The sequence below is a fragment of the Allopseudospirillum japonicum genome (assembly GCF_900108915.1).
Classification (GTDB): Bacteria; Pseudomonadota; Gammaproteobacteria; order Pseudomonadales; family Halomonadaceae; genus Pseudospirillum; species Pseudospirillum japonicum.
Window position 1 is genome coordinate 173,015 of record NZ_FNYH01000002.1, and the last position, 57,671, is coordinate 230,685.

General features: G+C 44.9%; 48 protein-coding genes (1 of these 48 cut by a window edge). 31 read left to right on the forward strand and 17 right to left on the reverse strand.

The features are described 5' to 3' along the window. Positions 1-4 precede the first annotated feature (4 nt). Complete coding sequence (locus tag BMX05_RS03130; RefSeq protein WP_177166765.1) at positions 5-3,214, forward strand: EAL domain-containing protein; 3,210 nt, start codon at positions 5-7, stop codon at positions 3,212-3,214. On the opposite strand, the gene BMX05_RS03135 is transcribed toward BMX05_RS03130, so the two are convergent. From BMX05_RS03135 to BMX05_RS03150, 4 genes are all read right to left on the reverse strand, one after another. Then, the gene (locus tag BMX05_RS03135) at positions 3,189-4,916 is read right to left on the reverse strand and encodes a bifunctional ornithine lipid synthase OlsF (RefSeq protein WP_093308508.1); all 1,728 of its coding nucleotides are present in this window, start codon (positions 4,914-4,916) and stop codon (positions 3,189-3,191) included. The two genes, BMX05_RS03130 and BMX05_RS03135, sit on opposite strands and share 26 nt — an antisense overlap. A 97-nt stretch (positions 4,917-5,013) precedes the next feature. Beyond that, positions 5,014-6,060, reverse strand: coding sequence for a glycosyltransferase family 4 protein (locus BMX05_RS03140; protein ID WP_093308509.1), 1,047 nt, complete (start codon positions 6,058-6,060; stop codon positions 5,014-5,016). A gap of 10 nt (positions 6,061-6,070) precedes the next feature. Next, positions 6,071-7,108, reverse strand: a complete 1,038-nt coding sequence (locus BMX05_RS03145; RefSeq protein WP_093308510.1) for a glycosyltransferase family 4 protein — start codon at positions 7,106-7,108, stop codon at positions 6,071-6,073. Further along, entirely contained in the window at positions 7,105-8,619 is a 1,515-nt protein-coding gene (locus tag BMX05_RS03150) for a methyltransferase domain-containing protein (protein WP_093308511.1), read from the reverse strand. Before BMX05_RS03150 ends, BMX05_RS03145 begins: the two co-directional genes overlap by 4 nt. A 232-nt stretch (positions 8,620-8,851) precedes the next feature. Between BMX05_RS03150 and BMX05_RS03155 the strand changes: the two genes are divergently transcribed. The 16 genes from BMX05_RS03155 to BMX05_RS03230 all read left to right on the forward strand — a co-directional run bounded on the left by BMX05_RS03155 (position 8,852) and on the right by BMX05_RS03230 (position 27,824). Next, complete coding sequence (locus tag BMX05_RS03155) at positions 8,852-10,780, forward strand: DUF4214 domain-containing protein (RefSeq protein ID WP_093308512.1); 1,929 nt, start codon at positions 8,852-8,854, stop codon at positions 10,778-10,780. A gap of 83 nt (positions 10,781-10,863) precedes the next feature. After that, a complete protein-coding gene (locus BMX05_RS03160) occupies positions 10,864-12,195 on the forward strand; it encodes a DUF4214 domain-containing protein (RefSeq protein WP_093308513.1) in 1,332 nt (443 codons plus the stop codon). A gap of 126 nt (positions 12,196-12,321) precedes the next feature. Beyond that, positions 12,322-15,654: a mechanosensitive ion channel domain-containing protein gene (locus BMX05_RS03165; protein ID WP_093308514.1), complete on the forward strand. Its 3,333-nt coding sequence runs from the start codon at positions 12,322-12,324 to the stop codon at positions 15,652-15,654. Positions 15,655-15,674: 20 nt separating this feature from the next. Further along, on the forward strand, positions 15,675-16,349 hold the full coding sequence (gene elbB / locus BMX05_RS03170; protein ID WP_093308515.1) for an isoprenoid biosynthesis glyoxalase ElbB: 675 nt from the start codon (positions 15,675-15,677) through the stop codon (positions 16,347-16,349). An 86-nt stretch (positions 16,350-16,435) separates the two neighbouring features. Continuing rightward, the gene (gene gspG / locus BMX05_RS03175; protein ID WP_093308657.1) at positions 16,436-16,840 is read left to right on the forward strand and encodes a type II secretion system major pseudopilin GspG; all 405 of its coding nucleotides are present in this window, start codon (positions 16,436-16,438) and stop codon (positions 16,838-16,840) included. Then, a complete protein-coding gene (locus BMX05_RS03180; protein WP_093308516.1) occupies positions 16,815-17,264 on the forward strand; it encodes a type II secretion system protein in 450 nt (149 codons plus the stop codon). The genes gspG and BMX05_RS03180 overlap by 26 nt, the downstream gene beginning before the upstream one ends. After that, entirely contained in the window at positions 17,255-17,611 is a 357-nt protein-coding gene (locus BMX05_RS03185) for a prepilin-type N-terminal cleavage/methylation domain-containing protein (RefSeq protein ID WP_093308517.1), read from the forward strand. Before BMX05_RS03180 ends, BMX05_RS03185 begins: the two co-directional genes overlap by 10 nt. Next, positions 17,612-18,280, forward strand: a complete 669-nt coding sequence (locus BMX05_RS03190) for a PilW family protein (protein ID WP_093308518.1) — start codon at positions 17,612-17,614, stop codon at positions 18,278-18,280. After that, entirely contained in the window at positions 18,280-19,257 is a 978-nt protein-coding gene (locus tag BMX05_RS03195; RefSeq protein ID WP_093308519.1) for a type II secretion system minor pseudopilin, read from the forward strand. Before BMX05_RS03190 ends, BMX05_RS03195 begins: the two co-directional genes overlap by 1 nt. 75 nt (positions 19,258-19,332) lie before the next feature. Beyond that, positions 19,333-20,718 (forward strand): PilN domain-containing protein, encoded by a 1,386-nt coding sequence (locus BMX05_RS03200; RefSeq protein ID WP_093308520.1) that lies wholly within the window; start codon positions 19,333-19,335, stop codon positions 20,716-20,718. Then, complete coding sequence (locus BMX05_RS03205; RefSeq protein ID WP_177166766.1) at positions 20,708-21,265, forward strand: GspMb/PilO family protein; 558 nt, start codon at positions 20,708-20,710, stop codon at positions 21,263-21,265. Before BMX05_RS03200 ends, BMX05_RS03205 begins: the two co-directional genes overlap by 11 nt. Before the next feature lie 8 nt (positions 21,266-21,273). Then, entirely contained in the window at positions 21,274-23,436 is a 2,163-nt protein-coding gene (gspD, locus tag BMX05_RS03210) for a type II secretion system secretin GspD (protein WP_093308522.1), read from the forward strand. A 14-nt stretch (positions 23,437-23,450) separates the two neighbouring features. After that, entirely contained in the window at positions 23,451-24,050 is a 600-nt protein-coding gene (locus tag BMX05_RS03215; protein WP_093308523.1) for a hypothetical protein, read from the forward strand. Between the two features lie 518 nt (positions 24,051-24,568). Next, positions 24,569-25,963, forward strand: a complete 1,395-nt coding sequence (locus BMX05_RS03220) for a hypothetical protein (protein ID WP_093308524.1) — start codon at positions 24,569-24,571, stop codon at positions 25,961-25,963. Between the two features lie 134 nt (positions 25,964-26,097). Next, on the forward strand, positions 26,098-27,294 hold the full coding sequence (locus BMX05_RS12455; protein ID WP_093308525.1) for a hypothetical protein: 1,197 nt from the start codon (positions 26,098-26,100) through the stop codon (positions 27,292-27,294). Positions 27,295-27,305: 11 nt separating this feature from the next. Beyond that, positions 27,306-27,824, forward strand: a complete 519-nt coding sequence (locus tag BMX05_RS03230) for a hypothetical protein (RefSeq protein ID WP_093308526.1) — start codon at positions 27,306-27,308, stop codon at positions 27,822-27,824. Between the two features lie 49 nt (positions 27,825-27,873). Here the strand turns inward: BMX05_RS03230 and BMX05_RS03235 are convergent, their stop codons facing one another. The 4 genes from BMX05_RS03235 to BMX05_RS03250 all read right to left on the reverse strand — a co-directional run bounded on the left by BMX05_RS03235 (position 27,874) and on the right by BMX05_RS03250 (position 30,026). Further along, positions 27,874-28,317, reverse strand: a complete 444-nt coding sequence (locus tag BMX05_RS03235; protein WP_093308527.1) for a copper chaperone PCu(A)C — start codon at positions 28,315-28,317, stop codon at positions 27,874-27,876. A 15-nt stretch (positions 28,318-28,332) separates the two neighbouring features. Further along, positions 28,333-28,947: an SCO family protein gene (locus BMX05_RS03240; protein ID WP_093308528.1), complete on the reverse strand. Its 615-nt coding sequence runs from the start codon at positions 28,945-28,947 to the stop codon at positions 28,333-28,335. 21 nt (positions 28,948-28,968) lie between these two features. Next, on the reverse strand, positions 28,969-29,460 hold the full coding sequence (locus tag BMX05_RS03245) for a hypothetical protein (protein ID WP_093308529.1): 492 nt from the start codon (positions 29,458-29,460) through the stop codon (positions 28,969-28,971). 149 nt (positions 29,461-29,609) lie between these two features. Beyond that, positions 29,610-30,026, reverse strand: coding sequence for a PAS domain-containing protein (locus BMX05_RS03250; RefSeq protein ID WP_093308530.1), 417 nt, complete (start codon positions 30,024-30,026; stop codon positions 29,610-29,612). Positions 30,027-30,300: 274 nt separating this feature from the next. Here BMX05_RS03250 and BMX05_RS03255 point away from each other — a divergent pair, with 274 nt between their 5' ends. The 7 genes from BMX05_RS03255 to BMX05_RS03285 are packed head-to-tail and all read left to right on the forward strand — an operon-like array spanning position 30,301 to position 37,105. Next, on the forward strand, positions 30,301-30,798 hold the full coding sequence (locus BMX05_RS03255; protein WP_177166767.1) for a GspH/FimT family pseudopilin: 498 nt from the start codon (positions 30,301-30,303) through the stop codon (positions 30,796-30,798). Between the two features lie 14 nt (positions 30,799-30,812). After that, positions 30,813-31,376: a type IV pilus modification protein PilV gene (pilV, locus tag BMX05_RS03260; protein ID WP_177166768.1), complete on the forward strand. Its 564-nt coding sequence runs from the start codon at positions 30,813-30,815 to the stop codon at positions 31,374-31,376. Between the two features lie 12 nt (positions 31,377-31,388). Then, positions 31,389-32,396: a PilW family protein gene (locus tag BMX05_RS03265; RefSeq protein ID WP_093308658.1), complete on the forward strand. Its 1,008-nt coding sequence runs from the start codon at positions 31,389-31,391 to the stop codon at positions 32,394-32,396. 20 nt (positions 32,397-32,416) lie between these two features. Next, the gene (locus tag BMX05_RS03270) at positions 32,417-32,908 is read left to right on the forward strand and encodes a pilus assembly PilX family protein (protein WP_093308533.1); all 492 of its coding nucleotides are present in this window, start codon (positions 32,417-32,419) and stop codon (positions 32,906-32,908) included. 26 nt (positions 32,909-32,934) lie between these two features. Then, positions 32,935-36,333, forward strand: coding sequence for a PilC/PilY family type IV pilus protein (locus BMX05_RS03275; RefSeq protein ID WP_093308534.1), 3,399 nt, complete (start codon positions 32,935-32,937; stop codon positions 36,331-36,333). Positions 36,334-36,391: 58 nt separating this feature from the next. Continuing rightward, positions 36,392-36,781 carry a type IV pilin protein gene (locus BMX05_RS03280; RefSeq protein ID WP_093308659.1) on the forward strand — a complete coding sequence of 130 codons (390 nt, stop codon included), beginning with the start codon at positions 36,392-36,394 and terminating at the stop codon, positions 36,779-36,781. A 15-nt stretch (positions 36,782-36,796) separates the two neighbouring features. Next, a complete protein-coding gene (locus tag BMX05_RS03285; RefSeq protein ID WP_093308535.1) occupies positions 36,797-37,105 on the forward strand; it encodes a TapY2 family type IVa secretion system protein in 309 nt (102 codons plus the stop codon). A gap of 56 nt (positions 37,106-37,161) precedes the next feature. Here BMX05_RS03285 and BMX05_RS03290 read toward each other — a convergent pair whose 3' ends face one another. Next, positions 37,162-38,145 carry an oxidoreductase gene (locus BMX05_RS03290; protein WP_093308536.1) on the reverse strand — a complete coding sequence of 328 codons (984 nt, stop codon included), beginning with the start codon at positions 38,143-38,145 and terminating at the stop codon, positions 37,162-37,164. 135 nt (positions 38,146-38,280) lie between these two features. On the opposite strand from BMX05_RS03290, the gene BMX05_RS03295 reads away from it, so the two are divergent. Next, positions 38,281-39,030 carry a FadR/GntR family transcriptional regulator gene (locus tag BMX05_RS03295; protein WP_093308537.1) on the forward strand — a complete coding sequence of 250 codons (750 nt, stop codon included), beginning with the start codon at positions 38,281-38,283 and terminating at the stop codon, positions 39,028-39,030. 45 nt (positions 39,031-39,075) lie between these two features. On the opposite strand, the gene BMX05_RS03300 is transcribed toward BMX05_RS03295, so the two are convergent. Then, on the reverse strand, positions 39,076-40,065 hold the full coding sequence (locus BMX05_RS03300; RefSeq protein WP_093308538.1) for a hypothetical protein: 990 nt from the start codon (positions 40,063-40,065) through the stop codon (positions 39,076-39,078). Positions 40,066-40,388: 323 nt separating this feature from the next. Here BMX05_RS03300 and BMX05_RS03305 point away from each other — a divergent pair, with 323 nt between their 5' ends. Continuing rightward, positions 40,389-40,838, forward strand: coding sequence for a YqaA family protein (locus BMX05_RS03305; RefSeq protein WP_245710404.1), 450 nt, complete (start codon positions 40,389-40,391; stop codon positions 40,836-40,838). A gap of 21 nt (positions 40,839-40,859) precedes the next feature. Here the strand turns inward: BMX05_RS03305 and BMX05_RS03310 are convergent, their stop codons facing one another. Further along, complete coding sequence (locus BMX05_RS03310) at positions 40,860-42,257, reverse strand: TRAP transporter large permease (protein WP_281246212.1); 1,398 nt, start codon at positions 42,255-42,257, stop codon at positions 40,860-40,862. Then, entirely contained in the window at positions 42,257-42,817 is a 561-nt protein-coding gene (locus BMX05_RS03315; RefSeq protein WP_093308539.1) for a TRAP transporter small permease subunit, read from the reverse strand. Before BMX05_RS03315 ends, BMX05_RS03310 begins: the two co-directional genes overlap by 1 nt. A gap of 128 nt (positions 42,818-42,945) precedes the next feature. Between BMX05_RS03315 and hrpA the strand changes: the two genes are divergently transcribed. From hrpA to fdxA, 3 genes are all read left to right on the forward strand, one after another. Continuing rightward, positions 42,946-46,923: an ATP-dependent RNA helicase HrpA gene (hrpA, locus tag BMX05_RS03320; protein ID WP_245710416.1), complete on the forward strand. Its 3,978-nt coding sequence runs from the start codon at positions 42,946-42,948 to the stop codon at positions 46,921-46,923. 101 nt (positions 46,924-47,024) lie between these two features. Beyond that, the gene (locus BMX05_RS03325; protein ID WP_093308540.1) at positions 47,025-48,305 is read left to right on the forward strand and encodes a calcium-binding protein; all 1,281 of its coding nucleotides are present in this window, start codon (positions 47,025-47,027) and stop codon (positions 48,303-48,305) included. 168 nt (positions 48,306-48,473) lie between these two features. Continuing rightward, the gene (gene fdxA / locus BMX05_RS03330) at positions 48,474-48,797 is read left to right on the forward strand and encodes a ferredoxin FdxA (RefSeq protein WP_093308541.1); all 324 of its coding nucleotides are present in this window, start codon (positions 48,474-48,476) and stop codon (positions 48,795-48,797) included. Between the two features lie 66 nt (positions 48,798-48,863). Here fdxA and BMX05_RS03335 read toward each other — a convergent pair whose 3' ends face one another. Then, the gene (locus BMX05_RS03335) at positions 48,864-49,253 is read right to left on the reverse strand and encodes a hypothetical protein (protein WP_093308542.1); all 390 of its coding nucleotides are present in this window, start codon (positions 49,251-49,253) and stop codon (positions 48,864-48,866) included. A gap of 130 nt (positions 49,254-49,383) precedes the next feature. Here BMX05_RS03335 and BMX05_RS03340 point away from each other — a divergent pair, with 130 nt between their 5' ends. Together BMX05_RS03340 and mnmC are read left to right on the forward strand one after the other, a co-directional pair. Beyond that, on the forward strand, positions 49,384-51,045 hold the full coding sequence (locus BMX05_RS03340; RefSeq protein WP_093308543.1) for an ABC-ATPase domain-containing protein: 1,662 nt from the start codon (positions 49,384-49,386) through the stop codon (positions 51,043-51,045). Positions 51,046-51,054: 9 nt separating this feature from the next. Continuing rightward, the gene (gene mnmC, locus BMX05_RS03345) at positions 51,055-53,037 is read left to right on the forward strand and encodes a bifunctional tRNA (5-methylaminomethyl-2-thiouridine)(34)-methyltransferase MnmC2/FAD-dependent 5-carboxymethylaminomethyl-2-thiouridine(34) oxidoreductase MnmC1 (RefSeq protein ID WP_177166769.1); all 1,983 of its coding nucleotides are present in this window, start codon (positions 51,055-51,057) and stop codon (positions 53,035-53,037) included. Here mnmC and BMX05_RS03350 read toward each other — a convergent pair. The 4 genes from BMX05_RS03350 to BMX05_RS03365 all read right to left on the reverse strand — a co-directional run. After that, positions 53,027-53,296, reverse strand: coding sequence for a hypothetical protein (locus BMX05_RS03350; protein ID WP_093308545.1), 270 nt, complete (start codon positions 53,294-53,296; stop codon positions 53,027-53,029). The two genes, mnmC and BMX05_RS03350, sit on opposite strands and share 11 nt — an antisense overlap. Beyond that, complete coding sequence (locus BMX05_RS03355; protein WP_093308546.1) at positions 53,289-54,170, reverse strand: class I SAM-dependent methyltransferase; 882 nt, start codon at positions 54,168-54,170, stop codon at positions 53,289-53,291. The genes BMX05_RS03350 and BMX05_RS03355 overlap by 8 nt, the downstream gene beginning before the upstream one ends. A 3-nt stretch (positions 54,171-54,173) precedes the next feature. Then, positions 54,174-55,328, reverse strand: a complete 1,155-nt coding sequence (gene dapE, locus BMX05_RS03360; RefSeq protein ID WP_093308547.1) for a succinyl-diaminopimelate desuccinylase — start codon at positions 55,326-55,328, stop codon at positions 54,174-54,176. 142 nt (positions 55,329-55,470) lie between these two features. Continuing rightward, positions 55,471-57,671 carry the 3' portion of an NADP-dependent isocitrate dehydrogenase gene (locus BMX05_RS03365; RefSeq protein WP_093308548.1) on the reverse strand. 25 nt of this gene lie beyond the right edge of the window, so 2,201 of the gene's 2,226 nt are visible here — the last part of the coding sequence; its start codon lies beyond the right edge, outside the window — the gene reads right to left on this strand; it ends in the stop codon at positions 55,471-55,473.

Genomic DNA, 57,671 nt, shown 5'->3' on the forward strand with positions numbered 1-57,671 from the left:
TTTAATGGTGAAATTCAGCCGCTGGCGTCAACATGCCCCAGGTATCCTTTCTTTACGCCTTGCAAAACAAGCATTCTTACTCTCTTTGTTACTCGGGTTTGCGATTAGTGTTTTTAAAACAGCACACGAATATTATTTAAAGCACGGCTATTTACAAAATATCATGGCGCAGCGCGTGCTTGCAGCAACGCCAGCAGCGACTCAAGCAGCCTATAGTTTGGATGCGACTGTAGCACAACAAATCTTAGAAGGCGAAATGCTGCGTCCCCTACTTAAATTAAAATATGCTGCGATTTTAACTGATCGTGGAGAGATCCTTGCAGAACGTCATCATCCAATCAATAACGAATTTGATTATGCCGGATTACAAGAAATTACAGCGATTCCTTTTGGTGGTGTTTATCAAATTAAAAGTGAGTTAAAACTCACTTCTTTCACACAAGAACCTGTAGGTTTGCTCTTATTAGAATTTGACTTACATAAAGAAGGTTATCAGCTGCTCTTAGGGTTTTTACAAAACCTAATCGGCATGTCAGTAGCAGCGATTTTGCTTGGGTTAACCTTAGTTATTCTATTTAGATATACGCTAACGGCTCCTTTAGAAGCCCTTGCTTCTCAAGTTGAAGATATCGATTTGGACTCAGCACAAGCACCGCATTTACCCATGCCAGCCGGTCACAGGCGTGATGAATTAGGGCAAATTATTATTGCGCTTAATCAGATGTTAACACGATTGCATGCAGGCGAGCGTGTCCGTTTAAAATTATCACGTGCTGTAGAACAAAGCCCAGTCTCTATTCTTATTACAGATACTTACGGAAAAATAGAGTATGTCAATCGCCGTTTATTAGAAACTTGCGGCTATCGCCAAGAAGAGTTAATTGGTGCCACACCTAGTTTATTAAAGTCAGGGTTGACACCAACAAGCGTTTTTCAAGAGATGTGGACATGCGTTGCGCAAGGTCAATCTTGGCAGGGAGAGTTTTGCAATCGTAAGAAAAATGGTGATTTATACTGGGACGATGCACATATTGTACCGGTTGTTGATGCACAAGGAGAAATTATTAACTTTGTTGGCGTACAGCAAGATATTAGTGAGCGTAAACAAGCAGATGAAAGACGACGTTTATTTACCAGTGTTTTTACACATACCCATGATGGAATTTTAATTACAGATACTCAAGGATGTATTGTTGAAGTCAATGAAGCTTTTACTCGCTTAACAGGTTACACCCGTGAAGAAGCTTTAGGGCAACGTCCAAGTATTTTGCATTCTGGCAAGCAAGATAGTTATTTTTATGAGCAAATGTGGAGCACGCTAAAAGCAAAAGGCTTTTGGCGGGGTGAGCTTTGGAATCGGCGTAAAGATGGTTATTTATTTGCAGAAATGCTGACAATTAGTGCAGTACGTAATACACATGGGGACACAACACATTATGTTGCTTTGTTTTCAGATATTACTGAACTAAAACACAGCCAACAGCGTTTAGAGCATCTCGCTTATCATGATGGTTTAACGCATTTGCCTAATCGAACCTTGCTAGCAGAACGTATGCAGCAAGCGATGGCGCAAGCACAACGTCATCAAAATCTCTTAGCTATTGCCTATCTAGATTTAGATGGATTTAAACCTATTAATGATAAATATGGGCATAAAGTAGGTGATCGTTTATTAGTAGAAGTATCGCAAAGATTGCTAGCGCTATTAAATGTTGGTGATACAGTTGCACGCATGGGCGGAGATGAATTCGCACTTTTATTAACAGACATAAAAAGTTATGAGCAAATGCAACAACGTATTCAAGAAGTCCTCGCTTGTATAGCAGCTTCTTATATGTTAGAGCAGGTGCCAGCACCTTTAATTCTGTCTGCAAGTATTGGAGTGACTTTATTTCCACAAGATGGTTCAGATCCAGATACTTTATTACGCCATGCAGATCAAGCTATGTATACTGCCAAGCAAGCAGGGCGTAATGGCTACCATGTGTTTGATACGGAATCCGACCGTCAAGCCAAAGTGAAACGCGATAACTTAACACGGATGCAAGCGGCATTAGATCAGCAAGAATTTTGTTTATTTTATCAACCTAAAGTTGATATGCGCACAGGAGAAGTTTTAGGTGCTGAAGCCTTGATTCGTTGGCAGCATCCGCAAGAAGGTATTTTAGCACCCGGACGTTTTTTACCTGCAATTGAAGATACAGATTTAATTTGTGATCTAGGTCGTTGGGTATTAAAGGATGCTTTGCAACAACTGGATCTATGGCGGCAGCAGGGATTAAACTTACATGTAAGTATTAATATTGCAGCGCGCCAATTACAACAAAAAGATTTTGTCGATTATATCCGTAATTTATTAATGCAGTATCCGTATTTGGCGCCAAATCAACTGGAATTAGAAATTCTAGAAACGGCTGCGTTAGATGATATGTCCCATGCACACCGTGTGATCGAAGCTTGTCAGGAATTAGGGATTCGTTTTGCTTTAGATGATTTTGGTACTGGATACTCTTCTTTAACATATTTCCGGCGTTTACCTGCAGAAGTTTTAAAAATTGATCAGTCTTTTGTACGTGATATGTTAGAAGACCCAGATGATTTAGCGATAGTTGAAGGGATTTTAGGATTAAGTAATGCTTTTAGACGTAAAGTGGTTGCAGAAGGCATAGAGACCGAAGCACACGGGCTAATGCTCTTGCGCCTTGGCTGCAATTGGGGGCAAGGTTATGGCATTGCACGTCCTATGCCTGCTGTGGAGCTGCCTGCATGGATTGCAAGTTATCAGCAACCCTTGAGTTGGCGTGATAATGCGCATCTAGTGTGGAAGCGTGAAGATTACCCCTTGCTTTCGGTTGAGGTGGAACATAGACGTTGGGTTAATGATTTGATTGCGGCTTTGGAAAATCCAGAACGTCGTGCACCACCTTCCCCTGGGGATGCCCTTGCGTGTCGTTTTGGGCGTTGGTATACGGGAGAAGGACGTTGGCGGTATCAAAGTTTGCCTGCTTACAAAGAGGTTGGTCCTTTGCATGAGAACCTTCATGTGACGGCGGGAGAGCTTCTCGAATTACGCCGTGCCGGCCGCTTAGATGCACAACAGATACAAGCGAGTGTGCAAGAGCTAAGAAATATACAAAAACGTTTGTTGATTGCCTTAGCCCGTTTGCAATTAGAAGCAGCACAACAAATTAATCTGCCTGCGGAGCTGAGTTGATATAACGTTCACGCTTTTTCACTTTAATGGTTTGAATATCGACTAACACTAACCCATCAATACAATAGCCAAAAGCAGCATCGACACTAAAATCTAAAAAGTGTACACCACCATCCTCGCATAATTCTGTATATTGCTTATATAAAGTTGGGATGGTGACACCCATTTGGTCTAGCTGATGGCGTAAGGTGTAAAAGTCTTCTCTTGGATGCTTTAAATTAAAATAGGTTGTAATTTCTTGTTGATGCTCTAGCTGGATAAGGTAAGGCGCCCTTGCTTTAGCATAAAGTGTGTTTTTCTTATAATAATGACGATAGTAACTTACGAGTAGATCCTTGGCCATCTGTGGGTAGGTATTGCTTAAGGTAACTGGGCCAAACATATAGCGAATATGAGGGTTTTTTCTTAAGTAGGCGCCAATACCAAACCATAAATAATCTAGACTGCGGCGGCCCCAATATTTAGGCTGAACAAAACTACGCCCTAGTTCAATGCTTTGATTTAATATAGGTAAAAAATTATCGTTCAGCTCAAATAAGCTATGAGTGTATAAAGCGTTTACTCCTTTTTTTTGAATTAAATTTTTCACTTCTGCAATACGATAGGCACCAACAATTTCTAATTCTTCCTCATCCCATAAAATCAAATGTCGATAATCAACATCATATTCATCAAGGTCACGCTTACTTCCTGTCCCCTCACCAACACGACGAAATGCAATTTCTCGTAAACGTCCTAATTCGCGCATCACACTAGAGCTTGGTTGGTAATCGAACAAGTAAATCTGTTTACCATCTTGGGTCATACCTAAAGATTCTGCTTGCTTGAGCTCTTTACGCAACATTTGTCGATCTTCTGGATGCGCAATTGATTTTTCGGTAATAAATAGAGGTTTGCGACTTCGATTGAGGCGATAAACATGCTTACGTAATAATTTAATTTTAGTTTTAAGTGGAATACCTTCTAAATCGAAACGATGTAAGGGAATCAACTCACCAATACGAATAGGAATGCTCGCTTTATGCTGCTTAAACATTTCTCGTGCAAGGAGGAGGAGTCCCAGCGGTCGATGAAAAAAAGAGAAAAAGTAAAAACACCATGAATTTTTGCCACCAATAAAAACAGGTAAAATAGGCGTATTGGTTTTACGTGCAAAATGGACGAAGCCAGAAAGCCAAGGGCCATCTTTTATACCCGTGGCGCTTGCACGTGAGACCTCGCCAGCAGGAAATAATATGACAGCTTCATCGGCTGTTAGTGCATCTAAGACGCGTGCCATGCTTTGCCGGTAATCTGTTCTCGTGAGGTTATCAATAGGCAATAAATGCGCTTGTAATGGAGAAAAATGCATCAAAATATCATTAGCAATAATTTTGACATCTTGGCGAACTTCACCGACTAATTTAAGTAAAGCAAGACCATCAAGAGAACCTAAAGGGTGATTGGCAACAATGAGAACTCGGCCTTGAGTAGGAATATTTTCTTTTTCTCTCTGGCTAACTAAATAATTAAATTGAAAGTATTCCAAGACCTTATCAATAAATTCAAAGCCTTGGCTAGGGGCTTCTTGTTGTAAAAAGCGATTAATTTCTACTTCTCGAATTAAATGGCGCAATATGGCTAGGAGAGGTCGACGCAAAATCGCTGGATAGGTTACAAATTTTGGGTATTTCTGGGTGATAAGATCTTGGATATCAATCACTGTTTTACCATCCTAGCTCAAAGACATGTAAGCTAAGACGCTAAAACAGCCAAATGACACGCCCGCGACAAGTGGAAGGCGTTTTGATGACTAGCGCTTATGTGGCCAATAAAGTATCGACGATATAAGACCAATTCAGATTAAACGTCTCTATGTGTGCACGTCCTGCGAGCCCTTCTTGAGTGAGCTGTTGTAAATCTAAATCTGCAAGGGCCTGTGCTAAGGTTTCAACATCTGCCTGTGCGCAAATACGCCCAGTGATGCCGGCTTGTACGAACTCTAGAGGACCGCCAGCATCTGCAAAGATGAAGACACTTTTGCTAGCAAGCATGGCTTCGATAGTGACATAACCATAATCTTCATCATAAACCCCGTTATAAACTAGCCCAGCTTGTGCATAGAGTTTGAGTTTTTCTTGCTCACTGACGCGACCTAAAAAGTGGATTTTATCGGTAAGCCCTTGGGCTTGTACCCAGGCTTTACAAGCTTGCCCATACGCGCTCGTATCTGGGCCGATAAAAATCAGTTGCCAATCTTTAGGTGCCCCTTGTTGCCAAGCTTGGAGTAAAAGTTCTTGGCGTTTCAGTGGGTCCATGCGTCCAGGAGCTAGTACATATTTTTGCGCCGGCTCACAATAAAAATCAGTCTGATTTTGCGGCGGGGGATAAAGCACTTGCGCACTGAGTTGATTATAACGCCACAAACGCTGTGCTACGGTTTCTGCAATTGCAAATAAACCCTGATGGGCTTGTAAGGCTTGACGATCACGACGCCAGATTTCATGTGCAATGGCTTGGCCTTGGGCATTGGTGTGCAAATCGCTATAAGGGCCAGCGTATAAATCGTAGGCCTGCCGATGTTGATGTAAAACCCAAGCGGTTTTATGGGGATGCTGCACCAACCACAAAGGGAATTTGAGGGTAATCACACGATCAATCTCACGTCCATTGGCACTGGTGAGATCTAGCAAAGAAGCGGCCTGCATTTGATCTAATAATTGTTCGCTGGGATACCATTTAAACGGCAAAGTCACAATTTCTGCTTCATGCCCGCGCGTTTTAAAGGCTTGGCAAAGTTCTTGGGCCAAAATTTCTGCACCCCCTTGCTCAAAGGGTACCTGAGTATTTGCAATAGCAATACGCATGGGATTTTCCTTACTGAATCAGTTCAAATAGCACTTTATCCCAACTGAGATGTAACGCTTGATACATTTCATAGCCCTGTTGGCCTAAACGGGTGCACCAACTTGGATTGGCTTGGACTTGTGCCAATGCAAGAGCTAAGGCGTGCGCCTCTGGCGGACAAATCCAACCATTGACTTGGTGTTGGATAAATTCCAGTGGTCCGCCAGAATCGCTGCAAGTAATCACAGGCTTGGCCGCCCCGAGAGCTTCTAAAGTGATATACCCATAATCTTCATCATAGGGGGCAAAATAGACTGCACTGGCATGGGCATAATGGGACAGCATTTCAGCTTGTGAGAGTTCACCGACCAGTTTGACCTTATCTTGCAAATCATGCTTTTCAATTAATTCAGCAAGTGCCTTGGCTTGGGTACCTGTACCCGCAATACGAATTTGCGGTGGATGAGGGACTTGCGCAGCTGCTTCGATCAGGAGGGCTTGACGCTTGAGGGGTTCTAAACGGCTCGGCGCAAAAATAAAGCCTTCACTGGGCGCTGTGTATAAAGCGTCTGCTAAAGGGGAAGGATGATAAATGGGGCTGGCATCTAAACCGCAACTGGTTTGTAAACGCTGGCTCACATTTTTGGAAATCGTAAATAGGTGTAAGCATTGCTTGAGGGCTTGCTGGTCCCAAGTTTCAATTTGCTGTTTTAATTCAATCTCTTGGGTGCTCGGTTGGGGATAGAGCTGCTCCCACAGATCATACACAGGGCGATGCTGATGTAGGATCCAACCGACTTTGACAGGATGCTGCAAATACCAAGCGGGAAATTTTAGGCAAATCACCATATCCGGATCGACCCCATTGAGTTGGGTAAAATCCATCTGTGCCCAAGCGTGCATTTGCTGTTGCATTTTTGGTGCATCTGTATAACTAAAAGGCAGGGTAATAAGGTCTGCCTGATAACCTGAATGACGGCAAGCTTGTAATAGCCCTTGTGCTAAATATTCCGCGCCACCTTGTACAAAAGGAACTTGTACACTGGCAATGGCTAGGCGTCGGATCATGCTTGGGTATCCTCTAATATCTGGGCTTGTGATTGAGATTTACATGCATAGATTGCGTAATCTGTTGCCGTAGTAAACCAATGTTCTGCTAACGGGCTGGTGTCCACTTCTTGGCGTGGGTTTAAACGGATAATTTGGGTTTGGGTAAAGCCGCGTGCCTGCAATAAAAATTCAAGGGTCAGCGGTGGAATTGGATTTTTATGGGTGGGATCTAAGTAAAAAGAGTAGGCACCCACGACGAGATTTTCAGGATTGGGTGTTTCTAAAATCAAGTAGCCTTGATCGGTCAAGGCATGCCAAGCAGCATCTATGAAGGTAATTAGGGTAGTGAACTCAAGGTGCTCGGCAATATGAAAGCCAGTAACCACATCCAAGCTTGCTGCTGGCTGTGTTTGTAGCCATTGAATCCCATCAGCAAGTACCCCTGTCAAGCCTTGATCTTGCAAGCTCTGCACCATACTCGCATTCATATCGACACCAATAACTTGATGTCCAGCAGCTTGGCATTGAGCAACCCATTCCCCACGGCCACATCCTATATCCGCAATTCTTAAACTGGTTTGCTGGCTTTTTAGGTTGTCAATATGTTGCAAATGTATCTTCAGGTGCTGATGTACTGCTTGCTGAGAACCACGAAATTTATCTTCTAACGCAAGATATAAAGCATCTAGGGCCTGAGGTGTGGGATCTGTCTGTTGACTTGTGTGATGTGTTGTATTTTCTGTTTCTGTGCAAGCAGGGGCGCTTAAACCTTGGCGTAAGCTGGTGACCTGATAAGTAAGTCCATCGAGTTGACGCTTTAAGGCTTGTTGATCTTGAGCGCTCATTCGATCAATTTTTTGTTCTAAGTGGTCTCTCAGTTCAGCAATTTTCTGATTCAGCTGGTCTTGTACACTTTGTAAGTGTTCTTGCAAAGCACGCATGCTAATCTGGCGCATTAAATCCGTTTTTAAGCGCCCATGTTGCTGACGTTGTAAAGCCAAAGCTTGCATTAAAGCGTCTTGGTTCGCTTCTAGACTGGTTAAATATTGCAGCCAAGCCTCTTTATTTTGTGCACCAAGCGCGCGTTGGCGTTGTTGGGCGAGTTGACTTTTTTCAGTGATGCATACATGTAAATCAGGGGCTTGGGCTTCAGGGCTCCATAAACGTTTACGCTCCTGTAAGACCTGTAAACGTTCGATTTCAGCACGTGTTGCTGCCAGTTGTTGTGGCAAGCGCCAAAGTTGTAAAACACGTGCACAGGTGGCAACACCGGGTAATTTAAGGAGCTTGTGTTTACGAATGTAGCCTTTTAATACTTTAGGTGGCTGTGGGTGCTGGGCTTTAAACTCAGCAGAGCTTGCCAAGGCAGCGAGAATGCGCCATTTGGGATAATGCCCTGAGCGTAAGGCGTGTAGATAATCTGCTAGACCTTGAGGATCGGGCTCGCGCCCAAGCAAGTGTAAATAAGCTTGAAGGATAAAATCTTCATCCTGATAGGAAAACAGACAAGTGAGGTCAAGATCCTGCAAGTTGAACTCCTTGGAGCCAGGGCAAGTGGAATAAATAAACGGATAAAAGAGCGGGCAATGTAGCAGATTTTGTTATTGAAATCTGCCTTCAAGCCTTGTGCTTGCTTGCTAGTAGTGGATTTAGGTGTGAGAACCCGATTAGAATCTTGATTATTTTATTGAATTAATTTGCAAACTTGCGGATTGACAACACATCATCATAGCAAGGCGCGTTAGTAAAGGAGACACCTCAATGTCTGTAGTCGCACAAAATTTTACGACCTATGTGTATAACCAGCTGTTAAAACGTAATCCAGATGCAGAAGGTTTAACCTATTGGGAACAGCAATTAGATTCTACCCAGGTCAGTGCGGAGGATATGTTTGTTTATTTTCTAGAAAGCCCAGAGTTCTCTGACCGCTACTCGCCCATTATTCGTCTTTATATGTCAGCCTTTAACCGCTTCCCTGATTCTGAAGGGATGGAATATTGGGCCCAAGAAATGGCTAATGGACAAACTCCTTATCAAATTGCACGTTTGCTGCTGAGCTCGACAGAATATACAGACATGTATGGGAGTGATGTCAGTCATAGTGACTTTGTGAACTCCTTGTATGTCAATGTGTTAGGTCGTGCAGGTGACCCTTCAGGGACGGCCTATTGGGAAGAAGTGCTGACCCAAGGTTTGGCAACACAAAAAGATGTGTTAGTCAGCTTTTCAGAATCGCAAGAAGCGATTGAAGGCATGGCAAAAGAAGTCAATACAGTGTTGGCTTATAACGCTATGCTGGGACGTGAACCCACAGCAGAAGAATTGCGTCGAGCACCTTCTGATCCGGCAATTTTGGTATCTCAGTTATTCCAAGGCACTGAATATAACGGACCTTTAGTACCCGGTTACGAGCTTGAATATTGGGTTGATACCCAAGTGCTAGGGGATACCTTGTACCTAACGGATAAAAGCCATGGCGTTGTGCTTGCTGATCTGCGTGAAGACCAAGTGACGGATGCAGGGACTGTATTAAACGTGCAAGATTTGGTCAGTGCCGTCAATATTGATGCCAGCGATATGCGTTTTAATGCAGCGCGTCTTTATGGCGATGATGATGCGAATAAGCTAACTGCAACAGGCGCCGCAGATATCTTATACGGTCGTGCGGGCAATGATCTATTAGAGGGCTTATCAGGTAACGACACCTTATATGGCGATGAAGGTAACGACACCTTACATGGTGGTTATGGTGAAGATCGCATGTTTGGCGGCGATGGCAATGATGAATTTATCATTGCAGATTTAGATGAAATTCACCTAGAGCAAGAGGAGCTTCAAGGTGGTGCAGGCACCGACCGCCTGACGTTGCAAGAAAGTGGTGCGGTGGATTTAAGCAAGGTGCTGATGTTCGATATGGAAGAGCTTGAACTCAGCAACGGCGGCAATACAGTGACTATGGTACGCGAGCAATTGTTACAACTGACTAACATTGTACCGGCAGCACAGGGCGATTCCATCTTGAAGCTGGCACAAGCAGCCACTCTCGATTTAGAGCAAATGCCGCAACTGCAAGCCTTTAATAAAATCTATGGTGCAACGACAGGTTCTAATGATTTACTTGGTTATGCTGGTGATGATTACCTTGTTGGTGGTAAGAATGAGGACCAATTGCGTGGTGGTGAAGGCGTAGACTACTTAGAAGGTGGAGAAGGCGCAGATATTTATGTGTTTAACCGTGCAGACTATTCACAACAAAGTGTGGGTGCCACCGATTTTGTCGGCGATACGATTCACGGACTCGATTTTACCCAAGGTGACAAAATTAGACTGGAAGCGCCTTTAAGTGGAAGTACGCAAGCCTTAAGCTTAGAAAGTGGTTTTTACAGCTCGTTAACAGAAACGATTCAAGCCAATGCAACAATTCAAAGCGCTTTTGCCGGTGATGATGTTGATGCTGTTTTGTTACAAGTGAAAGCAGGAACAGCAGCAGGTTATTATTTACTTGTTGAAGAATATAACGCAGATTATCAGCCAGCAGATGCAACGGATACGACAGACGATGCTGCCAGTCTTGTCAATACAGAAACCGATACTTTGAATTATGACCCAGCCTCTGATCTTATTATTCGTTTGACTGGGATAGAAAGTTTAAACCAATTAAATGGATTTTCAACGAGCGTTTTTATTTAGTCTGTTGATACCGAGTAAGTAAAAGTGACAATCTTTGGGATTACAATCCCTACCTATATAATCGAAGATGGAGAGACGAAATCATGGCATTATTGGATGACTTTTTGGGCGGTAGCGGCACCCCAGGTACAGATACACAGACAGATACCAACACCCAACCGACGACAGATGTGACTACTGACACGACGACAGACACCACAACAGATACGAATGATGATGTGTTATCACCAGGCGGTTCTTCGGGTTCGTCTGGTTCTAACGATGATCTGCTTGATGATTTTCTCGGTGGCAGTGGTAGTGCTGGTAGCGATGGTAATACAGGTGGCGATACCGGTGGTGACACTGACGGACAAAATAACCCGTATGCCACAGCCGTAAATGCCATCTACCAAGAAGTTTTACTAAGAGATGCGGATACTTCTGGTTTAAATTACTGGAGTGGCATGCTAGAACAAGGTGCACTTACTCAAAATGAAGTGCGCTTTTGGCTGCTAACTTCTAGCGAATATACCAATAAGGTCGCACCTATCCAAAATTTGTATTCGACATTATTAGAACGTGATGCTGATGTGGGCGGTTTAACCTTCTGGGTGAATAGCCTACGTGGTGGTGTCACTCTAGAAGAAATCACAGCACGTTTTGCACAAGGGGTTGAGTTCTCAGGATTAAACCTTACAGATGCACAAGCAATTGCGCGTTTAGAAGCTGCATTGGGCTATGATTTGCAAGAGGCCACACTAGAAGGTGCAATTACCAGCTTGATTCCTAATACAGGAACGCCTAGCACGCCAGGTGGTGATGATAATGGTTCAAGTTCAGGTGGGGGCTTGGTTGTTGATGATACCCCAGATGTGAGTGAGCCGAGCACACCAACTACGCCAACCACGCCAACGACACCAGATACAGGGACCACAGATACCACAGATTCTGGCGACTTGTTAGATGATTTCCTAGGCGATTCCGGTGGTAGCTCCACAGGGGGTAGCGTGACAGATACTACCTCAGATACCACGACAGATTCAGGTGCTATCACAGATACTACAACAGACACCACAACAGATACGAATACGGACACAACCACAGATACCACGACAGATACAGGTACAGATGAACCAACGCTGGTTGATGGGGATGCAGCAACAGCAACTTTGAATGCAGCAACCGACAACTTTGTGTATGAATTTGAACAAAAATCGGTACAAGTAACGATCAATGGTTTTGGTGCAGACGATACGATTCGTTTCCTTGATGGGGTGATTGCGGGGGATGTAAACGTACAAAATACAGCATTCAATGATGGTGAACTTGTCTTGTTGGTTGGTGAGTTAGAGATCTATTTGACCGGCTTAAGCTCAGACTTAGCGAACAATGCAGATAGCTTTATGCAAAATGTGGGTGGGTTAGATTTCGCCTAATCTCTAGGTTATTGACATGATATGAGAAGCAGAAGCCTTAGGCTTCTGCTTTTTTGTTGCCGGCAGAGCACACAAGCTGAAGCTGCTATACTGACACCTCCAACAAAGTAAAAGGGAGTAGAGACCTTGGGACTTTCATTATACCGTCGCCTCAGCTTAGGCTTGGTATTGATCGCCAGCTTATGCATCTCTGTTGATACAAGTGCGGAAGATAATCTTACTGTGGTCAATGAACGTTTGGCAGGTTTGCAAGGTGCAGATACACCAGAAGGAAAAAAACTACGTGAGACTTATCAAGCCGCGCAACTAGCCCTCAAGCAAGTGCAGGAGCTCAATCAAAGAGCACAAGAATTGCAGGCACAAATCGCTAATTTGCCTAAAGAAATGAATCGGCTGAACAAAGAGCTCGCCAAACCCGTACCTGCAGAAAGCAAGCTAGCAGGGCTAGAACGCATGAGTTTGGCTCAGCTAGAACAGAATTTTACTTTACAAAAAGCCCAGTTATTAGATTTACAAACTCAGTACACGAATCTCAGCAATGATATTGAACTTAAGCAACAAAAACAGCTGACTTTTAATGAACAACTCAGCCAGTTAAAACAAGAAACAGATACACAAGCAGCAACGACAAGTACGAATGCGCGTGTAGCGGAAGCTGAGCTTTTGGGTATCAACGCGCAACGTGCCCGCCGTGCAGCGCAAATTCGCGTGACTGAATTAGAACTTTTAGTGCTACCTACGCAAATTGAGGTAGCTAACCTTTCTTTACAATTATTAGCTCGTAAGACAGAACAACAAAATCAAGTGCTTGCTTCTATACAAGGGCAAATCCAAGAATTAAGACGTGCAGATGCACAGCAAACACAAAGCAATTTTGAGCAACAAGAAGTACAAAGCTTACATCCTTGGGTTCGGGAAGCGCTCAACCGCAACCAAGCGCTGAGTGAGCAGCTGAATCAAAGTGTGCAAAACGCGGAAGCTATTAGTGGCCAACAAACAAAAATTCGCCAGCAGCAGCAAAATCTTACAGAAAATCTGCGCACCTTGCAGCAGCAGGTGGAATTAGAGGTAGGTTATGCAGGTCAAGAAGTTCGGCGTTTATTGCAGCAATTACCAAGACTGCATCCGATTCAACAAACCCGCGAAGCTTTAAACTCAGTACGTTTGAAGTCTTTGGAACTTGAACGCCGACGGATTGAAATCGAAGCTCAAGGACCTGTGTTAGCTCGGCCAGCAAGTACCCCGAGTCATACGTCGCAGAATGATGAAACAGTATCCGTAGAAACTGAGTTGGCACCTGAGCAAAAGCATCAAATCCGTACCTATCACACAGAACGCCTCACCTTGCTGCGAAAATTGCAGGAGGCGCAACAACGCCTAGTACATGAATATTTGCAACTGCTTGCATTGCAAGAACAAGCCAATACGCAAATCCGTGAAGCAAGTGAATTTTTACGCCGTCATCAGCTATGGATTCCGAGTGCACCCCTGATTGATTTAGCTTGGGTCAGTGGGGTCATCGATGGCTTGCAACGCAGTCTCAATCCACAAACTGGCTGGCAATTAATACAGAAAATTCCTGTGTTTGCATGGATTGTTTGGGGTATGGCGATCTTGATTGCAACCTTTATTGGTTGGCGGATGCGTCAGTATTTGAAGGCACAAAGACCTGAATGGAGCAAGCGTATTGGTAAAGTGACCCAGGATTCTTATCGTTACACTTTACGCTTACTTTGGTCCGTTCCTATCATTTATTTGCCTGTGCTGCTAGGTACAGGTGCGGGGGCTTGGTTATTTATTGAATATGCACAAGTCGGTACAAGTAGCGGGCAACTGATGCTTGCAATGAGTGAAGGCTTGTATAGCTTAGCGATTTTAGGAGGGCTTTATCTAAGTTGTGTGTATTGGTTTAAGTATCCGGATAGTTTAGCTGTAGCACATTTTCAGTGGCCAGCGCCTTTGGCTCTACAGCTAACAAAAGGCTGGCGTTGGTTGGCTTGGCTGGCTATTCCTATGTTAGCGAGTTTATTAGTGATTGATGCTTATGGGCATCTGGAACTACGCGAAGGCATAGGGCGCTTGTTGCAAATCAGTTTATTGTTAACTCTGGCCCTTTATTGGTGGCATTTAGCCCATCAATTAGCGAAAGCCGTTCCTGTAACGACTTGGTGGCAACGTCCTGCACTTTGGAGTCGTTTGTTAGCTATTTTGCACTTTGGACTCGGTATTTTTACCGCCTATGGTTATTCCTATAGTGCTTGGGTGGTACTCACACTCGTATGGAAAATTATTGCCATTTTGGCGGGTGTCGGCTTGATCTATCTATTGGCACAACGTTGGTTATTAATGGAAGAACGTTGGTTAGCCTTCCAGCGTGCAAAAACTAAACGCGAGGAAATTTTAGCGCAACGCGCACAGGAGGCCGCAACGCAAGAAGGCAGCAGTACAGGAATGAAAGGGGATGCACCACCACCTGTCGAAGAAAATCTACTCGATTTACAAACTGTAAGTGAGCAATCTCGGGTATTGTTAAAAGCCGGCCTACTAGGCACCTTGCTTGTCTTAATTGGCAGTGTGTTTGCGGATTTTTTACCTTCCTTAGCGGCATTAGACTCTATTGTCCTTTGGGATCAAAGGAATGCAGATGGCGAGATTATCCAAAGTATTACCCTAAAAGGGGCGTTATTTGGGATGGCCGTGTTGGGTTTAAGTATCTTTGCAGCCCGTAATTTACCTGGCGTGCTTGAGCTGTTAGTGCTCAAACGGATGCAATTAGCACCTGGAAGTGCGTATGCGGTCACGACCTTGTCTAAGTATATTTTAGTGACTTTTGGTATTTTAAGTTGCTTTAACCAACTGGGCATGGACTGGGGACGTTTACAATGGTTAGTCGCGGCTTTGGGTGTGGGGCTAGGTTTTGGTTTGCAGGAAATTTTTGCAAATTTTGTCTCTGGTTTGATCATTTTGTTTGAAAAGCCGGTGCGGATTGGCGATACCATTACCATTGGCAATTTAAGTGGTACAGTCACACGTATTCAAATTCGTGCAACCACGATTACCGATTGGGATCGTAAGGAAATTATTATTCCAAACAAGGCCTTTATCACCGAACAGTTAGTGAATTGGTCTTTATCGGATGCCATTACTCGTGTCGTGATTCCTGTTGGGGTGGCTTATGGCTCTAATACTGAGCTGGCACGTGAGCTGCTATTAAAAGTCGCATATGAGCACCCTCTTGTGTTGGCTGACCCAGAACCTAATGCCTTTTTCCTGACCTTTGGTGCCAGCTCGCTGGATATGGAATTAAGAGTTTATGTGAACGATATGGGCGCGCGCTTGCCTGTAGTACATGAATTGCATACACAAATCGCTAAGGTATTTGCGCAACACCAAATTGAAATTGCCTTTCCGCAACTAGATCTGCATGTGCGTCATTTACCTGATGCACCTGCCACTTGATTTTCCAAAAGAGGTGACTTATGAAATTGAAAATCGCTGTCTTGCTTTCTGGATGTGGTGTGTACGATGGTGCAGAGATTTACGAAAGCGTGTTGACCTTATTGCGTTTAGATCAGCTTGATGTACAAGTACAATGTTTTGCCCCAGATCAACCCCAGCATCATGTGATTAACCATATCACAGGGGAAGAAATGGCTGAGCAACGCAACGTCTTAACAGAAGCCGCGCGGATTTGCCGTGGTGCCATCTTGCCTTTGACTGAACTTAACGCAGAGGATTTTGATGCCCTGATCTTACCAGGTGGTTTTGGGGTGGCTAAAAATTTCTCTGATTTTGCCTTTCGAGGGGCGCAAGTCGAAGTTGATACACAAGTATGTACACAAGTACAAGCCTTCCATCAAGCAGGTAAGCCCTTGGGTCTGATGTGCATTGCCCCTGCTTTGACTGCCAAACTCCTTGGCCAAGGTGTGACCTGTACAATAGGGCAAGATGCCGGCGTTGCTGGTGCGATTAGTGCCATGGGCGGTTTGCACAAATCTTGTGCGGTTGATGAGGTTGTGGTTGATGCAAAGCATAAACTCGTCACAACCCCTGCTTACATGCTCGCTGAACGTATTGATCAAGCAGCACAAGGGATTTTTAAGCTGGTGGATAAAGTCGTAGAATTAGCGAAAATTGAACGCCAAACTGTGTAAGTGAAGGCTTTAATCAGAGAAAATAAAGGGGCTAGATGGCCCCTTGTTTAGGTTTTGATCCTCTTAAAGAAAGGAACCCAAAAGTGATGCAAGCATCTAGGCAACGAGGCTTTACTTTAATCGAACTTTTGATTGTGATGGTGATTTTAGGTGTGCTCGCAGCGATGGTCGGGCCACAATTATTTAGTAAAGTCGATGATTCCAAACAAAAAGCAGCGAAAGTACAAATCGAAAGTTTGGGGACAGCTTTAGCGGCCTACCGCTTAGATGTTGGACGTTATCCCAGTCGTTTAGAAGCCTTGCGTACCAATGCAGACAATGAACGTTTGTGGGCTGGGCCTTATTTACCTAAAGACGTACCGGCTGACCCTTGGGGTAATGCCTACCAGTATCGTCGTGATGGCCAAAGCGAATATGAAATCATTTCTTATGGTGCCGATGGTCAAAATGGTGGTGAGGGCATAGATGCGGATATTTCTAGCCGTCAGTAAAATACCTATGTTTTTATCATCTTCTAGACGACAACAGGGCTTTACCTTGATAGAGCTGTTGTTAGTGCTAGCGATTATGGCAATTACTACGGCCACTTTGATGCCACAAATGTTCTCTCAAGGCGGCCGTGGGGACTATGTGCGTTTAACGCCTAGTTTGCAGCAAGCTTTGGATGCTTATCGGCAGCAAGCATTGCACGAAGGTCGCAGCATGGAGTTCGTTGTAGATGAAGTTTTTGCGCCCTTGATGCAAGATTGGCATGTGCATATGCCAAGTGAATCAACAGCCATCACTTGGATCATTTATGCAGATGCCAGTGTGTATGGTGCGCCTATTACGTATACGCATAAGCAAAATAGACGCCTGCAATTAGCCATTCATGTACAAGCTTTGACAGGTCAACTGGGTGTGCAATGGCAATAACGAAACGAGGTAGATCTCGCGGATTTACTTTATTAGAGGCGCTGATTGCACTACTTATTTTAAGCGTGAGCCTCACGGCCTTGTATGCAGCTTTGGGTAGCAATTATCAGTTGGCCGCTAAAATTTTTACTGCACAAGAGAGATATAGAGAACGCCATACTCAGTATGCCGCCTTAGATTTACCCAGCTTAGCGACACAAATGGGGCAAACTTCAGCCCCTTTAATTCTGATGCCTTTGAGTGAAAAATCACAGCGCATCTGGCGCTTGTATCAGATACCTGATGTATATCAGCCAGAAATACGTTATTGGATTTGGCGTGATACTCGGATTCAGGGATCAAGATAAATGCGAGCGACTAAAGGATTTACCTTGCTAGAAATGCTGGTTGCTTTGGTGCTCAGTGTGCTCATTATGGCGGCTTTAGGTGGTGTGCTTAAACAGGTAGAACAAAGCTGGCGGCGTTTAGGGTTTGTGCTTTTTGGTCCAGAAATTTGGCAAACGCAAGCAGAACATCTAAGTCAACGCTTTTATACCGCTTGGTTATATCCCTTATATAACGATAGGTCGGTCTTTTTTGATGGCCAAGCACAACAAGTGTTTTGGGTTAGTCGAATCACAGGCGTCCAGCCTGGACAAGCGGCGGATTCTCCTGTGCAAGAAGCGCCTTGGTTATACGGTTTACGTATTCAAGAAAACGGACAGCAAATGCATTTACAGATGGCGCGTGCGCCTGTGTACACGCAAGCTTCACCAGAGATCCTGGCTGAAGAAACTTTATGGACAGATATTTTAGCCGCACAGCGTATTGAGCTTGCTTATTGGATAGAGGAAAACAAACAGCTGAATTTGCCGGCTGCTTTATTCAATACTTGGAATGCGGGCCAATATCCACGCTTACCAGATGCGGTACGCTTGCGCTATCGGCTAGAAGCGAATGCACCTTGGCAAACTTGGTGGTTTCCGCTGGGTGAACGTCATACAGGAATTACGCAAAGTGCGGAGCCAAGCCGCTAATGCCTGGTGTCAGCTCTCGTCACACCTCCCAAGGTATGGTGCTTATTTTGCTGTTATGGATGCTCGCACTGGCCAGTATTTGGTTGATTTTTATTAGTGACCATTTAGGGACCTATGCCAAATATCAAAGTCAGCGTGAGCAAAGGCTGATTTGGCAAACGCAAGCGCGCTCTTTATTACATTGGGCGGAAGAGCAAATTGCTCATACACGACATTGGCAGCCACTAACCCCTGTGTTGGAAACTCAGCTTGATGTACAGCAAAAACAAGCCTATTTGCCTTATGATGGGCGCTGGCGCACGCACTTTGATACCTATCCGGAATTGGCGCAACAAGGGGCGCGTGTTAGTATCCTCGACCTTTCCGGACGTATCAATCCCAACCTGATGGTGGCAGGTCAGTGGCGCAGTTTGATACAGGCTTGGCATCAAAACGAGAGTTTAGCGACAGAAGTGACGGCGGTATGGCAAGACTGGCGTGATCCAGACCATCTGAAGGCTTTAAATGGCGCTGAGTTTGATGATTATCAAAAATTAGGTTATGCCCCGCGCAATGCAAACTTGGTATATGTTGATGAAATGCGGTTGTGGAAGATATCGCGTCCTTGGTTACCTCAAGGGGATTTGCGTCAATATTTTTCTGTGTATGCACCTGAAAATAAAGTCAATCCCAACTATGCCAGCGTTGATTTGTTAGCGGCTTTGCCTGGCATGGATGCAAGTTTAGCGCGCACCCTGTTACAAGCCCGTGAGGGGATACGTCCTTTAACCTTGAACCAAGTGCGGGATTTAGTGCCTATCACACGTTGGCCAAGTCTGTTTACTTGGTTGAATTTTGAGCCGAGCCGGCGCTTTTTGATTGAAGCTGTTGCCCATAAAGATGCGGGCTTTAGCTTATATGAAGTCGTCGAGTTAGAGTGGCAAGGCGAGCAGAGGCGTTTAGCCACAGGTATACGCTGGTTACATGCTCAACCGTAAATGGGATTCGATGTGAAAAAGACGTTACTTAGCTCCTTAACTGCCTTGCGAAAGCCTAAGGCATTCATACAGGAGATGCCTTTATCAGGGCAACATCTGATTATAGGAACAGATCAGGCGTATTATTGTCGGTTTCCGGTAGCGTCATGGTTAAAAAATCGCACTTTGCCTCCGCAGCATCTTACCTTGTCTGCCTGTCCAGTAGAGGTGATATCGGCAAGTTTGCAGACGCATCAAGAAACGCTTGCACATGCTCAGACAAGCTTGGTTTCTTGGTTGCAAACGAGTGTACTGGCACAAATACATCCTCAAAAACCTCTATCTATCTGGTTGCCGCCAGAATGTTTTTTGCATACGCAAGTGGCGTTGCCTAAAGCCTTGAGTATAGAGGAAGCACAAGCCGCACTTGCATTACAACAAGGTCAATATTTTCCCTTTGCGACGCAACATGCGTTGATTTTGCAAGTCATCCCGACTTGGTCATGGGGACAAAGCGCCCCAGAGCAGCAAAACTATCAGGTGTTGGCTTTATCGCAACATTTTGCGCACATGTGGATTAAGGCAATCACTCAAGTCTTTCCTAAAATGCCGCTTGCAAATGTGGGGTATCGTCCTTTGTTACGGTTAGCTGATGCCACCTTTGATCAGGTACCCGTGCAAGAAGATCAAGCCTATTGTGAGATCAGCACGCAAGGCATCACCCAAGTGATTTGGCAGCCAGAAGATCCTAAATTAGCATGTCAATGGGGGCCGCAAGCTTATGTAGCCGCACAAGCGCATACGGATCAGCAAACTTGGCCTTATTGGGGTGTCGGCGCGCAAGTGGAGTATCACACTTTAAGTTCACGCTTGATGGACTTGCTAGAGCGAGCCGGTCAGATTGGCAAAAAAGTACACCCTCAATTGCGCTTACCCCTGCGGTTAGATTTTCGTCCACCATGTTATATCGATCAGCAACGACAAGTACGTAAAAGACGCTTTTTGATACTCACCGCCTTAGTAGGGTTGTGTCTAGTTGGTTTGGGTGCGCTTGCTGGATGGCAACGCTGGCAGCAAGTGCAAAGTATTGCGCAACAAGAAGCAGCGCTTGCACCACAAATCGCGCAGGTGCAAGCATTGCGGGCGCAAATCCAAGCTTATGAAGCACGTTTTGCTTTGCTAGAAAGCTTACCCAAGTTGCAAGTTTTGCCTTGGTTAACGGCTTTAGATAAACAGTTACCGCAAGATACTTGGCTGACACAAATTATTTTAGAGCCTCAAGGGAAAGTGACTTTAGTCGGTCGTAGCGCTCAAGCGGAAGCTTTGGTGGGTATTTTAAGTCAGATGCCTGAGTTTACTAAGGTGAGCTTGTCTCGTGCTATCACACGGGAAGGGGCTTATGCCAGTTTTGGTATCAGTATAGAGTTGGTTGATTGGCCACAGCGCGATGCTTTTATGGAGACTTACGCCCGTGAACCCTGAAACACGTATACGTTTACTTGCTGGGATCGCGGTGCTTTTGCTCACGATCCAAGGGATACGTTGGTGGCAAGCGCGAGAGACCACAGGCGCTTGGTGGGATTTAGACCAAGCGCAACAGCTGTATCAACAGAAACGGCAAGAAGTCGCCCGTTTGCCAGCCTATCAGCAAGTATTACAACAGTTAGATGTACAATGGCAGCAAGTACGCCTATCCATTTGGCAAGATACCAGCCCACAAACTGCTGCGGCGGCCATGCAACAGAGTCTGCGCACCCTCAGCAATCAAGAAGGTGTGGGTATTCGACGTTTAGAGCAGCCGCAGTGGTTTGCCTTGCAAACGCATTTAGAGCAAGCGCCTACACACTATATTGAAATGAAGGTCGAGCTAGAAGCGACACCGGCGGCCTTGATGTTATGGCTACAAGCTTTAGAAGCGCACACGCCAAGTTTTTATCTTAAAGAAACCCTTATTCGTGCTCAAGACCGCGAAGGGCGCGCCTTAGTGCAAAGCCTGACCCTCGGCGGTTTCTTTCTGCCAAGGAGTTAATACTTTTCATGTCTTTGATTCAGCCTGTTACCCCATATCGACTCACTCGATTAGGCGCCCCACTGAGCAACCGTTGGACGCTAGCGTCTACGCTGGTGCTGACTAGCTTGCTCACAGGATGTGCGCAACAAGAGATCAAGCCTCAGACCGAGGTTGTGCAGCCGATACAAGCGAACGAACAAGCCACAGGCCAAAGCTTGATGCCGCCTGACAAGCAAGCGGGTGATTTGTCTGTCGGGTCGCCAGTGCAAACGGCAGAGGTAACTACACCAGAGCAGTTAGCTATTTTAGGTAATACGTTACCCCAGACTGCACCTAAGCTAGCGGGTTTTCAAAGTCAGGGGCGTTTGCCGCGTTTACCGCAAACACAACCGGTCGATGCTGCACAAGTACAAGGTGTGCGCCAAGTTTTGCTGAATTATGAGCAAGCGCCTTTAGCAGAAGTGATTAGCCAGCTCGCGGATGTTTTACAGCTGAATGTCGTCATTGATCCCCAAGTGCAAGGTCGTGTGTCTTTAAGTACCGCCAGTGAATTGGACAGCCGTTCTTTGTGGCCTTTATTAAATTATTTATTGGCGCAGCAAGGGGTCACTATGACCCAAGTGGGTGATTTTTATCACGTTAAACCTGCGACCAGTAAAGAGGCGGTACTGACGCAAGGGCGACGTCAATTAGAAACCCAACAGGCCGGACAAGTGACCCATCTCGTGCCGTTACAGTATGTGAGTGTCACCAAAGTACAAGAGGCACTTGCTCCCCTGTTGACACAAGCACAAGTAAAAACGCAAGGTTTAGCCGATGCGAATGTTTTTGTATTACAAGGTCAAGGTGAACAAGTCCGTCGTTATTTGCCTTTAGTAGAGCTTTTAGATACAGATCCTTTTCGTACCCGTAGTTTACAGTTTTATCCGTTACAAAGCGCACAAGCAGGGGCAGTGGTTGATGAGTTAACGCAAGTGTTTACCGCATTAACAGGAGGCCAGCAAAGTTATCAGTTTGTTGCTTTAGAGCGTTTAAATGCGATTTTTGTGGTCGCACCACCGGCTAACTCTCTACGTGAAGTAGAACGCTGGCTGAAGATTCTGGATACGGATATTAGCCAAGATAGGCGTCAGGTGTATCACTATCGGGTGCGCCATGTGAAAGCAGCAGATTTAGCTGCGACCTTACAGCAACTATATTCAGGTGTAGTACAAGCACGGGCAAATACCACAGCAAGCGCACCTGTACCCAATGCACAGGCACAAAATACGGCAACGCCAAGCGGCGCACTTTTTAATGGCGAACTAGATATTGTGGCTGATGCAGTCACCAACAGTTTATTAGTCCAAGCGAATCAGCAAGATTTTGAACGTTTGAAAGTGATTTTGCGTCGCCTAGATGCTTTGCCGCAAGAAGTCATGATTAATGTGATGATCGCCGAGGTGACTTTGGATAATGGTAAAGAGTTCGGCCTCGAATGGGCGCTCAATCGTGGGGATATTCAAGTCAGCAATGAGTTAGGTTTAGCAGGTTTAAGAGACGCTGGTAAGTTGTTTGGTTTGGTCGGTAAACGTGATTTCTCAAACCTGACTGTGGTTCTTAATGCCATGCAGGAAGATCAAATGATTCAAGTCTTGTCTTCGCCTTCTGTTCTGGTACGAGATAATGAATCGGCACGGATTGAAGTCGGTAGTGAAGTGCCGATTATTAGCCGCCAGTTGACTTCCTCCACCGCATCGGACTCGTCTAACTTGACGAACGAGGTGCAGTACAAACCAACAGGGGTCATCTTGGAAGTCACACCAAATATTGATGAAGATGGGTTGATTAATCTAGAAATCAAGCAAGAAGTTTCCAAGGCCCAACGCAACACTACAGGCGGCGTGGATTCCCCCGTGATTACCAAGCGTTTAGTTGAAACTAAGGTGTTAGTGCGTGATGGTGACTCAGTGGTGTTAGGCGGTATCATGGATCAAAACCGTGATCAGACAAATACGGGCGTCCCCTTTTTAAAGGATTTACCCTTGATCGGCCATTTATTTAAAAACCAGAAAGAAACCTATACCAAAACTGAGCTTTTGGTGATTCTGTCGCCACGCTTAGTGAGTTTGGAAGAAGAAGGTAGCCAGCTCATCCCTGAATTTTTACAGAAAATGCGTCAAATCGACCGTTTGCTATCCGAACAATAAATCAGGGGGGAAATATGGGACCACAAGCCCTCGCTTGGCTTTTACTAAGCTTCCCTTTACTTGGATGGGCAACTTCTGCTAAGGACATGCAAACGAACCTCTTTGCTCAAGGGCGTCCTGCCTTAGTATGGCCACAAACTGCAGCAGCGACACAAAGCGCACAAGTGTCGTCTGTTGTCCAAACAAAAACAACACAACAAGCACGTTGGCAGTGGCCAAAAGTGCTCGGTGTTTTAGGTGTCCGTGACCCAGGGCAAGCTCTGATATACAGAGTGTTACTTGAAGATGTAAATACAGGACATAAGTTTGATTTAATTTCTGGGCAAAGCTGGCAAGATATCTACCTTATTCGAGCGGACAAGACACAAGTTGTGTTGATGCAAGTATCGAGTGGCAAAATTCATAAGATTGCTTTGACATCTTCGCAACAGCCTGTAGGCGATTTATTGCAGTTGCGAGCCAATCCCATGCCTTCAGTGACAAGCACACCGACTAAGCCAAGTACTACACCAACGCAACCAATGCAAGATGAGGCAGTACTAGTACCGCTTGCGCCCAATGTCCCTGAACCAGAGACTAAAACGACCAAGAGTTTATTGGATACACTCATGTAAATGAGATATAGATCAATTACAGGTTATTTGGGTTTGCGCTACGTCATAAAATTGCAGTCTAATTAATGTTAGGTTGAGCGTCCAAAATAGGACAGAACTTGACCAATTTGGGGGAAGTCTTAGGCTTGCGTGATTTGTCCCTTTGTTGTACCTTAAGTCGGCATATGTATACCGAGTTTTGGCTAGCTAGCGCAGCTTACAAGCGCAAGAATATTCACTTAAGCTCTTTTAATCTCAGAAATAACTAAGTAAAAGAGTTTAAGCCCTAGAAAGGCGACATCTAGGCATTCTTCAATATGAATTTGGTCTGTAGAAGAATGGAGACGTAAGTAAACACGTCCATGTCGCAGCTTGCCTTGTGGATCTTTTCAGGCAAGGCAAGCAATCAGTGCGTGATTCTTAACCTATTTCTCGGTAGAATCACGTTTTGATTAATAGGCATGGCATCACACTCTTTGCTTAACTTTGTTAAGCTTGTGTACCAGCTGTAAACCAATAGCGAAAAGGGTTAAAGGAACATGACAAACTTTAAAAAGAAAGCACTAACTGCTTCTGTAGCTCTGGCTTTAGGTCTGGGCTTTGGCACAGCGCAAGCGGTAGAAGTTGCCGCTGATAACGCTGGTCAGTTGTTGTTAGGCCCATACTATGCCGCAGAAGCAGGCGTAACTACGGATATCACTGTGGTTAACCCTGATCTGAACCGTGCAGTAAAGGCTCACATCACTTTCCGTTCTAAGTTGAACTCAAAAGAAGTCCTTGACTTTGTAATCTACCTTTCACCTGGTGACGTTTTCCGTGGTGAGTTGAAAGATGGCAAATTCTATTCAACTGACGATTCTGTAAAAGCCTTACGTCAAATTAACGTAGGTACTAACCCAGGTTGGGCGAATGAGTTGGGCGCGGAAGTTTCTTTAGCTGCAGTAGCTAACGATAACTCAAACCAAGGCCACATCGAAGTTTATGGCATGTACTCTGCAGAAGGTACTGTAACCTTAACTGACGGTTCTAGCGTACAAGTTAAGCGTGGCATGACTAAAGCAGAACTCGCTAAAGTTTTCGACACGGACATCGCTGATCTGCGTGCGATTGCAGCAAACCAGCCATTAGTTGTTGCTAACAACCCTGCGACTGTACAGATCTCTGGTGAAGTTGCAGTTAACTTCCCTTCAGGTCAGAAAATGCTGTATCCATTCACAGCATTAGACGCTTCTGCCGCTGGCCAAGTAGTATCTAACGACGAGTTTGATACTTTCCGTTTTGGTAGCACGGGCGTAGGTCAAAACATTCCAGTAGGTAAATATGCTGGTGCAGCTGGCGCAGACAACCTCTACTTAGTAGAAGCTGCTCTGTCTGCAGACCGTCTGTTTGGTGCTTATGAGAGCTACAAAGAAGGGACTGACGAAGCTAACACTACCTTGTTAGTGAACTTCCCTACAAAGTATCGTCATGACCCAGCATACACTGACTACATCGGTAATGTTGCACCTTTCCGTAGCAGCACTCGTACGACTGGCGACGGCACCTGTTCTGTGGTAGCGGCTTACAGCTTCTCTTCTTACAACAACACAGAAGAAACTGTAGACTTGACTGCTTTGATCTCTCCTTACACACCTTACCTATCTACCTTGTGTGAAACCGAGATCGTTAACCCGAACTTCGTTGTTGACGGCACTCGTTACAGCATGGATCAAAACCCAGAAGAGTTGGCTACTTACCTAGCAAACAAAGACAGCCAGTGGATTGCTAACAATCCTAAGTTCCTGTACGACTCTGGTTGGTACAATGTTGATATGCGTGCAGCCGCTGGTTCTGCAGCTGTTACAGGTTACACTGGTATTCCTGTGATCGCCTATACGGTAAAAGCGAACGTAGCTAAGCAAGAAGTGACCTTGATTCCTGCTGCTAAGCAGTAATCTACCTAGCGTTACCTCTAGTAGCTAAAGGCTACAACTAATTAGAGCGGCGTCCTTGCGGACGCCGCTTTTTGTATTTATGCTCAGCGTACTTGGTTTACTTTTAGTATTGTTAACACCATTCAGGAATTTATATGAAAAACCAACTGCTGACGACGCTGATTTTATCCTTATCTTGTAGTTATGCCTCTGCTAGCATTTTGACAGACCTTACTGGAGAATCTAATTCAGGAGGAACAAGCAATAATATTCTCGACGGTGGCAGCAATACAAACACAGGGAACTCATCTTCTGGATTTGGATGTGATTCCAATGCTTTTTTATCAAATACTTTAGATACCAGCCCATATTGGGCAGGCAAGGATCGTATTAGTGATCTAAATAGTGGTTTGATCGGTATGAATGCTTATACCCTAGTCAAGCTAACTAAGCCTGTTGGATATAGCACGTTAGTTGTTAGTGGAAACCCTGATATTCATAGTTATAATGTGGATGCATGGGCCACTTTATATGATGCAAATCACCCTCGGATTGCTCAATTACAATCAGGAACAGGTGTAAAAGCGAGTTGGGTTAGTGGTTATGCAGAATGTAATGTGACTACCAAGCATCAATATTTTGGTGTTGGTTTTAATTTGGGTTTCACTGGTTCTGCATCGCAAGAAATCACCAAATATTTAGTGATTTATAATGGTTATAACTTGGAATGGGAATTTAATATTAACAACTTAGGTGTGCGCGTATTTGCGGATACTTTATCAGGTTTTAATGATTCCAATACTGCTGATGGATCAAGTGTGACTGATATCACGACAGATACCACAACAGATGCAACCACGGATGATGGTAATACTGGTGGTGTGATTACTGACGATACCACAGACACGACAACAGATACCACGACAGATATTATTACGGATACCACAACAGATACGGTAACAGATGCACCTCAGTGCGATACTTATGCTGATCTCGCTTATCAGACCTCTATTATAGGAACAGATCAGGCTGACACGATTAATATCGGTGAATATGTTTTTGGTGAAACTTATATTAATGGCGTGCTCGGAGATGATAAATATATTGTTCGAAGTTTGCCTGCTTCTTCAATCGACATAGTAGATCTTTTTGGGCAGAATACTTTGCAGCTTGGGATGATTAAGTCATCTATTGAAAATGTAAAATTAGAAAATAACCTATTAACTATAGAGTTAAATACAGGTAATAGCATTCAGATTAAAGGAGTAGCTAATTTTAAAGCGCTTGTATTTGCAGAAACATTCAACTTGCCTGAACAAATTACTCAACTAAAGACAGCGCTAGGCTTATAGGAAGGCACGCAATGCGAAGAAAGCAAATATTAGTGGCACTCACTTTGGTATTAGCAACAAGTGCGCAAGCTAGCTTGCTCGATGATCTGTTAGGCAATAATGGTACAGATGAAGAGACAAACTTGCCTATTGATACGGGCATTTACATAGAACATACAAGCCAGAAAAGCTTATATATGGGCACTGCAGATGCAGATTATATCTATTTGGATGCTAGCCATCCGACTTTAGCATCTGGAGGCTTAGCAAATGATAGATATAAAATTAGTGCCCAACAAAGTGCTGACCTTGTAATTAGTGATCTTCTAGGACAAGATAATTTAGTCGATTTAAGCTTAGTACAAAATAGCATTACCGAGGTGAGCTTAAATTCAGGGCAAGTGATTATCAATTTGAGTTCTGGTGTTAAGATTCAGATTGATGCAGCACAAACGCACTGTTTGCAAATCAACTTGGATGGTATTTTATCTGATTATAAGATAACAGATGAAAACAGCTTAGAAAGTTTTAAGCAGCTTCTCGGGATTTAATAGCGTAGGTTAGGTTGCTAACGGCAACCCAACCTAAGGTTTTAGGAATTTACTGATGCATCGGCATTATCTTTTTCACTGGGACTTGCAAATCTAGCACTTCGCCATTATCCAAGGTTAACTGCAAATCGATTTGACTTCCTTCGCTTAATTCTTGCTGTAAATTGATCAACATAATATGCAGGCCGCCAGGTGCTAGCTGTGTGCTTGCGCCTGCGGGTACTTGGATTTGATCAATTTTACGCATTTGCATCACGCCCGCCTCATGTACATGCGTGTGTAACTCGACGACACCAGCAACAGAAGATTGGGCGCTCACTAAAGCGCGTGCCTCATCTGTTGGGTTATTTAATTGCATAAATGCTGCTGAGTTAGGTTGGCCTGCTGGCATTGCACGCGCATAAGCATCTTTAACTTCTAAACTTGCTGCAGAAACTTGAGTCGCTAAACCTAAAAAAATGCCTGCAATTAAGCTTTTCATTTTAAATGACATGGTCAAGAATCTTCCTTATAACAGGTGAGGTTGTGCAAGCACTTTGCGTAGCGTATCGACTAAGGGTTGTGCTTGATGAGAATGGGGAATAACGCCCAGCATATCCCCTTGAGAATTTACAATATATAAATTAGAAGAATGATCAATCGCGTAACCCATAGCAGAATCTGGCAGCTCAACTTTCCGATAAAAGGCTCCATAAGCACGGGTTAATTGATCGATTTGGGCTTGACTACCAGTGGCACCAATTAAGCGTGTATCAAAAAAATCTACATAAGAGGCTAGGCGTTCTGGATGATCACGTTCTGGGTCTACACTGATAAAAATACCTTGCACACGCGCTGCTTCCTCTGGGGTGAGATTTTGCATCGCTTGGCTAAATGTCATTAAACTTGTGGGACAAATATCAGGGCAATAAGTATAACCGAAATAAACTACAATGGCTTTTTGTGGATATTGGCTTAGGCTAACTGGACCCTGCGCACTTTTTAATTGAAAATCCCCGCCACTAGGTAAAGTATAAGCTTCTTGGGAAGCCATATTAATATAAATAATACGTCCAAGAAAAATGCCGGCAAGGGCCAAACTAGTAATCAATAAGAGTAAACGCAAGCGGGAGGAGCTTAACATAAAAAATATCCTCTTATATATTTAAGGATGAGGCACTTGGAAGTCAAACCAGGTACCTAACCAGCCCTGCGGAGTTTTAAATAAAATACGTGCGCGCCAAACCATATCTTCATCAGTGCAAATACTTAAAATACCCTCACCTGTATACAAATGATCACTCTTCCGGGATAAGGGGTATCTATTAATTCCCATATACATATCACGGCCTTGGAAATCCAAGATGACCTCTTGTACTTTGGCTAATTCTGTATGTACTTCAATAGGAATGGGCGTGAGCACTTTTAAGCTATTGGGTGGCACGGTTAGGCGTACTTTGGCAGAATGGATCTGGCTTTCACAACTCCCTTGTGTTTCTAAAGCACAGTCAGTTTCAGGAGGAAACCAGCGCACTTGTGGTTCTATGCTGATCTCTTGTGTATGTTCGATTAAATACCAACCTGCAACGACTAAAGTCATCAAGGTGAGTAGCATTAAGAGATTCAAACGCCAATGTGAAGATTTGCTTTGAGTCATGCGGAGTCTACATAAATTAGTGCAAAAAGCATGATAGCAAATAGAGGCGGTGTCTAGACTGTGACATCTTGCCGCACCTGATCAAGGTCCTAGCCCGTCCTCACCCCAATCAGGGGCGAGGTTATCTCTCAAATCCCCTTGCCTGCGCTTTAAGAAGCTTGAGCGAGTGTATGGCGTAAGTGCATCAGTTCAGTAACATCTTTTTGCACGCCTATGTAATAAGTGAGCTGATCTTCTTCGTTATACACGGGGGTAATAGAGAGCTCATTCCAGAACATGGAACCGTCTTTGCGGTAGTTACGTACAATCTCACGACACGCTTGACCTGCTTGAATGGCAGCGCGAATTCTATCGAGTGCTTGTTGATCTCTATCATCACCCTGCAAAAAACGGCAATCTTGATACAAGATTTCATCTGCGCTATAGCCGGTGAGTTTTTCAAAACCTTTATTCACATAAATCAGCACATTGTCATCCCCTTCCTGCTCTGCGATGACAATACCATCCTCTGAATTTTGCACAATACGCTCTAATAGCTTGGGGTCCAGCATGGGTAAAGTTGGCATTGAGTTCGGCCTCAAAGTGTACTGAAGATGAAACAGAGACAAAATGTCTTCCGAGTGTGTGATAAGCGCGCGTCTTTACCAAGATGTATTTTTACGTGTTTATATAAAGGTTTTGTTCAATTAAATATACCTTTATGTGTACCTGTGTCAGTATTTGTCATTAGTATCTCAGAGTAAAATCCATTATCTTAATGCTTAATCTAGGGAAGAAATACCTACCAGATATTGACTAACTTGATTTCAGGAGATGCGTGTGTGCCCACCTCAGGTTAGGATGCGCCCAAACTTACGGCAAACTGGCTTTACCTTTATAGAGTTGATGATCACCCTGACAATTTTTGGTTTGCTCTCAACAATGGCCGTGCCTAGCTTGCGTAGCTTTATTCTCAACAATCGTATGTCAGCCTATACCTCTGATTTAGTACATTCTTTAGCACTGGCGCGTACGGAAGCGATTAAACGTGCAGTCCCTATCCAAGTGTGTGCTTCTAGCGATGCAAGTACCTGTTCAGATAATGGTGACTGGTCACAAGGCTGGATTATACGCACCCTAGACGGAGATATCATCCAAAGCCTACCCGCATTAAACGAACAGTCTAGCCTGAATGCAGGTGCTGCCAGTTTAACATTTCAGGCAAATGGTTATCTGCAAGGCACGGGGACACAATTTAACCTTTGTGATGATCGCGGAACACCTGATGCAAAAGTGATCCAAGTCAACGCACTTGGGCGGGCTTATCAGGATGCTTCTTTGACTGCCAGCTGCCCTTAATGGAGAAACCTTGTATGTCCAAGTCTTTATCCTCACAAACAGGGTTTGGTTTTTTAGAAGTGCTGATTGCGCTTGTGGTAATTTCTGTGGGCGTAATGTCTATGGCGGGGCTGCAGGTTAATAGTAGCCATACCAATTTTGATGCTTTGCAGCGTAATTTAGCAGTCGCTTTAGCTGAGGATATGTTAGAGCGTATGCGTTTGAATCCGAATGTGTTAACACGCTATGAAGAGGAAAATTTAGGCCAAGCGAGTCTTTCCAAGCCGACCTTGTGTGAGGGCGTGAATACGACCTGTTCTGAAAATCAAATGGCGGCTTATGATCTTTGGCAGTGGGAAAGTGAGCTTGATGGTATAGCTGCTCAGATTGATGGGAAGGATGTCGGGGGCCTGCTAGCACCTAGTGCTTGCATTCGTACTAATGACGAGCAAGTACAAGTCGTGGTGGCATGGCGAGGCCGTACGCCAGTACCGCAAAATGACCTAGATGATTGTGGTGCGGGTTTAGGGCGTTATGGTACCAATGACGATTTAAGACGTTTAGTGGTGCTGAACTCACGTATCCATCGGATTGATTAAAGGCCAGTAAACATGATGCTGAAAATATCCGCACAAAAAGGGTTTGGTCTTGTTGAGGTTATGATCGCCTTAGTTTTAGGTTTATTGCTTTCTTTGGCGGTGAGCGAAGCTTATGTGACCTCCTCACGGGCTTATCGTGCAAATGAGCTACAAGCACGCCTACAAGAAACAGGACGTTTTGTACTCTCTTATTTAGCTGATGAGCTAAGACAAGCCGATTATTGGGGGCGTGCGATAGATCCCTATTTAGTGGATAACTTTTCGGTCAGCGGCGATTGTTTAGGGCCTTTGGGTCTGAATATTACAGGGGTAAGTGCAAAACCAGAAGATGACCTAGTGCAGCCCCTTGCTGTAGTGAGTGTTGAAGGAACAACAGCCAATATTCCAAGCTGTCTACCACAAGCGGCAAGCTCTGCTAATGGTTTGCCACCAAGAGATATTATCAGTATTCGTTATGCTGGTGCCCAAGTAACGCCACCTTTGGCAGCAGGTGTGTATGTCAAATCCTTTAATAATGAAATGCTTATTTTTAGCTCAGGTGGCGGGAGTCCGCCAAGCGAACCTAGCAACGCAGATAACAACCAGGATATTTGGAACTATGTGGCGAATACTTTTTATATCCGTACGCAAGGCGATCAGGTTGAACTAGCGCGTTTACGTTTGGATGCCAGTGGCCTGAGTGTGCAACCCTTATTAGAAGGGATTGAAGGTCTACGTATTTTATGGGGCTATGATGGTGATGCAGGGGATCCAAGCATACGTGCTGATGGTGCTGTGGACCAATATATTAATGCCAGCCAAGTCCCTAACTGGCAACGTGTGATCGCAGCACGGATTTATGTTTTAGTGCGTAGTGAAATACTTGGTGGCTATACAGATACTCGTACTTATCAGCTAGGTGATGTGAGTGTGAATGCTTTTAATGATAACCGCTACCGCCTTGTGATGAGCAAAACTGTGACCTTGCGTAACCTACGTCTGCGTAATTATCGCCAAGGTCTCATGCTGGATACGAATTAATAAATATGAGGAGAAGTGCCATGAAACAACAACAAGGTATGGTGCTGGTTATTGGGCTAATTTTACTTTCTGGATTGGCTATCTTGGGGATTTCTGCCACTTCGAGTTCTATGTTAGAACTTAAAGTCTCTCGTAATGCAGAAGTGACAACAGATACCTTTCAAAATGCAGATGCAATTATTAATTCCCTATTAAACTGGGAACGCAGTGAGCTTGATTACCCTTTTAGAAAGCTGGAACGTGAAGGGCAAATACGTAATGAAGTGATCGACAATCACAATGTTACCGTCACTTTTTTAAAAAGCGAAGAAAAGTGTGAAAATGATACTTTAAAACGGATTTTAGGTGTGGATGCTTACCGCGCTGCTTGTAAACACTTTGATATAGATATTAATTTGCAACAAGGTAGTAAACAATTACAAGCAGGCTCTCACTTAGTACAGGGTGCAGCAGAAGTGACTATTAATGCTGGTACCATGGATTCTTTGCATTATTCTAATTCTGACTCCTAATCATCCGTATTAAGGGAGATAAATTAATGAAATCAGTCGTTCTATTTTTGGGTGTGTTTTTATTTGGCAGTGCCCATACCTTATTTGCAGATGATACAGAAGTTTATCGTTCTGCATATGATATTGAAGACTTGGGCGGTCGCCCGCAGGTGATGGTCGTTTTTGATACTTCAGGGAGTATGGGGTCAGGTATTCCAGGTGACTGGAGTACTAAACGTATTGACGTTGCTAAAGAGGTAGTGACAGCACTGATAGCAAATAACCCTGAGTTAGATTTTGGCCTTGCGATTTTTAACCGTAATTATGGTAGTGCTTATGATGGTGGGCGTATTATTTATGGGTTACCAGGTTCTAATAATAAAGAGCAAGGCCCGCAAGAACGCCAAGACTTGATTGATATGGTCAATAAGTTAAAAGCCAATGGAAATACGCCGCTTTGCGAAAGTATGTATGAAATGTATCGCTATTTCTCAGGATCTAGCCCTGAGTATGCGCCACCAGATAATAAAATTTATAATGGAAACCCTAAAAGAGACAAAAGCGTAGAGTCAGGTGGAAAATATAAAACCCCGTTCCGCCCCTGTGAAAATCTTTATGTAGTTTTAATGACTGATGGTGCACCCACCTCGGATACGGATGCAGACGCTAAAGTAGAGGCTTTAATTGGTAAAGATTGCAATAAATCAAATAGCTTAGGCGGCAGCAACTGTATGGCTGAGCTAAGCGAGTATATGCGCACTCAGGATATTAATAATGACCCTAGCGATGGGGTTCAACAGGTGCTGGTTTATACGATTGGCTTTACCACAAATCAAACGCTGTTAAGTGCGACGGCCGCGCCACTGAATAGCGATAAAATTAATAATGGTAGTGGTTATTTTACCGCAGATAATGCAGAGGAATTAGAATCTGCCTTTGAATTTATTGTCGCTGATATTCTTTCTCGAGGCACCACCTTTTCAGCACCTGCGGTTTCTACCGCCTTTTCTGATCAAACACAGAGCTTAAATAAAATTTATGTACCCCGCTTTTTACCTCGTAATGAACCCCGCTGGAGCGGTAATATTAAATTATTGAAATTTGATGAAGCCACAGGTTTGCTCGTTGATCAGTATGATAATGCTGCTATTAATACGGATACAGGTGAGATTAAAGAAAGTGCTGTACCTTTCTGGAGTAATGCCAGTGATGAAGGCGACAATGTAGAAATGGGCGGCGCTGGTGCGCTGTTAGTGAAAAAAGTTGAAAATGCGGGGATTAGTGCACGCCATCTCGTGACCAATACAGGGAATCAAGGCGCATTAGAAACCTTTGATACAGAAAATCCGCGTTTAGACGCGCAATTTTTTAGCTTACCGGAAGATACAAGCGCCAAAGAATTAGAAGACCTAATCCGTTGGGCTTCTGGTGAGGATGTTGCTGATGAAGATGAAGACCCAACAACTAGAGCACGTCCTTGGATTGTTGGAGATATTTTACATTCTAATCCGGTGGCCATTAATTATGGTGGCAATACAGAAAAAACCGCAGATCTTAAAGTGATTTTTGGGACCAATGCCGGCTTTTTGCATATTCTTAATGGAGATACAGGGCAAGAAATCAGTGCCTTTACGCCAAAAGAGTTAGGTTATTTGCATCGTATCTTACAAGAAAATACGCCGCTAGATATTGCTGAATCGAGTGATGCAGAACCCACAGATGTGATTTATGGCACATCACCTTATAACTTATTAGGTCCTTGGCTACCCTTTAGTACAATATCTGATGATAAAAGCTGTATGAATCAAAAGGATGCTGCAGATTTATTGGCAGAACGTGGTTATATTGCCCATTCAGAAACCCCGAAAGGCAGTAAAAAAGATTCAGGCTACAAAGATGGTTTTTATTTGCGTGTGCAAAATGGGGTGAAAATTAGTGGCTTAGGTCATAGCAGTAATTGCTTAACGCCTTATGTCAATGATATTCCCAGTGCTTTTACCGATGTACGCTCACAATTATATTACAGCTGCAAACCTGGTAATGATTGTGGTGTTGATGAAGGGAATTTGAAAAAAGATGGCTTTTTGTATACACGTCAATATTTAGAAAATATTGGGGCGATCCCGCCTTCTGGTTCAGGGGATGGCCGTCGTCACCCTTATGGTATTGATGGTGGCATTGGCTATGTGCGTTATGATGCCAATGATGATGGTGTTATTACTTCAGGCTCAGGCGATAAAGTCGTGATTGCCTTTGGCTTACGTCGTGGCGGTCGCCACTTATATGCTTTAGATATTACTAACCCTAATCAGCCTCAGCTACTTTGGCATATCAACCATATGACGCCAGGTTTTGCCGAGCTTGGACAAACTTGGACCACCCCCGCGCCGGCGCGCATTCCTGCTTATGATAATCCTGTGTTTGTGATTGGTGCAGGGTATGATACCAACAAGGACAAAGTAGACACGGGCATTATGGCGCAATTGGGTACAGACGATACCATGGGTCGGGGTATCTATATTATTGATGCTTACACAGGTGAGCTTGTGTGGTCTGCCCTTGCGGAAGGTGCTGGTGGTACCTTGAGCGTTAAGGGGTTAAAAGACAGCGTGGCGGCTAATGTCAGTGTTTATGATACAGATTATGATCGTCGTGCTGATCGGATTTATTTTGCCGATACAGGCGGTAACGTATGGCGTGCCAACCTGGTTGGTGATTTAAAAAGTGCATGGACGGTTGATCATTTTGCCCGTTTAGGACGTCATGATAATGCCAGTACCACGGAAGATAGACGCTTTTTTAATCGTCCTAATCTGGTGTCTGTATTTGTGAAAGGCAAACCAGCCGATTTAGTCGTACTGGGAAGTGGTGATCGTGCACACCCGAAAAAACAAGGGACAGACAATCACTTTTTTGTACTAAATGATCGTGATGGTGGCCCACGTCCGTTAGAGTTGGAAGATTTGGTCAACGGCACCAATCAACTGGTTGATTACAAAGCAGATGATTTTGATGGTTGGTATCTGCATGTGAGCCAGCCTAACCTGAATGGCGGTCATCATATGAAGGTGCTAGGAGAATCTGTAGTGCTTTATAACACCTTGTTCTTTTCTGCTTATGAGCCGGATTTATTAGGTGATGGGATTTGTAAACCAGCCATTGGTAAAAGCCACTTGTACGCACTGGATCTTTTCACCGCACAGGCCGCTAAAGATAGAGGGACAGATACTGTAGATGACAGTGCACGCAGCACAGAAGCGGGTTCTTACATTGTTGGTACACCAGCACTGGTAGTCCGCGAAGGGGATGTGTATTTACAAGGTACGGGTAAGGCTGTGGCTTCTGATATGGTTGAGGAAGACCGTGCTAATGAAAAAGGCGGACTGACCAACCCGAAAGCACGTAATCGTGTTGTGCCGACCTATTGGTTTGAACAAACCGATTAATTGATTTTTATAGCCCCTTGAAGCAAGGGGCTTTTTCTACTGAAGGACCTTTGTGATTATGTATAAGCGCCACCTTGGGATGACCCTGATCGAATTAATGATAGTGGTTGCTATTGTGGGTATTCTTGCTGCTTTTGCTTATCCAAATTACCAAGAGTCTGTGCGTAAATCACGGCGTGCAGATGGACAAGCTTTGTTGTTACAAGCAGCGACTCGTCAGGAAGAATATTTTAATGTGCATCGTACTTATGCAGATACCGTGCTTAAGTTGTATGGCACTAACAGCAAAAAATCGAATGATGAGCACTATACGTTAAATATTAGTGCTTGTGCTGGTGGGATTGATGAATGCTTCCGTGTAACGGCTACGCCGCAAGGTTCGCAAGCTGTGGATGGGGCTTTATGGATGCAATCAGATTTACAACGCGGCCCAACAGAAAAATGGTAAATGGGAGAGATCATCATGCGTGCTTTGGTATTCTTTGCTTTAACCTGTATGACGAACTATGCAGCGGCAGTTGATTTTACTCCCTTGGCAGAAGGGGAATATACGGCTTATAAATGCTATGTGAGTGCCTCAGATGGGCAAAATTATGTGCGCTTTGCGGATATGCAAGACTTGGAAACTGCCAAAAAATCCATTCAAGGACTTGGGATTGAGACCGACGAAGGCACCCAGTTGATGGTATTGGATTTCTTGGAGTGTACGGAAGCAAGCAAACTCTTTATTAATCCACAAGCACGCAAACTCGACGAAGAAACCCCAAGATAACTGTTAGAATCAGCAATAAAAAAGGGCACTTTTCAGTGCCCTTTTTGCATTCTTGATCATAATTTGACAAGAACACGTCCGCGAATTTTGCCTTCTGTAATCGCCTCAGCATACTCAGGCAGTTCGGCCAAGCAAATTTCTGCTGCGACGCTTTGTAAATGCTCGCGGGCCATATTTTTTGCCAAAGCTTCCCATGCAGCTAAACGTTGCGCATAAGGTTGCATGACACTATCGACGCCTAATAAACTGGCACCGCGCAAAATAAAGGGCATGACGCTTGTATTGAGTGCTGGACTTTGTGCTAAACCAACCGCAGCAATACAGGCATTGTATTGGGTTTGTGCAAGTACTTTGGCAAGTGTGTCTCCGCCAACTGTATCCACACCGGCAGCCCAGATAGATTTTTCTAGCATTTTGGGCGCTTCTTGCATAAAGTCTGCCCACAAAATCACTTCCTCAGCCCCTAGCGCCTTAAGCTGTGCGCTCGCCTGTGCTTTAGTGGACAAAGCATGGACCTTGAAGCCTTGTTGTGCTAACAAGCTGACCGCTAGACTACCTACGCCACCGCTAGCACCTGTGACAATGACAGGACCTTGATCTGGTGTAATCCCTGCATTTTGTAAACGTTGTACGCAAAGTTGTGCAGTTAAACCTGCTGTGCCCAAGATCATGGCTTCACGGGTACTTAAACCGTCAGGTAAAGGCACTAACCATTTGGATTGTACACGCATATATTGGGCATAACCGCCCCAGTAACGTTCGCCGACACTCCAACCGGTAAGAATCACTTGGCTACCGACAGGATAAGCATCTGCTTCAGATTCAACCACTTCTCCGGCGAGATCAACCCCAGGCACCATAGGAAAATCACGTACAATTTTCCCTTTACCTGTAATGGCTAAACCATCTTTATAATTAAGGGAAGAGTAATCGACTTTAATCAGCACATCACCGGCAGGGAGCGCATCCAATTCCAAGCTTTCTACTTGTGCTTGGGTTTTGCCTTCATGTTGGCGCAGAACGAGAGCATCAAATGGCATCTTATACCTCTGTATGTGAAGGTTCCAAAAGACTTGTACACACTGTAGAATCCCATTGTTAATTTGTCAAACAAATTAAGTTGCTTTGTCTGTGGTATACTCAATTTTTGCCCATCATCCCTTGGAGACATCCTTGTGAAGTTAGAATTTCGTCCACTGGTCACCGATAGCTTGCCTAAGCAAATTGCCGAACATTTACGTCAAGCCATTTTGGAAGGTGAATTACGTGCTGGCGATCGTTTACCCACAGAAGATGAATTAGCTGCGCAGTACCAAGTGTCGCGTCCTACAATACGCGAAGCCTTAAAGCGTCTTGCAGCTCAAAACTTAATTCGCTCGCGTCGCGGTCCAACAGGCGGAACTTTTATTAGTCGCCCTACTTTAGAGGAATCAAGCGAATCTTTAGTAAGTACTACCATGCTGCTGGCAAGTATGAATGAGTTTTCCTTGGCGGAAATTGCCGAAACGCGCCATCAGCTCACCCGTTTGTGTATGATTTATGCCTGTCAACAACAGCAACAAGGCCTGCTAGAAAAAACACACTTGCAACAGATGCGCCAGCACTTGCAGTTACAAGAGGATGAAATGAGTGATGAGGCATTTTGTGCTGCGGATGTGGCTTTTCATCGTGCCTTAGTCAACGCTAGTGGTAACCGGATGTTGGAATTTTTAATGTATGCTTTGGTAGAAGCCATGCAGCCTGTCGCGAATATGGTCGTGTATCAATTCCGTGAACGCCAGCACGTGATTCAATGTCATCATCAAATGGTCACTGCCTTGGAACAAGGGGATGAAGTACAGGGGAAACAAGCAGTTGATGACTTAATGGATTATCTCAAAGCACGTTATCAGGAAGCACAACACTGGCGTGCGCAAAGAGGGTAACTGTGCTCACCCTTGCCCTAGTTAGGGCAAGGGATAAGTGGTGATCTAGTGATGTGGGGGTGGTGGTTGTGTGAGATCATCAGGAGAAGATGTGTGCGACTTGTGAGAAGGTTCATCATTCTCATCTGTTAACACGCTGTGCACAGAAGGCTGATTGACAAAAAGTGTAGGATCAGGCTGCATCAAGGCTTCTTCTTCAGCGGCTTTTTCCTGTTGTTTGGCCTGAATTTTCTTGCGTGCAGCTTCTGTGACTTCATCTTCGAGTAGTTCGTCTTCTTCTAATTCCATTGAATCGATAAAGTCGTCTTCCTTCTCACGTTGTAGCAACTCGCGATAGCCTTTCAAAGCCTCAACTAAAAACTCATGATAGCAAGCTGTGTCTTGCAAAGTGCGCATGTTTGCCAACAGGGTATGCTCTTTGGACATGAGGGCAATACGTTTAAACTTGCGTGCGCTAAGACGTTGGTTGAATTTTACTAAAGGATAAATGCGGCAAATATAACCTTGGCGTCCTTCTAAATCGCGTACATACTCGATCAGTTCGCGTTTGAGTTTTTTGCGTTTGGTTAATAGCTCAGGGTAACGCGTTAAACTTGGTAAGATTTGCAGCATCCCAGTACCATGAGTTAACCAGAGCACAAAGGCCAAGCCGCCTGCAATCCCACCGACCCAAGGACCTACAATATTAAGCAAGCTTGTGAAGAACAAGAAAGCAGCGATACCCAAGGATACAAACCAAGTTAAACGAGCACGTCTTGCAGACTCCACTTCATAATCAGAGGGATACTCAGTCAGGGCAAGTAGCTCGTAGTCGAGGTTCTCCAACTCAACGTAAAGTTTACGGCGCTCTGCTTCTTGGCGTGCCTGCTCAGCTTTGCGCCTTTCTTCCATTTTTTTCTGGCGTTCTTGTTCTTCCCACTCGATGCGTTCGCGTTCGCGTTGCATCTTGAGTAGGCGCTCATCTTCCGGAGGTGCCTCTTGTCCCCCTAAAGGTTCCAAGGGAGCCTCTTGCATATTTAGTTTATCGACATCCATAAGCAAAACGCATTCTAGTATCGGCGGCTACACCCCAAAGGATAGCTTTGGGGAACTTGATGCATCTGTTTGATTAGTGCTTTATGCTATCACTCGCGTATCCATTAAGCTATGTTCTTGCGCATCTGAATCTCATACTTTTAACGGCTTCCTCTAGCTCAAGGCAACAGATTCCCCATTCTCTAAGAACTGGGCATAGGGATTTGACCAAAATGCGGCTGAGTCGGCTCGTTACACTAACGGTTGTTTCCCCTATCGCAATCACCAGAAATCTCCGCCTTTGAAGGTGAGGGGGACGTCAATAACTTTAGGATATTTTGCTTGTGCTGACCTTGATGATGGTGGCCTTAGTTGCCTTTCTATCGGCGACCTTATTGCCGCTGGGTTCCGAAGCTTTAGTGCTCAGTTATAGCTGTCAGCCACCTAGTTTAAGTCTCCATATCACGGCCAATTTGTGGATGCTGGGACTGGCAGCGACTTTGGGAAATACCCTAGGAGCTTGCGTAAATTGGTGGTTAGGACGCTATTTATTAGTTTATCAGCATAAGTCTTGGTTTCCCGTAAAAGAGGCCGGGCTACAAAAAGCCCAAAAGCATTTCCAGCGCTACGGCTATTGGAGCTTGCTTTTTACTTGGTTACCCTTGATTGGAGATCCTATTACTTTCATTGCCGGCTTAATGCGTGTCCCCTTTCTTTTATTTACTTTGCTCACTGCTGTGGGTAAAGGTACACGCTATGCGGTGTTGATTTATGCAGCGAACCAGCTTTGCTGAGCTAGTCGCCGCACTTTTGCATTAGTGATTGAGTTGCTGTGGTAACCAAGTAGCTAATTCAGGCCAAAAAGCTAATAACAGCAAAAGAATCAACTGCAGTAGGATGAAAGGCGCCACACCCCGATAAATCGCTGAGGTTGGAATAGAAGCCGGTGCCACACCCCGTAAATAAAAGAGCGCAAATCCAAACGGTGGTGTCAGAAAAGAAGTTTGTAAATTAAGTGCAATCATAATACCTAACCACACTGGATCTAAACCCATTTTCAGCAAAACAGGTGCCACAATAGGGACAACCACAAAAGTGATTTCAATAAAATCTAGGATAAAACCGAGTAAGAAAATCACTAACATAACTACAATTGTGGCACCAATAACACCTCCTGGCATGTTAGCAAACCAGTGCTCGACTAACTCTTCCCCACCAAAACCACGAAACACCAAAGAAAATAACGCCGCCCCAATTAAAATCATAAAAATCATGGCGGTCACATGTGTGGTTGAACGCACGACATCAATAAGCACTTGACGTTTAAGTTGTTTTTGCAACAACGCCAGCACAAAAGCGCCGAAAGCACCAACACCTGAAGCTTCTGTCGGGGTGGCCAAGCCAAATAAAATCGAGCCTAGTACGGCAATAATGAGGACTAGAGGGGGAATCAAACCCTTGACTAAGGTTAACCACACGGCTTCTTGTTGGGTACGCTCGGCCAGTAATTGCTCACGTGAGGCCACAGGTGCTAAATGCGGTTTCAGGTGGGCAAGTACGCTGATATACACAATATAAAGTACTACCAGCACCAAACCGGGAATTAAAGCACCAACAAATAAATCACCGACAGAAACCGTTTTAGGACTAAAAATACCCATAGAAAGTTGGGCTTGTTGATACGCGGAGGAGAGGACATCGCCTAAAAGTACCAAGGCAATAGAAGGCGGGATGATTTGCCCCAAAGTCCCTGTGGCGCAAATGCTGCCTGTCGCTAACGCAGGATCATAGCCCCGCTTGAGCATTGTGGGTAGGGATAATAAACCCATGGTGACCACAGTGGCACCAACAATGCCTGTTGATGCAGCAAGTAGCATACCGACCAAAGTGACCGAGATCCCTAACCCGCCTTTAAAGCGGCCAAACACGACTGCCATTGCATCCAGCAAGTTTTCGGCAACCTTGGATTTTTCCAACAACACGCCCATCAGGACAAATAAAGGGATCGCAATCAGCGTTTGGTTGGTCATAATACCGTATAAACGGTTTGGCATAGCCTCTAAATAGGAAGCATCGAATACACCTGCCAAACTACCTACACCGGCAAAAATAAGCGCGGTACCCGCTAAAGAAAAAGCTACTGGATAACCTAGCATTAACACTAAGCAAACCGCAGCAAATAAGACTAGAGGTAAAATATCGACAGCAGCCACTAAAGCATCTCCTCATTAACATGGTGTTCTGGTGCGGATGCCCATCCTAAAATCGCCATCAAGTTGCGCAAAATTTCGGCGATACCTTGTAAAGCGAGAGTGAAGACCAGCATAAAAATCATGCCTTTCAGGAGATATACCAAGGGTAAGCCACCTGCTTCGGGAGAAGACTCCTGCAACATCCAACTGTTAATGACATAATCCCAGCTACTGATGCCAATAAATAAAGTGACAGGTAATAAAAGGAGCAAACCGCCGCATAAATCAACCCAAGCTTGTGCGCGTTTGGACATACGACGATAAAAAATATCTACCCTGACATGACCATCATGTTTGAGGGTAAAAGCGACGGCACTCATAAATAAAAATGCGTGTAAATACATCACGGATTCTTGTAAGGCAATATTGCCGATATTGAGCAAATACCTTAATACCACCACAATCACACTGATAAACATCATCAACAGCGTCAACCAAGCGACACTTTTTCCTAAAACTTCCGTGGTTTTGTCTATGCCTCTAATCCAGCATTCCAGCTTGGAGGCGATGTGAGGTGTCATAAGCGATACCTTTATGATCTTATTAACCTAGGGTGCGTTTTGTTATAGAAACCATGCCAGCATGTGACAGCTTGCAGGCACTCGGTTAAGATGCGCTCCTTGAATTGGCCTTTCATGACAGGATGCTTATGTCACAAGAGATTCCCCTCACGCCTCAATTACCGCCTTATCCTGATCTTAACGCTAAGTTCTCTGCCGAGCTGTGCATGTTAGCCGATCTTGGCCGACTCAAAAAATTAAGCCAGCACATGAAGCAGCGCCAACGTCAAAATCAACCCACACAGCGTCTACAGGCACAATGGCAAGAGCTCTGGTTATTGAGCCAGCAAAAAGTTTGGCAACGTAGCCAAAACTGGCCCAACATCCATTTTCCAGAAGATTTACCGATTAGCCAAAAAAGCACGGAAATTATCGCGACGCTAGCGCAACATCAAGTGCTGATTTTGGCGGGTGAAACCGGCTCAGGTAAAACCACACAATTACCAAAAATGTGTTTAAGCCTTGGCTTAGGACAACGTGGCCTGATAGGGCATACCCAACCGAGGCGTTTAGCCGCACGCTCAGTAGCTGGGCGTTTGGCAGAAGAACTCGGTGTCAATCTTGGGGAGCGTGTGGGCTATCAAGTCCGTTTCACTGACAGCACGCAAGAGGATACCCTAATTAAGGTAATGACGGATGGAATTTTGCTGGCTGGGATCCAACAAGATCCCCTATTGCGTCAATATCAAGTGTTAATTATTGATGAAGCGCACGAGCGCAGCCTCAATATTGATTTCTTATTGGGCTACTTAAAAAATATTTTACCAAAACGCCCTGATTTAAAATTAATTATCACCTCTGCCACTATTGATGTAGAAAGATTTTCTGCACATTTTAATCAGGCACCTATTATTGAAGTTTCAGGGCGGACTTATCCCGTAGAAATTCGTTATCGGCCTTTATTTAAAGAAGGAGCAGCAGAAGCGGCAGATATCAACTTACAAGAAGGTATTTTACAAGCTGTTGAAGAGATTCAAGCTGTTGAGGTGGAAAAGAAATGGCATTTAGGGCCGCGTGATATTTTAGTTTTCTTACCGGGTGAACGTGAAATTCGTGAAACCGCGCATTATTTACGGAAAGCCCAGCTAAAACTTACAGAAATTTTACCTTTATATGCACGTTTATCCGCAAAAGAACAAAACCGTATTTTTGCACCGAGTACCAGTCAGCGGCGGATTATTTTATCGACTAACGTGGCAGAAACTTCATTAACGGTTCCCGGAATTCGTTATGTGATAGATCCAGGCTTAGTACGTATCAGCCGCTATAGTTATCGTTCTAAAATCCAACGTTTACCAATAGAAGCGATTTCTCAAGCCAGCGCTAACCAAAGAAGTGGCCGTTGTGGCCGTATTAGTGAAGGCTTGTGTATTCGCTTATATAGTGAAGAAGATTTCCAGCAGCGTCCTGCTTATACTGAGCCAGAAATCCAGCGCACAAATTTGGCAGCGGTTATTTTACAGATGCTTAATTTGCGTTTGGGAGAAATTAATCATTTTCCTTTTATTGATGCGCCTGATAGTCGCTTTGTTAAAGATGGTTTGCGTTTATTACATGAATTGGGGGCAGTGGATCAAAAGCATCAACTGACCCCCGTAGGGCGTCAGCTAGCACGCTTGCCACTAGATCCGCGCTTAGCGCGCATGTTATTAGAGGCGGATCGTCAACATTGTTTGCATGAGATTTTGATTATTACCAGTGCATTAAATATTCAAGATCCGCGGGAACGTCCAATCGAAAAACAGGCGGCCGCAGACGCGAGCCATAGAGAATGGCAACATCCAGATTCAGACTTTTTAAGCTGGTGTACTTTATGGGAGCAATATGAGCAACAACGACAAGATTTATCACAAAATCAATTAAAAAAGTATTGTGATAAAGCTTATTTGTCATTTTTACGCATGCGTGAATGGCGGGATACCCATCGTCAATTAAAGCTTTTATGCCGTGAATTAGGCTTAAAAGAAAATACTCAAGAAGCAAGTTATCAAAATATCCACACGGCATTAATTAGTGGTCTTTTATCGAATTTAGGCCAGTTACACGAGGATAAAACCTATTTAGGCGCACGCAATCGGCGTTTTGTACTTTTTCCCGGTTCAGTCTTATATAAAAAACGCCCTAAGTGGGTTTTAGCAGGGGAAATTGTAGAAACGTCTCAAGTGTATGCACGCACTTTAGCGAAAATAGATCCTGCATGGGTCGAGCCTTTGGCAGAACACTTAATTAAACGCCAGTATTTTGAGCCACATTGGGAAAAAAAACGCGCTCAAGTTGTTGCTTATGAAAGAGTCACTTTATATGGCTTAGATTTGGTGAAAAAACGCCGTATTCACTATGGTCCTTTAGATCCAGAGAATGCCCGTGATATTTTTATTCGTACGGCCTTAGTCGAAGGCCATTATCAAACTAAGGCGCACTTTTTTACCCATAATCAGGCGCTGATTCATCAAGTCCATGAGTTAGAAGCAAAAGCCAGACGCCGCGATATTTTGGTGGATGATGAAACTTTATTTGAGTTCTATCAAGCCCGTATTCCTGAACATATTCATCAAGGGCGTAGTTTTGAACGTTGGCGTAAGCAGGCCGAAGCAAAAGATGCGCAAATTCTTTTGCTCACGCAAGCCTATTTAATGCAGCGTCAAGCGGAAGAAATTACGGTGGAAGCGTATCCAGATGAATTTTTATGGCAAGGGGTGGCTTATCAATTAACGTATCAGTTTACGCCTGGAGAGGCTGCCGATGGGGTAACTTTGAGTACACCAGCTTCCATGTTACGCCAGCTCCCAAGTGCGCGCCTAGAATGGTTAGTACCTGGCATGTTGGCAGATAAGTGTCTGGCATTACTGAAAAGTTTACCCAAGCAAGTACGCAAAAATTTTGTGCCCTTACCTGATTATGTCCGTGCGGCTACGGATGCTCTCGTGCCCGATAATGTGCCCCTGACACAAGCCTTAGCATTATTTTTATATAAAATCACTGGGGTGAAAATCGCCCCTGAACACTGGCAACCCCAGAGTTTAGATGCGCACCATTATATCAATATTCGTGTGCTGGATATGCAAGGCAAGGTGTTGGGAGAAGGCCGTGATTTAGCAAAATTACAGCAGACGTTTGCGCAAGATGCGCAGGCTGGCGCACAAGCCTTGGCCTCTCAACACTTATGTCCCGCGCCCTTTACAACTTGGCCTGAGGCGTTACATTTGCCTATGGCTTTGGAACAAAAACAGGCGGGCATTCGCGTCAAAGCCTACCCAGCTTTGATTGATTTGGGCGATAAAGTAGAAGTCCAATTACTCGATCATGCGCAAAAAGCGCAATATGCCCATCAGCAAGGCGTGTTACGTTTGTGTCGTTTGCATCTTGCAACCCGCGAAAAAGCTTTGCTGAAAACCTGGCCGTTATGGTCCAAAGTGTGTTTGCTGTTTCATCCTTTAGGGACAAGTGCTCAAGCGGCTGAAGAAGTGTTACAAGCCTTGTGTCAACAAGCTTTTATTGATCCTTACTTGCAGCAGCAACAAGCTTTACCGCGCAATGCGGCGGAATTTGACGCCTTCTTTACCCAAGGTGAAGCACAATTGGCAAAGCTAGCCCCTGGGTTATTGCAAGCCTTAGTGAGCGCCTTAGAGATGCGTCTTGAGTTAGCCAAAGCATTAAAAGGACGTTTATCTTTTGCGTTAGCGATGACCTATAAAGATGTGCAAGCCCATCAACAGCAATTGTTTGCCAAAGGTTTTATCCGTGATGCAGGTGCTTGGTTAGCAGAGTACCCACGTTATTTGAAAGCAGATCTTATTCGTTTGGAAAAAGCTGGACGTGACCCGATACGGGATCAGCACTTTGCCCAAGAGCTACAGCAAGGCTACGAAAATTACTTGTTGAAACATCAAGAATATTTGAAATTAGGGTATGCTAACTCGGAGTTAATCCTGTATCGCTGGATGTTGGAGGAATACAGGGTCTCTTTATATGCACAGCACTTAGGCACAAAAGTCAGTGTCTCTGGTAAGCGCCTGCAACAGCAGTGGCAGCAAGTCAGTCATCAAGCTGCCGTAGATCAAATATAAATTGCCTTTGACTTGGACAAAAATTTATATTGAGCCTTACTAGGTATAAGGGTCCCTTTTCTCCGTGATGCTAAGATCAAGAAAAAAATAGGAGCAAGTCTATGGCGACTAAACCGAATAAAGCTGTGTTAAATGGCAGCAATCAAGATATTTCCTTGGGATTTAATGCTTCCGTAGTGGGTTCCTCTGGACGTGAATCCATTCAGGTGGCCAGTGGTGTGGATGTCAGTATCACAGGTGGAGCAGGTGACCGAATTTTATTGACGGGTGATGCAGCTGATTACACCTTTACCCAACAAGGCAGTAATCTGCTGCTGACTTCAGGTGGTCATACTATTACCTTAGCAATTGGTGGTGAGCTGCGTCTGATTTTTGCTGATATAGAAGTGATTGCAGCACCTGGGTTTACCGCAGAAGGCTTCCAGCTTGCTGTCGGTGAGCAAGTTGTCGGGGCAAGTTTTGATGTTAGCCAGCTAGTGGCTGCTGAGCCTTCTTCTTCTAGTGAAGATCCCAACGACCCACCAGCGGCCAAAGCCAATAAAGTGATCTTAAATGGGGATGATCAAGATATTACACTTGGGTTTGATGCGTCCGTGGTGGGGACTTCAGGGCGGGAGAATTTAACCTGTGAGCCTGGCGTAGTTGCAAACTTTACCGGTGGTGCAGGTGACCGCTTAATCCTTACTGGTAATGCAGCTGATTATGACTACCAGCAACAAGGAAGCACTTTATTGCTGACCTTGGGTGGTAAACAAATCAGCTTAGGCTTAGGTGGTGATTTACGTATTGCTTTTGCAGACAAAGAAGTCAGTGCTAAACCTGAATTTGGTGCAACAGGTCTACAAATTAAATTAGGTGGGCAACTTGTAGGGAATGGTTTTAAACCTGGTGATATGCTGCCTTTTGACCAAGAAACAGATACCACCACAGATACGAGTACAGACACCGCAAACACGAGCACCGATGATGCTTTATCGGGCAGTGATGGCCAAGCAGATATTTTTGTTTACCATATTGATAGTAATCCAAGTACCAATCAACAAGGTACTTTGTGGGCGGGAAATAGCGGCCGCGATACAATAGATAACTTTGAAGTAGGTGTTGATAAGTTAAAAATTATCGATGATTCAGGGCAAATCAATACCCTAGCAGAGTTTACCGCAGGCTTTACAGGATTGGGGGATGCAGGGATTAACTATGCAGCAGCCATGAGTGGCGGTCAGTTGTTGATTCAGTTTGGTCCAAGTGAAGCAAACCCGAATCTTGCTAATAATATCAGTGGTATTGGCGAGCTACGTATCAGTGGTGTTTCAGGTACTGTGACTGATGGCGCTTCTTTAGTCGCCGCTTTGGGCGGTGAATCCGCTATTTTGTTTGGTTAAGTGATACTTGTTTCACTGAAGCTCGCTGGTAACAGTGGGCTTTTTTTGTGCGGTTATACTTGATTATTTTACTCAGATTAAACTTGTCTCTGTCCCCTAGTTTTCTATAGAATATAAACCTATAAAATAAAATTTCTTTATAACCAAGGATCAGCTTGAGGAGTACGTATGGCCTTTGTCGTCACTGATAACTGTATTCGTTGTAAATATACGGATTGTGTTGAAGTGTGCCCCGTGGATTGCTTTTATGAGGGCCCTAACTTTTTAGTGATTCATCCTGACGAATGTATTGACTGTGCTTTGTGTGAGCCTGAATGTCCGGCAGGAGCGATTTATTCAGAAGATGAGTTGCCTGATGAAATGCAGCCGTTTGTAGAACTCAATGCGCAACTGGCGGAAGTATGGCCGAATATTACCGAACAAAAAGAGCCACTGGCTGAAGCCGCACAATGGGATGGGGTTGCCAATAAATTACAATATTTACAACACTAGTGCTAGATGGCAAAAGAAAAGGTGGCTGATCTAGCCACCTTGGTATCCTGTAAAATCTAGCGAATATTAACCAATACCGTCATCTTCAGGGTGATGGGTTGGTACAAGTGCTGGCGCACGATCACATAAACTAATAATTAAGCGCGCAATTAAATCATGCATAATAATGGTGTGATGATTGTTTGTTTGCTCATAATACTGCTTAATTTCATGTTTAAGCTTGGTGTCACCACTGACTTCCACAAGGATATCGACTTCGCCCGCCTCGCGCACCATCTGCATCGGTTCTTGATAACAAGCTAAGCCATGCTCGCGGGCTAGTTGCATCCCTGGCGAATTCATATCAACATCTGCTACCCCTAAGACCCGAATATAGGAATAAGCTAGCAAGTCTTTGAGCAAAGGTGTCCCTGTACGCCCAGCACCAATAAGGGCAATACTGACTTGATCACGCATTTTCGACTCCTTTTTATTGATTGTAGATTCCATCACCTCAGCGGATCGCTGATGGCTTTGCCAACTAGGCATTTTCAACATATTGTGTAATAAAATCTGTTACTTTATGTAATTATTAGGACATTTGCGCATGGCATTATTAGAAACGCGTCTATTAGAAATCGACCGTCGTGGTTACCGGAGTTACCAAAAAATCAAAGGGGAATACACGTATTCGGACTACCAAATATATTTGGAGCATATCCAACTTGACCCGCATGCTCCCCCAAGTCGGGTACGTATTGTACGTCCTTGGGCGCCGATTAAACTAGACTTTTTGCTTGAAAAATCAAATAGCTATCAAATAGCCGCGCGAGATTTTATTGCGCGCCAATTGTATCAACTCCTGCATAAACACCCACACCTGCAAATGCAGCGTCCTAGCCAGCATATTTTGGATGCAACTCAGGTGATTTTTCAGCCGGAAGGTTTGGAAATCCGCGTCGAAGTTCATTTACCCGAACAAGAACGCAAGGTAATGGGCAAGCAAGCCATCACTTTATTGACAGAAACTTTACCTAAGTTAGTGCGTAAAGTGACCTCTATCCATGAATTGGATATGCAAGCCCTAGAGATGCATGCACACCTAGCGGAAGATCAGGAGGCATTACGCGCTCAATTAGCCGACGCCGGTTTGGTCGCCTTTGTTGCCGAAGGCAGCTGTTTACCGCGTTTGCATGGCAGCTCTGACAAACCCTTGCCAGATGCGCATCCTTTACAAGTGCCTGACAGTCTAGCAGTGACTTTACATGCGCCTCACGCAGGCGCCATCAGAGGGTTAGGGATTAAACGGGGCGTGACCTTGATTTTAGGGGGCGGTTTTCATGGGAAATCCACCTTGTTAAAAGCGTTAGAAATGGGGGTCTACAACCAGATTGCAGGTGATGGGCGCGAATATTTAGTGACTGATCCACAAGCCGTCAAAATACGTGCTGAAGAAGGGCGCTGTGTCCATCAGGTGGATGTTTCTCCCTATATTAATCATTTGCCTTTTGCACAGAACACGCAGGCATTTGTTACGCAAAATGCCTCAGGTTCCACCTCACAAGCGGCCAGTGTGCAAGAAGCCTTAGAAACTGGTGCAACCTGTTTATTATTGGATGAAGATACGTCCGCTACTAATTTTATGGTACGCGATCAACGTATGCAGGCGCTGATTGCGACCCAAGATGAGCCTATCACCCCTTTGATTGATAGAATTCAGGCACTCAAACAAGTGCACCAAGTTTCTTTCTTGATGGTCATGGGGGGAAATGGAGATTATCTGGATGTCGCAGATACCGTCATTCAAATGCGTAATTTCCAGCCCGTGGATATCAGTGCGCAAGTACGTGAGATTTGCCAAACCTATCCTTTAACGCGTCCACAACTGCCGCCTTGCCCCGCCTTAATGCCTAAGACGCGGGCGTTAAAATGTGCCAGTATTCGCAAAGCGTTAGATAAAGGGAGTTTCCGTATTAAGCTCACTGACAATCAGCGCCAAGTGCGTTTTGGTCACGAGCTGATTGAAACCCAAACCCTAGAGCAAATTGCTGCACCGGCACAATTGTTAGCCTGTGTATGGCTATGGGTGACTTGGCTAGATCCAAGCCTGAAGCTAGAAAAAAATCCTAGTGCGCATCTTAATGCGCTGCTTGCTCGCCCAGATTGGTACAAGCTGTTACCACAAGACCGAGGTGATTTGGCCAAACCCAGAGTGCAAGAGGTGATGGCAGTCCTAAACCGGATGCGTATTGCAGATTTTTCTGTTTAGGGGATGTTTATGGATTATCTTCAAGCTCTAACACCTGCGCACTTGGATTGGCAAAATCAACAACCTTATGCACAAGATTTTGCCGATGTGTATTTTTCGCGCGATCAAGGTCTAGCAGAAACTCACTACGTGTTTTTGCAACAGAATCAGTTACAACAACGTTGGTCACAATTGAGTACAGGCCAACATTTTGTAATTGCAGAAACAGGTTTTGGCACTGGGCTGAATATGCTGGCAGCCTGTGCACATTTTATGGAAACTGCGCCTGAGGGGACGTATTTACATTTGGTATCGGTGGAAAAATATCCGCTTACCCGAGAGGATCTTACGCGAGCTTTGGCCGCTTGGCCGCAACTTGCATCTTATAGCACACCTTTGTTAGCCGCTTATCCGCCATTAGTGAAAGGCAGTTACCGTTTACAATTAAGCCATAGGGTGAGTTTAACCCTGCATTTTGGTGATGCATTAGCCATCTTAAGCCAGCTCGAAATGCAAGTTCATGCATGGTTTTTAGATGGTTTTGCACCTGCGCGTAACCCAGACTTGTGGCAGCCTGCATTATTTACTCAAATGGCACGTTTAAGCGCCCCAGATGCAAGCTTTGCTACCTTTACTGCTGCGGGTATGGTCAAACGTGGTTTACAAGAAGCTGGCTTTCATGTGCGCAAGGTGGCGGGTTTTGGTCGCAAACGTGAGATGTTAAGCGGCTATTTGTTGGCCCCCACAAAATACGCACATGCAAAAGTGCCTTTTTTCTATACACCCAAACCTAAGCAGCCGCCACAAGCTGTCACCTTGATTGGTGCTGGGATGGCGGGTGCGGCTAGTGCCCGTTTTTTAGCTGATTTAGGGGTAAAAGTACGGGTATTAGAGGCCGCCACTCAGGTTGCAGCAGGAGCTTCTGGTAACCGTCAGGGGGCTTTATATATTAAGCTGGCGGCGCAAGCCAATCGCCATAGTGCTTTTTATTGGCAGGGTTTGTATCAAAGTTGGCAGCAACTTCAGCAAATGTCTAAGACATTATGGGACCCTTGTGGTGTCCTTCAATTGGCGTATAACGCGCAAGAGCAAAAACGTCAGCAAGGCTTTTTACAAAATCTCTCTTTACCAGAAGCTTGGGTACAAGCTGTCGATGCACAACAGGCAAGCCAATTGGCTGGTGTCCCTGTGCAGCATAGTGGATTATTTTTTCCACAGGCAGGCTATGTACGTCCAGCGCTTTGGTGTCAGGCTTTATTGGATCATCCGAATATAGATGTGATCACTGGAGTTGAGGTGACGCAACTGCATTTTGATGCTGAACAGCATGTTTGGCATTTGTTCAGCCAAGATGCAACAGTGTATCAAGCAAGTCATGTGGTGCTTGCAAATGCTTATGCTGCCAAAAAGCTATTAGCACAGATGGCTCCTTGGTTACCGATTAAATCAATTCGTGGACAAATAACGCATTTAGCCACACAGCAGGCAGTGCCCCAGACTGTGATTTGCCATGAAGGTTATCTAGCACCACCATTAGAAAACACGCTTTGTTTGGGTGCGAGTTTTAATTTAGGGAGCCATGTTGAAACCTTGTGTGCGCAGGATCAAGCCAATAATTTGGCACTTTTGCAACACGCCTTACCTGAGTTTGCTGCAAGTTTGAATACCCCCTTGGCTCCTTTAGCAGGACGTGTTGGTTTCCGTTGTACCAGTCCGGATTATTTGCCTTTGGTCGGGCCGATACCGCAAGAAGCTGGCTTTAAACAAATGTATGCGCCCTTGAGTAAAGATGCCAGTTGGCGACCTGAGACACATTCGCCGTATGCCCCCTATTGGCCTCACTTGTGGGTTAATTTGGCGCATGGGTCGCGTGGATTGGCTAGTGTTGTATTAAGTGCGCAGATTTTGGCAGCACATATGGGGTTGATCCCCGCGCCTGTGAGTGCGGATCTGCTGCAAGGTGTGCATCCAGCGCGTTTTTTAGTGAAGGCGTTAATCCAAGCTAGGACTTAAACCAACGCCAGATCCGACCTAGGCTCAAACGTAGATAAACCCTTAGAGCGAGAAAACCACCCAAAGTCATCACACTAATGGCAGCTAGGGCAATCACTTCTGCTTGTAAGGTATCAGGCCAGCGTTTTGGTAATAACAGTAGGGCAGCACCACCAATAAAAAAAAGGCTGCTGCCAAGCAGGTAATAACGCAATAACAAACAGGTCTCGCAGGATGTTGACCAGAGTTGTCGCCAAGAAGATGGGAGTTTATTAGGCATAACGTTCCAACCAGTGCAAATTAAAACGCCAAGTTTCGTCTAAATGTGGGCCTTGTTTAGGAAGATGGCGCAGATGGATCCCCATCCAAGCGCATAAAGCCCGCATCTCTTCTGCACTTAAGTTTGCACCAACAAAAGGGATTTCTAGCTGTTGTTGGCGTACAAGGCGAAAGTGTGGCGCTAATAGGCGTTGACTTAAGTGCTCATATTGAGGTTTGGCCAAATGTAACTGTTTACGCAAAGCGCCAAAATTATCACTGGCTACACTCAGCCAAAGTAAATGGCCGCCAACAGGTAAAATACGGACTAACTCTTGTACTACAAGACGTTCTTGCACCACCAACGCAAGGTCAGCTTTTTGCTTTAAAATCGGGACATCCACCCGTGTTGCCGCCATCCAGTGAATCGCTGGGGTCTGTGCCGAGGCATAAGCTAAATGTTCAGTTTGTGTGTCCAGCCCCAACATAAAAACGCGTAAATTACGTAATAGATAGCGTCGTAAGCGGGCTAGCCAATGGCCGCGACCACAGCCTAATTGAACAAGACGCACAGAAGCTAGTTCGCGTGATTGGCAAGACGCCAGTGCCCAACGATTGACTTGATCAGATAAAGTTTCAAAACCTTGCTGCAAAAGTACCTGCATCCCCACAGGCTCGCCTATGGGCTTGCAGGTTGGGCGTTGTACTTTGCGTAAATCAACATAACCTTGGGCATTTTTGCTAAAAGCATGTTCACCACAGGTATAAAAATGTGCATGTAGATCAACACGCAAGCCACGCCCGCATAAAGGGCATTTCAACCAGATTTCATCACGTGCTTCCAAACGATGAATCTGTGCTGAGATCGGAATTAACTGGAAGGGAAATTCCGGCATACATTAACTCGTAGGCTTGGTAAGCAAATGTTGCAAAATACGATAATAAATTTTGACGAGAGTTTCTAAATCCTGCGCACGCACATGCTCATTCACTTGGTGAATACTGGCATTGACAGGTCCGAGTTCTACCACTTGGGTGCCCATAGGTGCGATAAAACGGCCATCGGAAGTGCCACCAGAAGTGGATAGCTCTGGGGTAAAACCTTGAATACTCTCAATGGCAGCAACTGCCGCATCAACCAAGCTGCCTTCGGGCGTGAGGAAAGGCTCACCACTGAGGGTCCATTGGATGTCATAATCTAGCTGGTGTGCTTGCAAAATGGCTTGAGTACGGGCTTGCAACTCGGCGGCAGTCACTTCGGTGGAAAAACGGAAATTAAAGAGAATTTCTACTTCACCTGGAATGACATTCGTGGCGCCAGTCCCTGCTTGGATATTGGAGATCTGCATACTGGTCGCAGGGAAAAAGGCATTACCCTGATCCCAAACTTCTTGAGTTAAGGCGGCAAGAGCCGGTGCGACTTGATGAATCGGATTACGTGCCAAATGCGGGTAAGCAATATGGCCTTGAATACCTTTAACGGTGAGACGTCCATTTAAAGAACCACGACGGCCATTTTTGATCACATCGCCGACCGTTTGGGTACTGGATGGCTCGCCTACAATGCACATATCCACTGGGTATTGGTGTGCCTGTAAATATTCGACCACCTTAACAGTACCATTGATTGCTGGGCCTTCTTCGTCACTGGTGATTAAAAAGCCGATAGCACCTGTGTGTTCTGGGTAATCAGTGACAAAATCTTTTACCGCAATCATCATGGCCGCTAAGCTGCCTTTCATATCCGCAGCACCACGCGCATATAAGATGCCGTTTTCATCGAGTGTGGGTTCGAAAGGGGGCGTATTCCAGCGGGTTAACGGGCCTGTTGGCACCACATCGGTATGGCCTGCAAAGACAAGGCTAGGGCGTGCTTGTCCGCGCACGGCCCATAGATTCTCCACCTCGGCAAATTTCAGTGGCTGGATAGTAAATCCTAACGGTGCCAAAAAATCTGCCATTAGCTGCTGGCAGCCTGCATCATCTGGAGTTATGGAAGGACGGCGTAGCAGTTCCATTGCCAAAGCAAGCACAGGGGATTGAGTATCCGACATGTAAGGGCCTCTGAATAATTGCACTGATTTAAAGCAATAGTGTAACAGATTTGCCTATTCTTGAGAGGTTCCCTTGAAGCGTCCGCCAATAAAAAACCCCTAGCTTTGCGGCTAGGGGTGGGCGATCTTAAATGTTCGCTGATTAAACGCTAGCTAATGCAGTGTTTAAGGTCGCGCTTGGACGCATGACTTTTTTCACTGTATCACGGTTAGCATGATAGTAGCCGTCGAGCTCAGCAGGCTTGCCTTGACACGCCGCTAACTCAGCAACGATTTGCGCTTCGTTTTCGGCGAGGGTTTTGGCTAGATCAGCAAACTGAGCTGCCAGTGTAGGATCTTCTTGCTGTTGGGCAACTTCTTGCGCCCAGTACATCCCTAGATAGAAGTGACTGCCACGGTTATCAAGTTCGCCGGTTTTGCGTGAAGGCGACTTGTTGTTTTCCAACAAGCGACCAGTTGCAGCATCTAGGGTTTTGGCCAAAATACTGGCGCGTTGGTTGTTTTGCTTGCGGCCCATATCTTCTAAGGAAACCGCTAAAGCAAGGAACTCACCCAAAGAATCCCAACGTAAGTGGTTTTCTTCTTCGACTTGCTGTACGTGCTTAGGTGCAGAACCGCCCGCGCCAGTTTCATACATACCACCGCCGTTTAGCATAGGCACGATAGAAAGCATTTTGGCTGAAGTACCCAGTTCCATAATGGGGAACAAGTCTGTGAGGTAATCACGCAATACATTCCCTGTGACGGAAATTGTATCTAAGCCACGTATCATGCGCTCCATCGAGAAACGAATCGCTTCATTGTAAGACATGATATGCAGGTCCAAGCCTTGGGTATCATGCTCTTGCAGATAATGCTCGACCTTATTTTTGAGCTGCATATCGTGGGCACGTTCTGCATCTAACCAGAAAATTGCAGGCGTGGCAGATAAACGCGCACGATTGACCGCAAGTTTGACCCAATCGCGTACGGCTTCATCTTTAGTTTGACATGCACGCCAGATGTCACCGACTTCCACATCATGCTGCATTAATACAGTGCCTTGAGCATCGACAACACGCATGATACCAGGGGCTTGAATTTCGAATGTTTTATCGTGAGAGCCGTATTCTTCTGCTTTTTTGGCCATCAAACCTACGTTAGGAACGGTTCCCATCGTGGTTGGATCAAAAGCGCCATTGGTTTTGCAGAAGTTGATCATTTCCTGATAAATACGTGCATAGGTAGACTCAGGCATAACCGCCTTGGTGTCTTTAGGCTTGCCATCTGGTCCCCACATTTGGCCACCATTACGGATCATTGCTGGCATGGAAGCATCAACAATAACGTCAGAAGGCACGTGGAGGTTGGTGATTTTCTTCACAGAATCCACCATGGCAAGCTCGGGACGATTCTCGTAGCAGGCGTGGATATCTTCTTCGATTTCTTCGCGCTTAGAACGTGGCAAGCTAGCAATTTTATCGTAAACGCTACCGATACCATTGTTTGGATTCACGCCTAACTCTTTGAAAAGTTCGCCGTGTTTTTCGAATAAGTCTTTATAAAAAACGGTTACAGCGTGGCCAAAGACGATAGGGTGCGAAACCTTCATCATGGTAGCTTTCACGTGTAACGACCACATGACACCGGATTCTTTCGCGTCTTGTAAGGTTTCTTCAAAGAAAGCGCGTAAGGCGTTGCAACTCATGCGCATGCTGTCGAGGATTTCGCCTTTTTCTAAGCCGAGCTCTTTTTTTACTTCGACTTGGCCGTTTTGATCAAGGAACTCAATGCGTACTTGAGTTGGCTCGGCGACTGTGATGGATTGCTCGCTGGAGAAGAAATCACCATCACGCATATAATCTGCATGGGAACGTGATGCCTTGCTCCATTTGCCCATCGAATGTGGGAATTTGCGCGCATAGGCTTTGACAGCAGGGGGGGCACGACGGTCTGAGTTACCTTCACGCAACACAGGGTTAACCGCGCTGCCTAGAATTTTGCTGTAACGTGCCTTGATGGCTTCCTCGTCTGCATTAGCAGGGGCTTCTGGATAGTCAGGAACTTGATATCCTTGTGCTTGCAGTTCTTTGATACAGGCTTTTAACTGAGGGATGGAAGCACTAATATTAGGTAATTTAATGATGTTTGCATCAGGATCTTGTGTGAGTTGACCTAGAAAAGCTAGGCCGTCTTCAACGCGTTGTGCTTCGGTGAGATTTTCGGGGAAGGCAGAAAGCACACGACCAGCAAGCGAAATATCGGTGATTTTGACATCAATATCTGCTGCTTTAGTAAAAGTACGTACAATGGGTAATAAAGAACATGTGGCCAGTGAAGGCGCTTCATCTGTTAATGTGTAAT

Bases quoted from the DNA above. Each gene is read 5' to 3' on its own strand.
- BMX05_RS03300 (WP_093308538.1), bottom strand. From the start codon at position 40,065: ATGGATGTCGATAAACTAAATATGCAAGAGGCTCCCTTGGAACCTTTA.
- BMX05_RS03190 (WP_093308518.1), top strand. From the start codon at position 17,612: ATGCGAGCGACTAAAGGATTTACCTTGCTAGAAATGCTGGTTGCTTTG.
- BMX05_RS03265 (WP_093308658.1), top strand. From the start codon at position 31,389: ATGATGCTGAAAATATCCGCACAAAAAGGGTTTGGTCTTGTTGAGGTT.
- elbB (WP_093308515.1), top strand. From the start codon at position 15,675: ATGAAATTGAAAATCGCTGTCTTGCTTTCTGGATGTGGTGTGTACGAT.
- BMX05_RS03160 (WP_093308513.1), top strand. From the start codon at position 10,864: ATGGCATTATTGGATGACTTTTTGGGCGGTAGCGGCACCCCAGGTACA.
- mnmC (WP_177166769.1), top strand. From the start codon at position 51,055: ATGGATTATCTTCAAGCTCTAACACCTGCGCACTTGGATTGGCAAAAT.
- BMX05_RS03290 (WP_093308536.1), bottom strand. From the start codon at position 38,145: ATGCCATTTGATGCTCTCGTTCTGCGCCAACATGAAGGCAAAACCCAA.
- BMX05_RS03270 (WP_093308533.1), top strand. From the start codon at position 32,417: ATGAAACAACAACAAGGTATGGTGCTGGTTATTGGGCTAATTTTACTT.
- BMX05_RS03180 (WP_093308516.1), top strand. From the start codon at position 16,815: ATGCGGATATTTCTAGCCGTCAGTAAAATACCTATGTTTTTATCATCT.
- BMX05_RS03230 (WP_093308526.1), top strand. From the start codon at position 27,306: ATGCGAAGAAAGCAAATATTAGTGGCACTCACTTTGGTATTAGCAACA.
- BMX05_RS03200 (WP_093308520.1), top strand. From the start codon at position 19,333: ATGCCTTTATCAGGGCAACATCTGATTATAGGAACAGATCAGGCGTAT.
- BMX05_RS03280 (WP_093308659.1), top strand. From the start codon at position 36,392: ATGTATAAGCGCCACCTTGGGATGACCCTGATCGAATTAATGATAGTG.
- gspD (WP_093308522.1), top strand. From the start codon at position 21,274: ATGTCTTTGATTCAGCCTGTTACCCCATATCGACTCACTCGATTAGGC.
- fdxA (WP_093308541.1), top strand. From the start codon at position 48,474: ATGGCCTTTGTCGTCACTGATAACTGTATTCGTTGTAAATATACGGAT.
- BMX05_RS03220 (WP_093308524.1), top strand. From the start codon at position 24,569: ATGACAAACTTTAAAAAGAAAGCACTAACTGCTTCTGTAGCTCTGGCT.
- BMX05_RS03275 (WP_093308534.1), top strand. From the start codon at position 32,935: ATGAAATCAGTCGTTCTATTTTTGGGTGTGTTTTTATTTGGCAGTGCC.
- BMX05_RS03335 (WP_093308542.1), bottom strand. From the start codon at position 49,253: ATGCGTGATCAAGTCAGTATTGCCCTTATTGGTGCTGGGCGTACAGGG.
- gspG (WP_093308657.1), top strand. From the start codon at position 16,436: ATGCAAGCATCTAGGCAACGAGGCTTTACTTTAATCGAACTTTTGATT.
- BMX05_RS03185 (WP_093308517.1), top strand. From the start codon at position 17,255: ATGGCAATAACGAAACGAGGTAGATCTCGCGGATTTACTTTATTAGAG.
- BMX05_RS03215 (WP_093308523.1), top strand. From the start codon at position 23,451: ATGGGACCACAAGCCCTCGCTTGGCTTTTACTAAGCTTCCCTTTACTT.
- BMX05_RS03325 (WP_093308540.1), top strand. From the start codon at position 47,025: ATGGCGACTAAACCGAATAAAGCTGTGTTAAATGGCAGCAATCAAGAT.
- BMX05_RS03155 (WP_093308512.1), top strand. From the start codon at position 8,852: ATGTCTGTAGTCGCACAAAATTTTACGACCTATGTGTATAACCAGCTG.
- BMX05_RS03250 (WP_093308530.1), bottom strand. From the start codon at position 30,026: ATGCCAACTTTACCCATGCTGGACCCCAAGCTATTAGAGCGTATTGTG.
- BMX05_RS03285 (WP_093308535.1), top strand. From the start codon at position 36,797: ATGCGTGCTTTGGTATTCTTTGCTTTAACCTGTATGACGAACTATGCA.
- BMX05_RS03235 (WP_093308527.1), bottom strand. From the start codon at position 28,317: ATGTCATTTAAAATGAAAAGCTTAATTGCAGGCATTTTTTTAGGTTTA.
- BMX05_RS03140 (WP_093308509.1), bottom strand. From the start codon at position 6,060: ATGCGTATTGCTATTGCAAATACTCAGGTACCCTTTGAGCAAGGGGGT.
- BMX05_RS03340 (WP_093308543.1), top strand. From the start codon at position 49,384: ATGGCATTATTAGAAACGCGTCTATTAGAAATCGACCGTCGTGGTTAC.
- BMX05_RS12455 (WP_093308525.1), top strand. From the start codon at position 26,098: ATGAAAAACCAACTGCTGACGACGCTGATTTTATCCTTATCTTGTAGT.
- BMX05_RS03355 (WP_093308546.1), bottom strand. From the start codon at position 54,170: ATGCCGGAATTTCCCTTCCAGTTAATTCCGATCTCAGCACAGATTCAT.
- dapE (WP_093308547.1), bottom strand. From the start codon at position 55,328: ATGTCGGATACTCAATCCCCTGTGCTTGCTTTGGCAATGGAACTGCTA.
- pilV (WP_177166768.1), top strand. From the start codon at position 30,813: ATGTCCAAGTCTTTATCCTCACAAACAGGGTTTGGTTTTTTAGAAGTG.
- BMX05_RS03240 (WP_093308528.1), bottom strand. From the start codon at position 28,947: ATGTTAAGCTCCTCCCGCTTGCGTTTACTCTTATTGATTACTAGTTTG.
- BMX05_RS03245 (WP_093308529.1), bottom strand. From the start codon at position 29,460: ATGACTCAAAGCAAATCTTCACATTGGCGTTTGAATCTCTTAATGCTA.
- BMX05_RS03145 (WP_093308510.1), bottom strand. From the start codon at position 7,108: ATGATCCGACGCCTAGCCATTGCCAGTGTACAAGTTCCTTTTGTACAA.
- BMX05_RS03255 (WP_177166767.1), top strand. From the start codon at position 30,301: ATGCGCCCAAACTTACGGCAAACTGGCTTTACCTTTATAGAGTTGATG.
- BMX05_RS03195 (WP_093308519.1), top strand. From the start codon at position 18,280: ATGCCTGGTGTCAGCTCTCGTCACACCTCCCAAGGTATGGTGCTTATT.
- hrpA (WP_245710416.1), top strand. From the start codon at position 42,946: ATGTCACAAGAGATTCCCCTCACGCCTCAATTACCGCCTTATCCTGAT.
- BMX05_RS03130 (WP_177166765.1), top strand. From the start codon at position 5: ATGGTGAAATTCAGCCGCTGGCGTCAACATGCCCCAGGTATCCTTTCT.
- BMX05_RS03315 (WP_093308539.1), bottom strand. From the start codon at position 42,817: ATGACACCTCACATCGCCTCCAAGCTGGAATGCTGGATTAGAGGCATA.
- BMX05_RS03350 (WP_093308545.1), bottom strand. From the start codon at position 53,296: ATGCCTAATAAACTCCCATCTTCTTGGCGACAACTCTGGTCAACATCC.